This is a genomic window from Aurantiacibacter sp. KMU-128 (assembly GCF_056933515.1).
Window position 1 is genome coordinate 216,780 of the sequence record NZ_JBXORT010000001.1, and the last position, 55,522, is coordinate 272,301.

Sequence of the window (55,522 nt, forward strand, 5' to 3'; positions counted from 1 at the left end):
GTCGGCGGGCGCGGTGACTTCGTAAAAGCCCCAGTCGGTATCGATCACCACCACTTCCTCGCCGAACCCGGCATAGGGTGGCTGGTTGATCTGGAACCGCACCTGCACACGGCCCTTGCCGTCTTCCGCCTCGCTCGACACGGTGCGGGCGAAAAAGCCGATGGTCAGCTGTTCTTGCGCGCGCACCGGCGCCAACAGCGGGATGTTGAGCCCGCCATCATAGACATTGGCCGAGCGGCCGATGGAGACGCGATTGGCCGCGCCGCCGCCGGGAATGCTGTCATCCTGCACCAGTTCGCGGGTCACGCCATAGGCATCCCATGAAAGGCTGGTCGGATCATTGAGCAGACCGCCGGTCAGAATGTCGTCGATTGGCACCAGTTCGGCGGGCAGGCCGGGCGTGTTGCGCGGCTCGATGGTTTCCTGCGCCGATGCGGTTCCGGCCAGTGCGAGCGATGCTGCGGCTCCGGCAATAACGAAAAACTTCATAGCGATCCCTCTCCCGTTACTTGCGAGTCTTTGACCCGTTCCTGCCTCACGTTGTCGATAACGTTCACAAACCAGTCGATCAAGAGCTTCTGCGATGGCACGGTGACCTACCGCTTGACCCGCTCCGCCCGCGCCACTAGGTGGGCGCCTCCGGACGCAAGCCGTCCTGCCCGTGGGGGCCCTTAGCTCAGTCGGTAGAGCAACTGACTTTTAATCAGTAGGTCGCTGGTTCGAACCCAGCAGGGCTCACCACCCGTTTTCCACCATGATTTCCACGATTAACGGCGCTGCGCGAATTTACGCGTTTGTACTTCGTTAGTCATAAAGCTGTCGCGGCCGGAGCATAGTGCTCGCCGAAACCGATTCGTCCGGACCGCGGGAGCGGCACCGGCTCAGCTTCAAGGAATAGCAGCATGGTAGCCGGCACCACTTCGACCGTTTTCATCAACGAAATCCACTACGATAATGACGGCGCGGATGTCGGCGAGTTTATCGAGATCGCCAATACCGAGGAACAGGATCTTACCGGTTGGACGATTGTCCTTTACAACGGCAATAACGGCGAATCCTACGCGACCTTCCCCATCACCGGTTCGGCGATGCTCATCGCGATTGCCACGGCGGGCATCCAGAACGGCTCGCCCGACGGGATCGCGCTGGTCGATGCGATGGGCAATGTTGTGCAATTCCTTTCCTACGAAGGCAGTTTCACCGCCACCAACGGACCCGCGATCGGCCTCACCAGCACCGATATCGGTGTTTCGGAAACCGGCACCACACCGGTCGGCCAGTCGCTCCAACTGACCGGCACCGGCTCCACCTATGGCGACTTCACCTGGGCCGCACCGGCCACCGCGACCAGCGGTTCGGCGAACACCGGCCAGGTGCTGGAAGCGCCGACCCCGCCCGAACCGGTCATCTTCATCAACGAATTGCATTACGACAATGACGGCGCCGATATTGGCGAGTTTTTCGAGATCGCGGGCACGGCGGGGCTCGATCTGACCGGCTATTCGGTGGTGTTCTACAATGGCGGTAACGGCGAAAGCTATGGCACCGTCAACCTCTCCGGCACGATCGATGACGAAGGCGACGGCTTCGGCGCGTTGAGCTTTACCTTTGCCAATATGCAGAACGGTTCGCCCGACGGGCTGGCACTGATCGATCCGGACGGCAATGTTGTCGAGTTCATCTCTTACGAAGGCAGCTTTACCGCTACCAACGGGCCTGCCGTGGGCGTCACCAGCACCGATATCGGTGTGGCCGAGACCGGCACGACGCCGATTGGCCAATCGCTCCAGCGCACCGGCACCGGCGAGGATGCAGCGGACTTCAGCTGGACAGGGCCGCTAACCGCCAGCGCCGGTTCGCTCAATGCCGGGCAGACGTTCGGCCCACCGGTGGTGGTGAATCCCGGCACTTTCAGCATTGCCGATGCGAGCGTTGTCGAAGGCGATAGCGGCACCACCGATCTGACTTTCACCGTCACCCGCACCGGCGGCAGCGATGGCGCGGTCACCGTGGATTTCGAGGTGTTGCTGGATGGCACTGCGGATGCCGCCGATGTCGGCGTGCTACTGCCCTCGGGCCAGTTGAGCTTTGCCGACGGTGAGACGAGCAAGACCTTCACCGTCACCATCAACGGTGACACCGATATCGAGCCGAACGAGACCTTCTCCGCCACGCTTTCCAACCCCGGCGGCGGCGCGACCATCAGCGCGACCGGCGGCAGCGCGACGGGCACGATCACCAATGACGATTTCGCGCCGCAAGGCCCGGCGACCGTTTTCATCAACGAAATCCATTACGACAATGCCGGAGCCGATGCGGGCGAGGCGGTCGAAATTGCCGGGCCTGCGGGCACCGACCTTACCGGGTGGCGGCTGGTGTTCTACAATGGCGGGGACGGCGCCGCCTATGCGACGCTGAACCTGAGCGGGGTCATTCCCGATCTGGATGACGGCTTCGGCACGCTCGGCTTTACCCAGAGCGGCATCCAGAACGGTTCGCCCGACGGCCTCGCGCTGGTCGATCCTCTGGGCAATGTGGTGCAATTCCTCTCCTACGAGGGCACGCTGACGGCGACGTCCGGCCCTGCGGCGGGGCTGACCAGCGAGGATATCGGCGTTGTCGAAGACGGCGCGACCCCGCTCGGCTTCTCGGTGCAGCTCACCGGCAGCGGCAATATCTACAATGACTTCACCTGGACCTCTCCGCGCGACGACAATTTCGGTGCGGTGAACACCGGGCAGGATTTCACCCCGGCCAATCCGGCAGGCGCGCTGTTCGTCTCGGATGCGAGCGTTGTTGAAGGCGATAGCGGCACCACCACCATCACTTTCAACGTCTTCCGCGTGGGCGGTGCCACCGGTGCGGTAACGGCGGACTTTGCGGTCCAGTTCGGTAGCGCCTTTACCGATGCCGATGCCGCCGATCTTTCCGGAGCGACCAGCGGCACGGTGAGCTTTGCCGATGGCGAAACCTTCCAGACGATCACCCTGCAAGTGGCAGGCGATACAACGCCCGAGCCGAGCGAGTTCTTCACGCTCGCCCTTGCCAATCCCACCGGTGGTGCAACCATCGGCGACGGAGCCGCGCGTGGCCAGATTACAAATGACGATCCGCTGACCTTGCAGATCGGCGAGATCCAGGGCGCAGGGCACGCCTCGCCCTATGTCGGCAATATCGTGACCACGACCGGCATTGTCACCGCCGTCGCCAGCAACGGCTTTTATCTGCAGGACTCCGGCGATGGGGACAGCGCCACGTCGGACGCGATCTTCGTCTTTACTGGTTCTGCTGTCGCGTTCATTCCGGGCGACGGGGTGACGGTGACCGGACTGGTCGAGGAATTCCTCGGCGGCGGGGATACCTCCAACCTCACCGTTACCCAGATCACCAATCCGACGCTGGCTCTGACCAGCATCGAGAACCCGCTGCCCGCTGCGGTGGTGATCGGCCCCAACGGCCTCACCCCGCCAACCGAAACGATCGATGATGACCTCTTCGGCCTGTTCGATCCGGCGAGTGACGGCATCGACTTCTGGGAAAGCCTGGAAGGGATGCTGGTCACCATTGAAAACCCGGTGGCAGTGGACAGCACCAACGGCTTTGGCGAGCTTTGGACTGTGGCCAGCGATGGCGCAGGTAATCTGGAAGCGAGCAATGTTTCGGCCGGCGGCTTTGTCGTCATCGATGGCGGCGCGGGCGGTCTGGGCGCGTTCGATCAGGGCGCGGGTTCGGATTTCAATCCCGAACGCATCCAGATCGATGTCGCGGGCGAGCTGAACGGCGTGTTGCAGGTTGTGCCCGATGTCACCCCGGGCACGCTGCTGGGTGATGTGACCGGCATTCTCACTTATGCCTTTGGCAATTACCAGGTGCAGCCGACCGCTGCCGTAACGGTGGTCGCCGCAGGCACCGGCACAGCCGAAACCACATCGCTGGCGGGCGCGGCCAACCAGCTGACCTTGGCGACCTATAACGTCCTCAATCTCGATGTGAACGATGCCGATGGCGATGCCGACGTGGCCAATGGCCAGTTTGCGGCAATCGCCTTCGACATCGCATCGCACCTTAACAATCCCGATATCATCGTGCTCGAGGAAGTGCAGGACGATAGCGGTTCGGTGAATGACGGCACGGTTTCCGCTGCCCTCACCTTGCAAGCGCTGTCCGATGCAATCTTCGCCGAAAGCGGTGTGCGCTATTCGTGGTTCGACAATCCCTTCGTGATCGATGGCGAGACGGGCGGCCAGCCGGGTGGCAATATCCGCGTGGCGTTCCTCTATCGTGACGACCGGGTGGATTTCGATCCGACAAGCGCCTTCACCATCACCGATCCGGTGAGCGGAGAGCTTGATGCCGCGTTCCAGGGCTCGCGTGCGCCACTGGGCGGGGTGTTCACCTTCAATGGGGAGGAGATCTCCGTCATCGGTAACCACTGGACGTCGAAGATCGGTTCCGAAACCACCTTCAGCGCCAACCAGCCACCAGCAAATGCCGGCGAGCTGACCCGCGCGGCGCAGGCGGCAGCGGTCAACGCCTATATCGACGCGCTGCTGGCCGCCGATGCGGATGCCAATGTGCTGGTGGCAGGGGACTTCAACGAATTCCATTTCGAAGACCCGATGGAAGTGCTGACGGGCGAGCTTGATTTCGCCGGGGGTGCAACCAGCGCGGGCAGCGAGGTCGTGCTGACCAACCTCACCTACCTGCTCGCGCCCGAGGAACGCTATACCCTGCTGTTCGAGGGGAACGCGCAGCAGCTCGACCACATCCTTGTTACCAGCGGTCTGGCAGATGGCGCGGTCATCGATATCGTGCACACCAATTTCGTCGCCGGGCCGGGCGCGCGCGCGTCGGACCACGATCCGGTGCTCGTCCGCCTGAATGTCGGCACGCAGACCATTCTGGGTGACAAGTTCCGCAACACACTCAACGGCAATGACGGCGATGACATCATCTTCGGCGGTCTCAGCCGTGACCTGATCGATGGCCAGGGCGGCAATGATATCCTGCGCGGCGGCCCCGGGCGTGATATTATTGTGGGCGGCACAGGCGACGACATCCTCTACGGCAACAATGAGGCTGACACGCTGGGCGGCGAAGAAGGCGACGACACGCTCTATGGCGATAAGGGTGAAGACCGGCTGGTTGGCGGGATCGGCAATGATGCCCTCTATGGCGGCAATCAGGACGATGTGCTTTCGGGCGGCGAGGGTGATGACCGCCTGTTCGGCGAGAACAATGCCGACCGGCTGTTCGGCGATGCGGGCAACGACATACTTGACGGCGGCAACGCTGCCGACTGGCTCGATGGCGGCACCGGGATGGACATCCTGACTGGCGGGGTGGGGATCGATACTTTCGTCCTCCATGCCGATGGGACGGCAGCCGATGCCGACACCATCACCGATTTCGGGCAGCTGTTCCCCTTCTACGACACCATTCTGATCGAGGGCGCGGAAGGCCGCACGATCACCGTGGTGCAGGACGGCGCGGACACGCTGATCGAGGCCGACGGCGTGCTTGTGGCCAGAGTGCTTGGCGTGCAGGCCACGGTGGTCGAAGCGGCAATCACTTATCCGGCGGTTGCGACCAGCAGTTACGAAGAAAGCGCATCGCCCTATGCCGATATGGCGATCGTGCCGGTCGATCCGTTCGATCCGCTGGGTGGCCAGCACTTCGCCTGACACACCGCGCCAGCGGCAGGCATCGGGGGGAGGGCGCGCTGCGGCGGGCTCTCCCCCTTTGCTTTCGGGCCGACGCGACCATGGTGTGAATTGACCAACGGGCGCATCCTGTGCCACGGCCTCCGCCGAAGAGGAGAGCTGCACGAATGTCCGCCAATATCGCCGAAATGGAACGCCGCCGGGAGGCCGCCCGCATGGGTGGCGGGCAGAAGCGCATCGATGCGCAGCACGCCAAGGGCAAGCTGACCGCGCGCGAGCGGCTCGATGTGCTGCTCGACGAAGGCTCGTTCGAGGAACTCGACACCTATGTCGAGCATGACTGCACCGATTTCGGCATGGATGGCCAGAAGATCCCGGGCGATGGCGTTGTGACCGGCAGCGGCACGATCAACGGGCGGCTGGTCTTCGTGTTCAGCCAGGATTTCACTGTCTTCGGCGGCTCGCTTTCGAAACGCCATGCGGAGAAGATCTGCAAGGTGATGGATATGGCGATGAAAGTCGGCGCGCCGGTGATCGGCCTTAACGATTCTGGCGGTGCGCGGATTCAGGAAGGCGTCGCCAGCCTTGGCGGCTATGCCGAAGTGTTCCAGCGCAACGTGCTCGCATCGGGCGTGGTGCCGCAGCTTTCGCTGATCATGGGCCCCTGCGCAGGCGGCGCGGTGTACTCGCCTGCCATGACCGACTTCATCTTCATGGTGAAGGACAGCTCCTATATGTTCGTCACCGGCCCCGAAGTGGTGAAAACCGTCACCAATGAAGAGGTGACGCAGGAGGAACTGGGCGGCGCGGTGGTGCACACCACCAAGACCAGCGTCGCCGATCTCGCGCTCGAAAACGATATCGAGGCGCTGCTCGCCGCGCGCGAGCTGATGGGTTTCCTCCCCGCCTCCAACCAGTCCGAACTGCCCGAACTGCCCACCAGCGATCCGTGGGACAGGCTGGAAGACAGCCTCGACACGCTGATCCCCGCCAACGCCAATATGCCCTACGATATGCACGAGGTGATCGCGAAGGTGGTGGACGAGGGCACCTTTTTCGAAATCCAGCCCAAGCACGGCGCGAACATCATCACCGGTTTCGGGCGGATCGAGGGGCGTCCGGTGGGCTTTGTCGCCAACCAGCCGATGGTGCTGGCGGGCGTGCTCGACATCAATGCCAGCCGCAAGGCCGCGCGTTTCGTGCGTTTCTGCGACGCCTTCAGCATCCCGATCGTGACGCTGGTGGACGTCCCCGGCTTCCTCCCCGGCACGGCGCAGGAGCATAACGGCATCATCAAGCACGGCGCGAAACTGCTCTTCGCCTATGCCGAGGCGACCGTGCCCAAGATCACCGTCATCACCCGCAAGGCCTATGGCGGCGCCTATGACGTGATGGCGTCGAAGCACCTGCGCGGCGATTTGAACTACGCCTGGCCTACGGCCGAGATCGCGGTGATGGGCGCGAAGGGCGCGGTGGAAATCATCTTCCGCCAGGACCGCGACGACCCCGACAAGATTGCGGCGAAAACGGCGGAATATGAAGAGCGGTTTGCGAACCCCTTCGTGGCGGCTTCAAGGGGCTATGTCGACGAGGTGATTTACCCGCATTCGACGCGGAAGCGGATTGCGCTTGGGCTGCGCAAGCTGCGCGGGAAGGTGCTGGAGAACCCGTGGAAGAAGCATGATAATATTCCGTTATGAAGGCGAAAGGCAATGAACTTAGACGATGTAATGGATCAGATTGATGCCAAACTGATGGCCAACCCCGGCCCAGAAAAGGACGTCCTGTCCATCGACGAATTCAGCCTGTTGCTGGTTCAAAACTTCGGAAGTTTGGTCGGAGATACTGGCATCTATGAGTGGTGCTACGAAGAAGATCCTCAGGTCGCCGAAGACACTATCACTTGCCTCAGGTACGTCGGTGCCGATGACCTTGCTCGCCTAGTCACCGATTATCTCGCGAACGACAAATCGCATTATGAAGCGGTTTACGCGGGCGAAGAGGAGTTCGCTCCGTCGCGCGACTATGAGGCCGAAATCAAGGCAACTTCCGGGGATGCCGACGGAAACATCGAAGATTATCTCCGCATGATACTGGAGCGATTTGCCCGCTCGAAGGGCATGATGTGACATGAAACTTGGCCGTCTAAACCACATCGGGGTCGCCACGCCCTCCATCGCGGACTCGATCGCGTTCTACCGTGACGTCATGGGCGCGACGCATATCCACACGCCGTTTGACCTGCCCGAGCAGGGCGTGAAGGTCTGCTTCGTCGACACGCCGGGTGAGAACGGCACGCATGGCACGCAGATCGAGCTGATCGAGCCGCTGGGGGAAAACTCCACCCTCGCGGGCTTCCTCGCCAAGAACCCGCTGGGCGCGCAGCATCATGTCTGTTTCGAGGTGCCCGATATCGCCGAGGCGCGCACCGAGTTCGAGGCCATGGGCAAGCGTATTCTCGGCCCCACGCGGCTGGGCGCGCACGGCACGCCGATCTTCTTCCTCCACCCCAAGGACATGATGGGCCAACTGACCGAGATTATGGAGACGCCCAAGGACGGCGCGCATTGGTCGAACTGATCCCCGCCTGCTCGTCCTGTGCTTGCGGCACCTGAAGTAAGGACAACCCTTCGACAGGCTCAGGGTGAGCGGGTCGGGGGGAAACCACGGAAGTAACAATGACCGACGCAATAAACTCTGGCCCCACCAAAGCCGACTGGCACGAAAAGGCCGCCAAGGAAGTCAAAGGCCGTGACCTGACGTGGCACACGCCCGAAGGCATCGCCGTGCAGCCGCTTTACACGGCAGCGGACGCGCCGGCGGAGCCCGCCATGCCGGGGTTCGAGCCGTTTACGCGCGGCCCCTATGCCTCGATGTATACTGGCCGCCCGTGGACGATCCGGCAATATGCGGGTTTCTCCACCGCCGAGGAATCGAACGCCTTTTACCGCCGCAATCTGGCGGCGGGACAGAAGGGCCTCTCCGTCGCCTTCGACCTCGCCACCCATCGCGGCTACGATTCCGATCACCCGCGCGTGGTCGGCGATGTCGGCAAGGCGGGCGTCGCCATCGACACCGTGCGCGATATGGAAATCCTGTTCGACCAGATTCCGCTCGACGAGATGTCGGTTTCGATGACCATGAACGGCGCGGTCATTCCGGTGATGGCGTTCTACATCGTTGCGGCGGAGCGACAGGGCGTGAGCGCGGACAAGCTCAGCGGCACCATCCAGAACGACATTCTCAAAGAGTTCATGGTGCGCAACACCTATATCTATCCGCCCGAGCCATCGATGCGGATCGTCAGCGACATTATCGCCTACACCAGCGCGCATATGCCGCGCTTCAACAGCATTTCGATCAGCGGCTATCATATGCACGAGGCGGGGGCGACAGCGGTGCAGGAGCTCGCCTTCACCATCGCCGACGGCAAGGAATATGCCCGCCGAGCGATGGCCACCGGCCTCGATATCGACGCCTTCGCGCCGCGCCTCAGCTTCTTCTGGGGCATCGGCATGAATTTCTTCATGGAGATCGCCAAAATGCGCGCCGCGCGCACTTTGTGGCACGAGGTGATGACCGAACTGGGCGCGAAAGACCCGAAGTCGAAAATGCTGCGCACCCATTGCCAAACGAGCGGGGTGAGCCTGCAGGAGCAGGACCCTTACAACAACGTCATCCGCACCACTTTGGAGGCGCTTTCGGCTGTGCTGGGCGGCACGCAGTCGCTGCACACCAATGCGCTGGATGAAGCCATCGCGCTCCCCACCGATTTCTCCGCCCGCATCGCGCGCAACACGCAACTGGTGCTGCAAGAGGAAAGCGGCGTGTGCAATGTCGCCGATCCTTTAGGCGGCAGCTATTACATCGAAGCGCTGACCGCCGAGATTGCCGACAAGGCGCGCGCTTTGCTGGCCGAAGTCGATGCGGCAGGCGGGATGACCGCTTACGTCGCCAGCGGCGCGCCCAAAGCGGCGATTGAAAGCGCGGCGGCGGAAAAGCAGGCGCGGATCGACAAGGGCGAGACGGTGATCGTGGGCGTGAACAAATACCGCCTCGCCGAAGAAGCCGCGCTCGACACGCTCGATATCGACAATCATGCGGTGCGCCAGAGCCAGATTGCACGGCTGAAAAAAGTGCGCGCCGGACGCGACGAGGCGGCGTGTCAGGCGGCGTTGAAGGCCTTGACCGAGGCCGCCCAAAATCCTCCCCGGAACGGGGAGGGGGACCATGCGCAGCATGGTGGAGGGGCCGCGCCAGAAGAAGAAAAAGCGATCCTTCGACAAGCTCAGGATGAGCGGGGAATGGATTGCAACCTTCTCGCGCTCGCGGTCGAAGCCGCGCGCCATGACGCGACGCTGGGCGAAATCTCCGCCGCCATGGAGGCCGCTTTCGGGCGCTACGACACACTGCCGAGGCCGGTGAAAGGCGTTTACGCCGCGGCTTACGAGAATGACGAGCGGTACGCGCAGGTGGTCGCCGGTGTCGAAGCCGTGGCGCGCCGCCTCGACCATAAGCCGCGCATCCTTGTCGCCAAAATGGGTCAGGACGGGCACGATCGCGGCGCGAATGTGATCGCCTCCGCCTTTGCCGATATGGGCTTCGATGTGCTGTCCGGCCCGCTGTTCCAGACACCGGAAGAGACCGCGCAAATGGCGCTCGACAACGCGGTCGACGTGGTGGGCGCAAGCTCGCTCGCGGCAGGGCACAAGACGCTGATCCCCGAGCTGATCCAGCACCTGAAAGACGCAGGCCGCCCCGATATCAAGGTGGTCGCAGGCGGAGTGATCCCGCCGCAGGACTATGATTTCCTCAAGAAAGCGGGCGTGCAGGGCATTTACGGCCCCGGCACCAATGTCGTCGAAGCCGCCGCCGACGTGCTGCGCCTGCTCGGCCACAATATGCCGCCCGCGGGGGAAGAGGTGGAGTGAGCGCGCCACGCGTCCTTGGCATCGTGGTGCTCGTGCTTATCGGCTCGGCGGCGTGGCTTTTGTTCTTCAATTTCGCCGTTCTCGTGACCCATGCCAATATCGGATTCTGTCGCAAAGCGGAGGAATTGTTGGGCCCCAATCCTGATTGCCCGGCTCCAATGTGGTACTGGATTGGCAATGTCGCAGTTCCCGCAATCCTGGGATATCGCGGATCGCGGAAGTTCCGTGGCGGAGGCCGCCCTTGAACAAACCCCTCGTCATCCGCTCGGTCATCCTCACGCTCGTGCTGCTCCCGACATCGTGCGCGGCGGGGAGTATGGCGGCAGACCGTGCGGATTTGCGCCTCGACCGCCACATCGTTTACGACGGGCCGCTCTGGTACGAGAACGTGCTATGGCTCACCGCGCTGGGGCTGATGCTTGTCTGGGCGTGGGCGATCAAACGGCTGTGGGAGGGGACGGAGTGAGGCCTCTTTCACAACGTCACCCCGGACTTGATCCGGGGCAAGGCTTCTCTTGAGTCGGAGCCGCAGCAAGCTGGATCCCGGATCAAGTCCGGGATGACGAGATAAGTGTGTTAGGAAAATCGAACAGATGTTCTCCAAAATCCTCATAGCCAATCGTGGCGAAATCGCGTGCCGGGTTATCAAGACCGCGCGGCGCATGGGTATTGCCACGGTGGCGGTGTATTCGGATGCCGATGCGCGCGCGCCTTTCGTGCAGATGGCCGATGAAGCGGTGCATATCGGGCCTTCGCCTGCCGCCGAGTCCTATCTCATTGCCGAGAAGATCATCGCCGCCTGCAAGCAGACCGGCGCTGAAGCGGTGCATCCGGGTTATGGCTTTCTGTCGGAGCGCGCGAGTTTCGTCGAGGCGCTCGCGGCAGAAGGCATCGCCTTTATCGGCCCGCCCGCCAGCGCGATTGCGGCGATGGGGGACAAGATCGAAAGCAAGAAGCTTGCCAAGGAAGCGGGCGTCAATGTCGTCCCGGGCTTTGTCGGCGAAATCGCGGATACCGAACACGCGGTGAAAATCGCCAATGACATCGGCTATCCGGTGATGATGAAGGCCAGCGCGGGCGGCGGCGGCAAGGGGATGCGGCTCGCCTACTCCGAACAGGACGTGCGCGAGGGTTTCGAGGCGACCAAGCGCGAAGGACTCAACAGCTTCGGCGATGACCGCGTCTTCATCGAGAAATTCATTCTCAACCCGCGCCACATCGAGATCCAGATCCTCGGTGACCAGCACGGCAACGTGCTCTATCTCAACGAGCGCGAATGCTCGATCCAGCGCCGCCACCAGAAGGTGGTGGAAGAAGCGCCTTCGCCCTTCGTCACGCCGAAGATGCGCAAGGCCATGGGCGAACAGTGCGTCGCGCTGGCCAAGGCGGTCGGATACCATTCGGCAGGCACGGTCGAGCTGATCGTCAGCGGCGCAGACCCGACGGGGGAGAGCTTCTACTTCCTTGAAATGAACACCCGCCTGCAGGTGGAGCATCCCGTCACCGAGGCGATCACCGGAGTCGATCTGGTCGAACAGATGATCCGCGTGGCGGCGGGCGAGAAGTTGGCGATGACGCAGGACGATATCGGCATCAACGGCTGGTCGATCGAGAACCGCATCTATGCTGAAGACCCCTATCGCGGTTTCCTGCCCAGCACCGGGCGGCTGGTGCGTTTGCGGTTTCCCGAGGCGAGCCATTTCGGCCCTCCTGATCCCTCTCCCCTTGTGGGAGAGGGAGGAGCGCCATCAGGCGCGGAGGGAGAGGGGTCGGCGACGCCAGTCGCCGCTCACGCGGCGAACCCCTCCCCCAACCCCCTCCCGCAAGGGGAGGGGGCTCATGGCTACACCCGCATCGACTCCGGCGTGCAGGAAGGCGGCGAGGTCTCGATCTTCTACGATCCGATGATCGCCAAGCTGGTGACATGGGCCCCCACGCGCGACGAAGCGGCGGATTTGCAGATCGCCGCGCTCGACCGGACCGAGCTGGAAGGCCTCGGTCACAATGTCGATTTCCTCTCCGCGCTGATGCAGCACCCGCGCTTCCGCAGCGGCGAACTCACCACCGGCTTTATCGCCGAGGAATATCCCGACGGGTTCGAAGGCGCGGCGACGAGTGAGCAAACCAAGCGCGTGCTGGCGGCCGTCGCGGGCGTCATCGCCACCGCCGATGCCGACCGCGCGCGGCGGATTTCCGATCAACTGGCCGATCCGCTCTATGCGCCGGGCGACTGGACGGTGCGAATGGGCGACGCGGACCACGCGGTGACCCTCGGCGAGGAAGGCCTGCTGGTCGATGGCGAACCGGTCGTGCTCGAATTCCAATACACGCCGGGCGACCGGATGGTCGATGTGGCGGTTTTCGACAGCACCGATGAGGACGCGGAAGCGGTCGCCAGCTATGGCATCCGCATCGCCCGCACCCGCACCGGCTATCGCATGACCACACGCGGCGCGAGCCATGATCTGCGCGTGCTCGAAGCGCGGCTGGCGGAACACGCGGGTCATATGATCGAGAAGGAACCGCCGGACACATCCAAAATGCTGCTCTGCCCAATGCCCGGCCTGCTGGTAAAACTGCACGTGGGCGCGGGCGAGGAGGTGCAGCCCGGCCAACCGCTCGCCACGGTGGAAGCGATGAAGATGGAAAACATCCTGCGCGCCGAAAAGGCAGGCACGGTCGCCACCATCTACGCTGCCGAAGGCGAGACGCTGGTGGTGGATGCGGTGATCTTGGAGCTGGAGTAGGCACACCAAACTCCCCTCCCCGTGGGGAGGGGCCGGGGGTGGGGGTACCGCTGCCCGATGATCGATCGCCGCAAGCCCACCCCGCCGCGACTAAGCAGCAAGCTGCCAAGTCTCGCCGCCCCTCCCTCACGGGAGGGGTGTGAAGCCTACTTCCCCTTGAAGTCCGGCATCCGCTTCTGGATAAAGGCGACCACGCCTTCCATAAAGTCCTGCGTGCGGCCCGCGACCGTCTGGTTCGCCGCCTCCGCCGCCAGCGCGCCTTCGAAGCCGTTATCGAGCGCGGCGGTCGCCTGCTTGCGGATCATACCCAGCGCCTTGGTCGGCATTTTGGCGAGCTTGCCCGCGACCTTGGCGACTTCCGCGTCCAGAGCTTCATCATCCACCACGCGGGCGATCAGGCCGAGCTGGGCGGCCTCCTCGGCGGGCATGGCTTCGGCGAGCAGCATCATTTCCAATGCCTTGGCGCGGCCCACTGATTTGGCGAGCAGCCAGGTTGTGCCTGCATCGGGCACCAGACCGATCCGCGCGAATGCGCAGATCAGCTCTGCCGAGCGTACTGCAATGACGATGTCCCCCATCAACGCAAAGCCGAGGCCTGCGCCTGCCGCAACGCCGTTCATCGCGGTGACGATAGGCACGTCGCAATCGGCCATGGCACGCGCGACGGGCTCGTAATATTCCTGCAGCACCGCGCCCAGATCATCGCCGATAATCCCGTCCGGCCCCAGCCGCGCGCCGGTGCAGAAGGCGCGCCCCGTGCCGGTAAAGACGATGCAGCGCGCCCCGTCTTCCTGCGCGCGGGCAAAGGCCGCGGGCAGGCCGGTGAGCATCGATGGCGAGAGCGAATTCAATTTGTCCGGCGCGTTCAGCTTGATCGTCGCGATGTCGTTTTCGAAACTGTAGAGTAGGTCGTCGGCCATGCGGTATTCTCTCCCTTTGGCGCGTAGCGATAACGGCTTTATCCCGCCTTGGCGATGGTTTCCTGCGCGCATACTTGCGCCTGCCCGCGCAACATGGTTTGGCGCGTCACAACAAAAATTTGCGTGAGAGAGATTCCCTATGGCTTACGAAACCATCACCGTCGAAACGCAGGGCGCGGTTACGCTGATCACGCTGAACCGGCCCGAAGCGCTGAACGCGCTGTCGAGCAAAGTGCTCGCTGAACTGATGTGCGCCTTCACCGGCTTTGAAGCGGATGAGAGCCAGCATTGTGCGGTGGTGACGGGATCGGGCGACAAGGCCTTTGCCGCAGGCGCGGATATCAAGGAAATGGCCGACAAGCCCGCTGCCGATTTCTACCTCGAGGATTTCTTCGCCGGCTGGAACGAGATGACCGCCAAGACCCGCAAGCCGTGGATTGCTGCGGTCAACGGCTTTGCGCTGGGCGGCGGGTGCGAGCTTGCGATGATGGCGGATTTCATCATCGCTTCGGAGAACGCCAAATTCGGCCAGCCCGAAATCAAGCTGGGCGTCGCGCCGGGAATGGGCGGCAGCCAGCGCCTCACCCGCGCGGTGGGCAAGGCCAAGGCGATGGATCTGTGCCTCACGGGACGGATGATGGATGCGGCCGAAGCCGAGCGCGCGGGCCTCGTCGCCCGCGTGGTGCCGCATGAGCAGCTGATGGACGAAGCGATGAAAGCCGCCGAAACCATCGCCTCGATGCCGCCCATGGCCGCGATGGTGAACAAGGAACTGGTCAACGCCGCCGACGAAACCACGCTTTCGCAGGGCATGACGCATGAGCGCCGCCTGTTCCAGATCCTCACCGCGACCGAGGACAAGATGGAAGGCATGAAGGCCTTCGTCGAAAAGCGTGCCGCCAACTGGAAGGGCCGTTAAGCCTTCTCCCCTCCCCGTGGGGAGGGGCCGGGGGTGGGGGTTCAACGCCAATCGAGAGTCGAACCCGCATCCCAACCCTTCCCCAAGGGGAAGGGCTTTTCATCAAGGCCCGGTAGGCTGCCGACAGGCGATAGACTCGCAACGAGGCACGCCCTAGGGCACGGCAACAACACACACAAAGAACGGGTAGAGGCCATGCGACAGATCGATCATTTCATCCAGGGCTATGCAGGCAGCGGCGCGGGGGCGCGCAAGCATTCCATCTGGAACCCCTCCACCGGCGAAGTGCAGGCCGAAGTGGCGCTGGGCGGTGCGTCGGTGCTCGAAACCGCGATTGCCAATGCCAAGGCGGTGCAGCCCGAATGGGCGGCGACCAATCCGCAAAAGCGCGCCCGCGTGATGTTCGAATTCAAACGGCTGGTGGAAGCCAACAAGCAGACGCTGGCCGAACTGCTCGCCAGCGAGCATGGCAAGGTCGTCGACGATGCGCATGGCGATATCCAGCGCGGGCTCGAAGTGATCGAATTTGCGTGCGGCATCCCGCAGGCGCTCAAGGGTGAGTACACCAATGGCGCGGGGCCGGGCATCGATGTCTATTCAATGCGCCAGCCGCTCGGCATCGGCGCGGGAATCACGCCGTTCAACTTCCCCGCGATGATCCCGATGTGGATGTTCGGCATGGCGGTGGCGGCGGGCAATGCCTTTATCCTCAAGCCCTCCGAGCGCGACCCTTCGGTGCCCGTGCGCCTCGCGGAATTGTTCGTGGAAGCAGGCGCGCCCGAGGGCCTGCTGCAAGTCGTGCATGGCGACAAGGAAATGGTCGATGCGATCCTCGATCATCCGGCGATTGCGGCGATAAGCTTTGTCGGTTCGTCCGACATCGCGCAATATATCTACAGCCGCGGCACTGCAGCGGGCAAGCGGGTACAGGCCTTTGGCGGAGCGAAGAACCACGGCATTGTGATGCCCGACGCCGATCTCGACCAGGTGGTGAACGATCTGGCGGGCGCGGCTTTCGGTTCGGCGGGCGAACGCTGCATGGCGCTGCCGGTGGTGGTGCCGGTGGGCGAGGATACCGCGAATGCCCTGCGCGAAAAGCTGATCCCCGCGATCAACGCGTTGCGCGTGGGTGTCTCCAACGATCCCGAGGCGCATTACGGCCCCGTCGTCACGCCCGAGCACAAGGCCCGCGTCGAAGGCTGGATCAGCACGGCGGAAACCGAGGGCGGCGAGATCGTGATCGACGGGCGCGGCTTCACGCTGCAAGGCCATGAAAACGGCTTCTTCGTCGGCCCGACGCTGATCGACCATGTCACGCCCGACATGGAAAGCTACAAGGAAGAGATTTTCGGCCCCGTGCTGCAAATCGTGCGCGCCAAGGACTTCGAGGAGGCGTTGCGCCTGCCGAGCGAGCATCAATATGGCAATGGCGTCGCCATCTTCACCCGCAACGGCCACGCAGCGCGCGAGTTCGCGCACCGGGTCAACGTGGGGATGGTCGGCATCAACGTGCCGATCCCGGTGCCCGTCAGCTATCACAGCTTCGGCGGCTGGAAACGTTCGGGCTTTGGCGATGCCGACCAATACGGCATGGAAGGCCTGCGCTTCTGGACGAAGGCGAAAAAGGTCACCCAGCGCTGGCCCGATGGCGGCGGCGACGGCTCGAACGCGTTTCTTATTCCGACGATGGGTTAAGGTTGTGGCAAGCCAGGCGGTTCCAGCGATCCGGGAAATTGGGAGGACATGGCGATGATCTCTGCGCTTTGGAAATCGGGGGCGTGCCTGGCAACGGCGCTGGCTTCAACCTGCCTCACCAGCGCGGCCATGGCGCAAGAGGCAACCCCGCTCGGCGCAATTCCGCAGGCTTTTCACGGCGAATGGGGGCATCGGGGCGATTGTGCAGTGCCGCTGGTTATCACGGCGGAATCTGCCAGCCGCGAAGGCGCGGCACCGCTCTACCCGCGTGAGGCGCGTGGCCGCGATCTGATCGTGCTGGCGCGCGTGCCCGATCTCGATGATCCCGACGCCGACGAGGGCATCGCGCTCCACCTTGTCGCCGATGATGTGCTGCATTTCGGCGCGCTCGACCCGCTCGCGCTGATCCTTGAGCGGTGCGTGGAACCTGAGATGCCGCCGCTGTGAGGTGCGGGCAGCAATGATCCGCCTGCTTGCAACCCTTCTTGCCGCCATCGTGCTCGCCGGGTGCGCCACTTCGCCCGCGCCGCTGCCCGAACGCCGCATTGCGCTAACCTTTGACGATATCCCGCGCCACCAGGGGGCGTTCCTCACGACGGACGAGCGGCTCGAAATGCTCCGCAGAACCTTGCGCGAGGCGGGCGTCGAGCAGGCGGCGTTCTTCGTCAATCCGGGCAAATTGCACGAGCGGGAAAACGGTGTCGCGCATATCATGGCGTATCAGGCGGATGGCCATGTCATGGCCAACCACACCGCCACCCATGCCTCGCTGAGTGATCTCTCGGTCGAGGACTATCTTGCCGAGATCGACAGCGCCGAAGCGTGGCTGGTGCAGCTGGAAAACCACCGCCCGTGGTTCCGCTACCCATACTTGAATGAAGGCCGCGCCGATCTTGCCAAGCGCGACGGCATTCGCGCAGGGCTCGCCGAGCGCGGGCTCATCAACGGCTATGTCACCGTCGATGCGAGCGACTGGTTCTACGACCAGGCGGCGAGCGAGGCGGTGCGGGACGGGCACGCGGTCGATATGGAGGCATTGGGCGAATTGTTCGTCGAAAGCCATGTCGAGGCGGCGGACTTCTTCGATGATCTGGCCGTGCGCACGATTGGCCGCTCGCCCGCGCACGTCTTGCTGCTGCACGAGGCGGATGTGACCGTGCTGTTCCTCGCCGATCTGATCGACGCGCTCGAAGCCGATGGCTGGACAATCATTACGGCGGACGAGGCCTTTGCCGATCCGTTTGGCCAATTGGCCGCGACCTATCAAACGCCGAGCGCGCAAGGCACGCTGACCGAGCAGGTTGCGTGGGAGTGTGGACTACCCGCGCCGCGCTGGTATGCTCGCAATGATACAGCCGTCGCCCGCGCCGCGTTCAACGCCCGCGTGCTGGGCCAGACCGGGGAAAACGACTGACATGAAGACCTATCGCATCGCCGCCCTGCTTCCCGCCATCGCGCTTCTCGCGGCGTGTGGCGGAGAAGCGCAGGAGCCTGCGCCCACCAATGACAACCCGCCTGCTCTGGCGGAAAGCGCTGACGAGCAACCTGTCGGTATGGAAACGCCAGAGCCCGCAAACGTGCCGGAAACCGTGGCCGCCGGCGAAGGCGCGATCCCGGCGGAGTATGTTGGCGTGTGGGACTATATCGAAGGCAAATGCCTCGATTATTCCGATATGCGCCTTGAAATCTCGCAGGACGAATTCCTGTTCTACGAAGCCGTTGGCGAGGTGCAGCGCGTGGTGGCAACCGATGATTACATCGTCGTCGATCTCGCCATGGCGGGCGAGGGGGAGACATGGAACGACAGTTTCCGCCTCGATATCGACGCGGACGGCTTGCTGCACACCAGCGATCCCGCCGCCGCGACGGGGCGATCCGATTACCCGCGCAAACGCTGCGACGGCTAGGCGCCGCTCAGCGCGTTTTGCAGGTGCTGATGCCGAAAGGCAGATAGGCGGGGCAGAAGGATACAAAGCTGGTCAGCGCGAACACCGCTGCCACGACATAGCCGACAATTGCCGCAGTTCCGGTCAGTGTGCCGGTAAGGCCGAGCGCCACCAGCACCACTGCCGCGATCAGGCGGATGGTCTTGTCCATTGAACCCATATTCTTTTTCATGCGAACCTCCTGAAATGCGGCAAGCGCCCGGTGGCGACTCGCCAGTAAGTCTGTTCGTCCGCAATAGGCCTGCGGCTACACCTGCGTCTTTGACGCAGATCAACTTCCGGCTTTGGCGGCGCGCTCCTCGTAAGCGAGGATCACCAGCAGCGCGAAACTCGCCAGCCAGTGCGAAGACATATAATCCTTGTCCACCTGCTCGATGCTCGCATTGTAGAGAGCCAATTCGGGCGTCGCATGGGCCTTGCCCAGCCGCTTCGCATTGCCGATCTCGATCCAGCTCCATGCGCGCGAGAGGTTGAAACCGTCGAGATGCGCCATCTTGCCATCGCTGCGGTCGCGCGGGACGACCGGATCGAAGAGGCAAGCGGGGCGGCCTTCGCGCAAGGCCGGCAGATATTGCTCCAGCCAGTCGTCGAATGGCACACGGCCCACCTTGCGCATGACTTGCGCGACGGTGAGCGTGCCCGACAGGAAATCATCGCCCGATGGTTCGATCGGATGCACATCGGCATGGGCGGCGAACCATTCCATCGCCTTGTCCGCCATCAGCTTTGCGAGCGCGGGGTCGAACACCTCCGCCCAGTCGAGCACCAGCCGCATGGCGAATGCGGTGTTGAAATGGGTGCCCGCGCGGATGGGGTAGGCAAGGATGCCCAGATAATCGCGCCAGCCCGCGGCAAAATGGCGCGCGAGCGGCTCCATATGCTGCGCCCACGGTTTTTCCGGCGAGCGCGAGGCTTCTAGATGCAGCATCGCATACCACGCCCAGCCATAAGGCCGCTCGAAGGCGCGCGATTGCGGGCGCTGCGCATAGGCGAGTTCTGCTCCCAGCTTCTCCGCCGTGAACGTGCTATCGGCGAGCGCGGTGATCGCCGGCGCTTCGGGCAGGTCGGGATAGAGGCGGCGGATAGTGAGCAAAGTCCACCAGCTGTGGACGCAGCTGTGCCAGTCGAAACTGCCGGGGAAAGCGGGGTGCAATGTGGCGGGCGACAGCACATCCTGTGGGCCCGCCATCACATGGTCGAGCTTGTTGGGATATTCCTGCGCCACATGGGAAAGCGCAGTGCGCGCAAAACGTCCGGCCAGCCCTGCATCAATGCTCATGCCGCATCTCCATAACCGCCACCGCCCGGCGTACGGATGGTGATAACATCGCCGGGTTCGACATCGGCCGCGCCGGTTGCGCCAAGCTGCGTCACGCGCCCGTCGGAATGCTCCACAAATGTCTCCCCTGCCTGCGCGTCGCCGCCGCCCGCCAGCCCGCGCGGGGCCACGCGGCGGCGGTTGGCGAGCATTTGCACGCGCATTGCTTCTGTAAACTCTATGCGCCTCTCGACCCCGTTGCCACCCGTCTGCGCGCCTGTGCCCCCCGATCCCTCGCGCACGGAAAAGCCCAGCACGCGAACCGGCAGGCGGGTTTCGAGCACTTCGGGATCGGTGAGGCGCGAATTGGTCATATGCGTTTGCACCGCATCGGTGCCGGGATGCGTCGGCCCTGCGCCCGACCCGCCACAGATCGTCTCGTAATATTGGTGGCGCTCGTTGCCGAAAGTGAGGTTGTTCATCGTCCCCTGCGACGGCGCGAGCGCACCGCAGGCGGCGAAGACGGCATCGGTGACGACCTGGCTCGTTTCCACATTCCCCGCAACAATCGCGGCGGGCGGGTTGGGGCTGAGCATGGAGCCTTCGGGAATGCGCAGAGTTACAGGACGCAGGCAGCCATCGTTCAAGGGCACATCATCGTCGATAAGGCACCTGAGCGCATAGAGCACGGCGGCGCGGGTGATCGCTTCGGGCGCGTTGAAATTGTCGGGCAATTGCGCGCTGGTGCCGGTAAAATCGAACAGTGCGCTGCGCGCCGCACGGTCGATGGCGATGCGCACCGCCACCTGCGCGCCATTGTCCATCGCGTAGCTGAAAGCGCCTTCGGGCAAATGCTCCAGCAGCGCGCGCACGGCGGCTTCGCCATTGTCGAGCACATGGCCCATATAGGCGGCGACCACTGCGCCTGAATGCTCCTGCGCCGCCGCGCCGAGCAGGTCGCTCCCGCGCGCGCAGGCGGCGAGCTGGGCTTTCAGATCGGCGATATTGCGCAGGGGATTGCGAGCGGGATGCTCGCCGCTCGTGAGAATGTCGAAAATGTCGCGCTCTAGAAAGCGCCCTTCATCCACCAGCAGCACATCGTCGAGCCTGATGCCTTCATCATCGATGCTGCGGCTGTCGGGCGGCATCGAGCCGGGCGCTATCCCGCCAATATCGGCGTGGTGCCCCCTTGCAGCGACGAAGGCGTGCGGCTCCCCAGCCTCATCGTCCCAGAACACCGGCGCGATCACCGTCACATCGGGCAGATGCGTGCCGCCGTGATAGGGATCGTTGACGATATAGGCATCGCCGCGCCTGATTCCGCGCTCGCTGCCCGAACGGTTGGCAATCACCCGCTGGATGCTCGCTCCCATACTGCCCAGATGCACGGGAATATGCGGCGCATTGGCGATCAGATTGCCCGTCGCATCGAACAGCGCGCAGGAGAAATCGAGCCGCTCCTTGATATTGACCGAGCTGGCGGTGGCTTCGAGCACCACGCCCATTTCCTCCGCAATCGCCATGAACAGATTGTTGAATATGGCGAGGCGGACCGGGTCGACCTGCGTGCCTGCCGCCGGTGCGCGCTGGCGCGGCACAGAGCGGGTGAGGACGAGCGAGCCGTCTGCCTCGCAAGCAGCCTGCCAGCCTTCCTCCAGCACGGTGGTGGAACCTGCAGCGGGCAGGATGGCGGGGCCGTTGCGCGCTTCGCCTGCGGGAAGCGGCGCGACCTGACCGATATCGGCATCGCCCAGCCCGCCACTGGTGCCCTGCGCCTCCACGCTGATCGCTTCGAGCATGAGCGGCGCGCTATCGTCCGACCAGCCGAAGCGTTTGCGGTGCGCGGCGCGGAAATCCGCCTCAACTCTATCTGTGAGCGGCAGATCGAGCGTCGTATCGCTCCCCTCGAAGCGCAGCCGCAGCCTGTTGGTGAGGGTGATCGTTTCCGCCGCAATGCCCTGCGCCAGCAGCTCGTCCTCCGCCTCCGCGCGCAGCTTCATCAGACCTTCGGTAAAGTCTTCGCTGAGCGGTCGCACTACGCCCGCCTCGCGCATCGCGGTGACGGGGGCGAGGCCGATGCCATAGGCGCTGAGCATTCCGGCGAAGGGGTGGATCAGCACCGTCTCCATCCCCAGCTCGTCCGCCACGCGGCAGGCGAATTGTCCGCCCGCCCCGCCAAAGCAGGCGAGCGCATAAGTCGTCACATCATGCCCGCGCGCGGTGCTGATCTTGCGGATGGCATTGGCCATTTCATCGACCGCGATGGTTAGGAAACCCTCGGCCAGTTCATCCGCGCTCATCGGATCGGGCAAGGCAGCGCGCACCTCTTCCAGCCGCTTGTGAGCGGCTTCAGGGTCGAGCGGCGCGTCGCCATGCGGGCCGAACACGGCGGGGAACTGCGCGGGGTCGATCCGCCCCAGCACCAGATTGCAATCGGTCACCGTCAGCGGCCCGCCCTTGCGGTAGCAGGCGGGGCCGGGATCCGCGCCCGCGCTTTGCGGTCCGACGCGCAGCCGCTGCCCGTCAAACCGGCAGATCGAGCCGCCCCCCGCCGCCACCGTATGCACCTGCATCATCGGCGCGGCGATACGCACGCCCGCGACCACGCTATCGCCGGTGCGCGCATAGTCTCCGGCAAACAGGCAGACATCGGTGCTCGTCCCGCCCATGTCGAAACCGATGAGCCGCTGATAGCCGAGCCGCTGCGCGGTCGTCGCTATGCCGACCACGCCGCCGGCGGGGCCAGAGAGCACGGCATCCTTGCCGCGAAAGGCGCGGGCATCGGTCAGCCCGCCATTCGATTGCATGAACCGCAGATCGCCATGATCAGGCAGGCGCGCGGCCAATTGCTCGACATAGGCGCGGATCACCGGTGAGAGATAGGCGTCCGCCACACTCGTATCGCCGCGCGGCACCAGCCGGATGAGTGGCGAGACTTCGTGGCCGACGCTGACCTGCGCAAAGCCCAGCTCGCGGGCGATTTCCGCCACCCGCGCCTCGTGCGCTGTATACGTCCAGCCATGCAGCAGCACGATGGCGAGCGCATCGACACCCGCCTCGCGAAAGGCCTGCAAATCGCGCCGCGCCGCCTCCTCGTCGAGCGGCAGCAGCACTTCGCCATCCGCGTCCATCCGCTCGGCGATTTCGACCACGTGGCGCTCCAGCCGTTCGGGCTTAACGATATGCCTCGCGAAAATATCGGGCCGCGCCTGGTTGCCGATCCGCAGCGCGTCACGGTGCCCCTTGGTGATCGCCAGCGCGACTTCCGCGCCTTCACGCTCCAGCAAAGCGTTGGTGGCAATCGTGGTGCCGATGCGCAGCTCGGCAATCGGCGCTGCGCCATGTTCGGCCTGTATCCGCCGCACCGCCTCGCTCGCGGCATCGGGATAGTGCTCGGGATTGCTGGAGAGCAGCTTCGCCGTCACCACGCGGCCATCGGGCAATTGCGCCACGACATCGGTAAAGGTGCCGCCGCGATCGATGGCGAAGCGATAGGAGCCGGTCATGCTCCGCCTGTTAAGCTCTCGCCAGCGACAGGTCGAGACGCAGCCTTGCCTTTCCCGCTGTGGCGGGGGTAAATCGCGCATGGCTGACACCTACTCGACCGACCGCAAGAAGCTCGACTGGAAGCTGGTCGTGCTCATTGGCCTGTTCCATATTGTCGCGCTCGCGGGCCTCGCGCGGCTGCTCGCGCCCGAATTTACCGCCAGCGTGGTGGAACGCGCCACCTCGGTCATCTCGGTCACCATCACCGCGCCCCCGCCTCCTGATGCCGAGCCGAGCGATGCGCCGCCGCAGCCCGATGAAGGCGCAGCTGGCGCGGAAGGGCGCGAGGCGACGCCGCGCGAAGTGATGGCGCCGCCGCAGCCCTTGCCGCGCCAGACCCCCGCACCGCGCGCGACCTCTACCGGCACGGCGAACAATTCGGGCGCGCGCGATCAGGGCGATGGCACCGGCGCGGGCGGCGAAGGCGAGGGTACGGGCAGCGGGCGGCGCGGGTCAGGCACTGGCGGCGCGGTGGCGGTCGGGCCGTCGGTGCGTTCGGGCGAGCTCAACGAAGCGCGCGATTTTCCGATTCCCGAGGGCGGACGTGCGGCGCGTTTCGGCCAATCGGTCACCGTGCATTTTACCGTCACCACCGATGGCCGTGCGCGTAGTTGCACCGTCGCCAATACGCAGGTGGATGCCGAGACAACCGCGCGCGTTTGCCCGCTGGTGATCGAGCGCATCCGCTTCAATCCCGCCACCACGGCAGATGGCACGCCGGTCGAAGCACGCTACGGCTACCGCGTCGATTTCCGCGCGCGTTCGTAACCCACGCGCAACAATCGCCTTGCAGTGCGGCGGGGAATTGCACAGGGACTTCGCATGAGCAAAATCCACCCCGTAATCATGTGCGGCGGCAGCGGCACGCGGCTTTGGCCCAAGAGCCGCAAGAGCCTGCCCAAGCCGTTCCTGCCGCTGGTGGGCGACACCACTTTGTTCGAACAGACACTGGCGCGCTGCGCTGATGCGGCGCAATTCGCCGATCCGATCATCGTCACCGGCACCGCGCATCTGCCCCATGTGGAGGCGCAACTGGGCGGGGCGAATTCCCGCATCATCGTCGAACCGCAGGCCAAGAACACCGCGCCCGCGATTGCGCTGGCGGCCACTTCTCTGCCCGACGATGCGATCATGCTGGTGTGCCCGAGCGACCACCATATCGCCGATGTCGCGGCGTTTCGCGCGGCGGCGCAGGCGGCGGCGGAGCTGGCGCGGGACGATCACATGGTCGCTTTCGGCATCACCCCGACGCATCCCGAAACCGGCTATGGCTATATCCTGCGCGGGGACGAACTTCCCGGCGGCTATGCCATCGAGCGGTTTGTCGAGAAGCCCGATCTGGCGCGTGCGAGCGAATTTCTCGCCCATGGCGGCTATAGCTGGAATGGCGGCATCTTCGCCTTCCGCGCCGGGGCTTTCATGGACGAACTCGCCACCCATCGCCCGGCGATGGCGCAGGCGGTGCGCGATGCGATGGCGGGAGCGAGCGAGGAGGGTGCCCGGCTGCATCCGCTGCCCGAACCCTTCGCCGCAATCGAGGGCGATTCGGTCGACTATGCGGTGATGGAGAACACCAAGCGCGCCGCGATGGTGCCGGTGTCGATGGGCTGGTCGGATATTGGCGGCTGGCCTGCCTTGCGCGATGCGCGCGAGCAGGACGAAAGCGGCAATACGACACGCGGCGCAGTCGAGCTGGTCGATTGCGCGGGTGTGCTCGCCGAAACCGACGGGCCGCGGATTTCCGCCATCGGCCTCACCGATGTGGCGATTGTGGTGGACGGCAACGAAGTGCTCGTTACCACGATGGACGGCGCGCAGAAGGTCGGCAAGCTGACCGGCGCGAGCAAGCAGTAGGGCCGCGCGCGATGCTGGTTTTGCTCCCCGTTGCCGACGGCATGATCGCGCAGACGATCCAATTGGCGCTCGCGCCGGTGTTTGTGCTGGTGGCGCTGGGCAATATCCTCTCGACGCTCGCCAACCGGCTGGGCCGCGTGGTCGATCGCAGCCGCGAATTGCAGCAGCGCCACGGCGCGACGCAGGGGATGGAGCATGATCTGGTGGTCCGCGAAATCCGCACGCTCGATCTGCGCATCACGCTGATCGGATCGGCGATGCGGCTGCTGGTGCTGGCTGGGCTTGCCATCGGCGTTACCGTGATGCTGTTGTTCGTGCAGGAGTTTCTCGGCCTGCACCTCAATCTGGCGGTCGCGGGCACCTTCATCATCGCCATCGGCCTGTTGATGTGGGCGCTAGTGCTGTTCCTGCGTGAAACGCAGGAAGCCACCAAGGCGCTGCGCATTCCGGAAGAATATCTGGAGAAAGAGCGGGAGCTTTAGGCTTCTTGCGGCTAAGCCCAAAAGCCCTTCCCCTTGGGGAAGGGTTGGGATGGGGGTTCGGCATCAGTGGCGTGGAACCCCCACCCCCGGCCCCTCCCCACGGGGAGGGGGGATTTCAGCCGAAAAAGGCGCCTCTAATCCCTCGGAGGCTCCAGCAATTTCTCGCCATGCTGCTGGATCGCGGCATCGACAATCGGTTTGAGGAACCCCAGGGCAGGCGGCAATTGCATCGCGATGCGCACGGCATTGTCTTCGATATCGATATGGCCGGTGAGCGATTGGCCCATCGCGCTGATGGCCATTGTCATGCGGTCTTCGCTCGGCCAGTCGGTCACGACCTCGGCCATGCCGCCGGGAATACCATCGCCGATCGTGTGGCCCTTTTCGCGCAGCCGCCGCCGCACTTCTTCGCGGCCCAGATTATGGGGAACCGAAACGTCCATCAGCTGCCCGGTCCGCTGGGCGTTTTGGCGCGGTCGAAATCGGGGAGCGGCACGCCCGAACCTTGCTCGGCGGGTTCGGGCAGCGCCATGCCGTCGGCATCGCCGTAGCGGTAATCGAGATAGCGGTTTTTGATCGCCAGATCATCCAGCGAGCCTTGCGCAAGCTGGCGGGTGACGCTGTCGATCTCCTTGCTGATCTTGCCGAGACTGCTGACAAGCTGCTGGTCAGGCGTCGAACCCGCGCGCTCCTCCTGCCGCAGATGCGCGGGGATGCGGGTGTAGCTTTCGATGGTCTCGGGCAGGATTTCGCCCACCAGCTTGCGCACTTCGCCCGCCGCCTCATGCGCGGGATCGACATGGGCGAGCTGCTGGCCCAGCGCATCCAGTTGCGTACCGAGCTGCGCGACGATGGTCTGCGCAGGCGCGGGCAGGCCGGCACTCTGGCTTTCGAGCCACAATTCGGTGCGCGCGACCAATTGCCGCGCGTCCTGGGTGCGGCGTAAGTCGGCGCGTTGGGGTACCTTCACTTTGGGGTAATTCGAGAAGATGGCGGTGGCGACGATCACGCTCACCAGCACCATCATCACGCCCCAGAAGCCGATACCGTTGAACATCGCTCCCGCGATTCCCGCCGCCAGAAAAATCGTAAAAGCAGCGATGATGATGTTGCGAATACGCGTCTTGAAGTTACTGCGCCTGATGCGCGCTGACCCTTCTCCGATTGACCCCAGCGCCCGCCGGTGCCGACCGCCATTCTGGTTGTCGCGCAGCACGGCGCGGCTCTCGGCAAGAATACGGTCGGACTCGTTGATGCTGCTCATCGGCTGGCCCTTACGGCTCCAGCGTCAGCAGGCCGCTATCCTGCACCTGCCGCGCGGCCTGTGCCTGGCCCTCGGCGCGGGCGATATAGCCCTTCGATTTTTCGACTTCTGCCGACAGCGTGGTGACCGTCTGCTTCATCGAATCGAGCGCGCGCAGCTTGAAGCTGTCCACCTCGTCCATCGTGTCGTAAATATTCTGGAAGGCGCGTTGCAGCGTCTCCATCGGGATGGTGCTGCTGGCGGCCTGTTCGTGGATTTGCGCGGTGTTGGACCGCAGCAATTCGCCGGTCGAATCGATGATGCCCGCGGTGGTCTGGTTGAGCGCGGTGATCTGCCCGAGCACCAGCTTCTGGTTGGTCATCGCCTGCGCCACCGTCACCGCCGTGCGCAGCGCGCCGACCGTGGTGGTGCTGGCGCGGTCAACGCCCTTCACCAGCTCGACATTGTTCTTCTTGACCAGATCGAGCGCGAGATAGCCCTGCACGCTCACAGCCATTTGCGTGAGCAGATCCTGCACCCGCTGGCGGACATAGAACAAAGCGGTTTCGCGGATAGCCTTGGCCTTTTCCGGATCGGTCGCGTCGAGTTCGGCGGCCTTTTCCTCCAGCTCGGCATCCAGCGATTTGCCGATATGGATCATCTGTTCCAGATTGCCCATCGCTTCCCACAGCTTCTGCCGTTCGACGTCGATCGCGGCATTGTCCATGATCAGCTCGTCCTTGCCGCTGGCTAAGCGGGCGAGGATCGACTGGATGTGGCTTTGGGCCGAGGTGTAGCTGTCGAAATAGTTCTTCAGCCGGTTGCCCAGCGGGATGATGCCGAGGAGCTTGCGCCCGGTCAGCTTGCCCTTGCGGCCGGGATCGAGGTCTTCGACCGTGCGGCGCAGTTCGGCAAGATCGGCGCCCACGCCCGATTCCTGGTCCATCGCGCGCACCGGGCGATCGAGGAAGCGGTTGGACATCTGGCTCGCCGCCATGATTTCCTTGCGCCCCATATTGGTGATCTGGTCCACCTTCTTGCCGAAATCGGGCGAATTGGCATCCAGCGCAATCAGCTCTTCGACAAAACCATCGACCTTTTGCTGCAACGCGGTGCGCTTCTCCTCGCTCACGGGAACAAGGCCCACCGCCTTTTCGGGAGCGACGACGGGCACCGGATCAGGCGGCGTCAGTTGCAGATCAAGCGCGGTTGCGGTTGTGGTCTCATTGCTCGTGGCCATCGCGGCGTTCTTCCCTTCCTGCCCTGATGCGGCGTGCTTTCCACTGTATTAGGAATGCAAGACACGCGTTTCAACCTTTGTGTAGCGCGAGTTTCCGCGATATTGGACCGCAATGCAAACACCAAACGCGCCAGCAAAAACCGGGGCAGAAACCGGGGCCCAAACCGGAGCCGCCACGGCCAATGCAGCCGCCGCCCCGACCGAGGCCAAGAGCCTGCGGCAGGGCCTCAGCGATTTCCTCCATACGTTCGACCATTGGTGGCAGAAGGACGTTTCGGGCACGGTCGACCAGATCGCGGTGATCGAAAAGCGCCGCGCCGAATGCGCCCTGTCCGCGCGCTATCTGCTGATGACCTGTATGTCGGCAGGGATCGCCATTCTTGGTCTGCTGCAAGGCAGCGCAGCGGTGGTGATCGGGGCGATGTTGCTCAGCCCGCTGATGGACCCGATTATGGGCGTCGGCTTTGCGCTGGCCATCGGCGATTACAAGTGGCTGCGACAGTCGGCCAAATCGCTCGCTATTGGCACGGCCTTTGCCATCCTGTTCACCGCGCTGATCGTCTTCATGTCGCCCTTGCAAGCGATAACGGCAGAGATCGCCGCGCGTACACGACCCAGCCTGCTCGATCTGGGCGTGGCGATCTTCTCGTCGATTGCGGGCGCCTATGCGATGATCCGCGGGCGCGAGGGAACGATCGTCGGCGTGGCGATTGCGACCGCATTGATGCCGCCGCTCGCGGTGGTGGGTTTCGGCCTTGCGACCATGAACGCGACGGTGTTCTGGGGCGCGCTGTTCCTCTTTATCACCAACTTGACCGCGATTGCGCTGACCGCAACCGCGATGGCGCGTGCTTACGGCTTCTCCTCCAGCCTGACCGAAAAGCAGACGCAGATGCAGGCCTTCCTGATCTTCAGCGCCTTTGTTGTGCTGGCGGTGCCGCTGCTGCTTTCGCTGTTGCAGATCGTCGACGAAACCCGCGCCCAGCGCGGCGCGACAACGATTGTCGAGGAAGTGTTCGGTGACCGCCCCATCAATGCGCAGGTGGACAGCACGTTCGACGGCAATAGGATGAACGTCACCGCTACCGTCTTCACGCCCGAATTTGTCGCAAATGCCGAAGGCGAGGCGGAGCGCCGTCTGACCGAACGCTTCGACCGCGAGGTTGATGTTACGCTCAGCCAGGTCATCATCGGCACCGGCACACAGGCGCAGGAAGAGGCGCAGCTGGCGCAGGCGCGCGAGCAGGAAGCGCAAATGCGCGCCACGGCAGAGGACATTGCCGAACGGCTCGCACTGCTGGCAGGGGTTCCGGTGGAGGATGTGACGGTGGACCGCGAACGCCGCCGCGCGCTGGTGGTGGCACGCCCGCTCGATGGCGCGAGCCTTGCGGCCTATTACGAGCTTGAGAACAGGATCGATGCGACCGAGCCCGAATGGGATATCCGCATCACCCCGCCGCTGCGGCCGCTGCCCGATGTCACTTTTTCGGGCGAGGACATGACGGCTGAAGGCCGCCGCGCGCTGATGCTGGCGGACTGGGCGCAGGCGCGCACCGGTGTGCGGGTGCAGATGCGCGGGCCTGATGAGGCGATCGCCTCATTGCGCGCGGCGCTCGCTTCGCAGCGAAGCGCTATGGATGCCGAGGAAACCGGCGCGGGTTATGGCACGGTAACGCTCGATTGGGCGATGATGGGCGAAGAGGAGAGCGAATAATGCCTGCCGAACTGACTGTATTGGCGCTGGCGGGCATTTTGCTGCTCGTCCACGTCTTTGCCGCCGCGCATTTCAAGACCAAGCAATATGGCGTCGACTGGAACACCGGCGCGAGGGACGAGGACTTGCCGCCGCTGAACTTCCTTGCCGCACGGCTGGAACGGGCGCGGGGCAATTTCCTCGAAACGCTGCCGCTGGCGATCATCGCGCTGTTTGGCGTGGTGCTGGCGGACAAGGCCAATGCGCAGACGGCAATCGCCGCCTGGGTTTGGCTGGGCGCGCGCGTGCTCTATCTGCCGCTCTACTGGACAGGCATCCCGATCATCCGCACGCTGGTATGGGGCGTGGGACTGGTCGCGTTGCTCTATGTCCTCGGCGTTATGCTGGTAGGTTAGGCCGCCAGATCGAGCGGAATAATCTCGCCCGACAGATACAGCTTCTTCGCCTTGGCGCGGCTCAGCTTGCCCGAGCTGGTGCGCGGAAGCGTGCGCGGGGGCACCAGTTCGACGACGCAGCTCATGCCGGTTACGGCGCGCACCTTGTCCGCGATCTGGTCGCGCAGCTTCACCCGTTCTTCGGGATCGGAGACGCGGCAATGCACCAGCACGGCAGCGGTTTCCTCGCCGGTTTCGGTCTCTAGTGCAAAGGCAGCGATGTCGCCGTGGTTGAAGCCGGGCAACTGTTCCACCGCCCATTCGATATCCTGCGGCCAGTGGTTCTTGCCGTTGATGATAATCATGTCCTTGGCGCGGCCGACAATGAACAGATAGCCATCGGCCATATAGCCCATGTCGCCGGTATCGAGCCAGCCATCGACCAGACAGTCTTCGGTCGCCTGCGGATCGCGGAAATAGGAGTGCATGACGCTGGGGCCGCGGCACCAGACTTTGCCGATCTGGTGATCGCCCTTGGCATCGCCATTCTCGCCGCGAATTTCGACGTCCATATCGGGCATCGGCTTGCCGCAATTGACGATGGCGCGGTAGCGCGCGGGGCGGGAAAGATCGCGGGCACCGCCTGACAGCCGCTCTTCCTCGACCAGCTCGACGCGGATCCCTTCGCCCGGCGGCATTACCGTGACCGCTAGGGTCGCTTCAGCCAAGCCATAGGACGGGGTGAAGGCGCTCGCCTTGAAACCCGCATCGGCAAAGGCGTTGACGAAATTCTGCATCACGTCGGGCCGGATCATGTCCGCGCCATTGCCCGCGAGCCGCCAGCGCGACAGGTCGAACCGGTCGGCGACATGGCTCTGGCTCGAAATCCGGCGCGCACAAATGTCATAGCCGAAAGTCGGCGAATAGCTCATCGAATTGCCCTCGTTGCGGCTGATGAGATCGAGCCATGCCAGCGGGCGGCGGGCGAAATGCTCGGTGCGCAGATAATCCGCGCTCACCTGATTGCCGACCATCGAGAGGAAGCAGCCGACAAGGCCCATATCGTGGTAGAAAGGCAGCCAGCTGACGCCGCGATCGCCTTCGCCGATATGCATCGAGGTCGCGTGGCCATAGAGATTGTGCAGCAGCGCGCGGTGGGTGACGGCAACGCCGGTGGGGAAACGCGTCGAACCGGAAGAATATTGCAGATAGCAGATATCGTCGGGATCCGCGTCGGGCAGGTCGGTCTCGCTTGCATCGAGCGCGGCAAACTCGTCCCAGGTCATGCCCTTGCAGCCTTGGTTGGCCGCCGCCGCCGCGCCCATTTCGGCGATTTCGGCAGGGTAGAGCAGCAGCGCGGGGTCGCTGCTCGACAATTGCACGCCCAATTGCTCGATATAGCTTTCCTTGCCGCCAAAGGTGGTGGGCAAAGGCAGCGGCACCGGCCATGCGCCGGAATAGACGCAGCCGCAGAACGCGGCGACAAATTCGGGCGCGGTTTCGGCGATCAGGGCAACGCGGTCGCCTTTGACCAGACCCAGATTGGCGAGACGGTAGGCATTCGCCAACCCGTCTTCACGCATCTGCGTGTAGGTGTAGACCCGCTCCAGCGTCCCCCGCGCGTCGTGGAAATTCATGCCCTTGAGGCTTCGCGCCGCATAATCGATCGCTTCGTTGAACGTAGCGAAATCGGACCGCCGGCGCGGCAGCGGGCAGTCGTTTGGCGTAGGTGTCAGCTCAGTCATAAGAATGTGCGAATACCCTCTTTATGTCCATTCCGCGCTTCTGCGGCGCGTCCCCGTATTCAAAAATGCGGCGCCGGAAAAGGTCGGCACCGCAGTAAACTTTCCCATTTGAAGGGAAGTGTGGCACGAATAAGGCCAATGGACGGCAATCGACATAAGCGCAAGACAGAGCGACGGCCCAAAAAGCCGCTTTCGCCGGCGCAATTGCACGATCTGGCACTGTCTTACGCGGCCCGATACGCCACCAGCGCGGCCAAGCTGGAGCGGTATTTGCAGCGCAAACTCTACGAGCGCGGCTGGGACGAGGCAGCGGGTGACCCGCCGCCCGATGTGGCTGGCCTTGTCGCGGATTTCGTCGCCAAGGGGTATGTCGATGATGCAGCCTATGCGCGGATGCGGGCAGGCGATCTGCTGCGGCGCGGCTATGGCGGAGCGCGGGTCAGCCAGGCGCTGGGGCAAGCGGGTATAGCCGAGCCGGTGCGCGAGGAAGTGGCGCCCGATGAAGCGGAGAAACGCCGCGCCGCACTGCATCTGGCGCAAAAGCGCCGCTTCGGGCCCTTTGCCAGTCAGGCTATGGACAGGGAAAAGCGGGAAAAAGCCATTGCAGCAATGCTGCGCGCAGGCCACACATTCGACCATGCCCGCGCGGTAATCGACGCGGAAACCGAAGAGCAGGCGCGCCGGTGGCTCGCCGAAGCAGAGGAACAGACTGATGACCGCCCTTTTTAAACCCTTTGGACTGGTGGCCGCGCTGGCCTTGGTCGCGTGCAATGGTGAAACCGCCGACGCCACGCCCGAGCCGACCACTGCCGCAGGGCAGGCCGCTGCCAATGACAATGTGGATCCCGAATCGGGTCTTGAAGTCATCGATGTCACTGTCACCACCGATGAAGGGACGCACACTTTCCGCACCGAAGTGGCCGCCACTGACGAACAGAAGGCGCGCGGCATGATGTTCCGCAGCGAAATGGCGCCCGACACCGCGATGCTGTTTCCCTATGAAGAGCCGCGCGATCTCGGCTTCTGGATGCGCAACACCTTCCTGCCGCTCGACATCATTTTCATCGCCGAGGACGGGACGATCATCAATATCGGCGAGGGCATTCCTTACAACGAAGAAACGGTCGACTCCGAAGCGCCCGCCATCGCGGTGCTCGAACTGCTCGGCGGAACCTCCGAAGAACTGGGGATCGAACCGGGCGATACCGTTTCGTGGGAACAATAATCCATTGGCATAAGCCCGCTTGGCGCAGGGCAATGATCAGGCTAAGGGCGGGCGCATGAGCCTTCTGATGAAAATTTTCACCTGGTGGGACGGTGCCACCATTGGCACGCTGTGGTGGTCGTTCAAGAACGGCGAACACGTCGGCACCGATGCGCAGGGCAACAAATATTACCGCACCAAGCGGGTGAAAGACGGCCAGCGGGAGCGTCGCTGGGTGATCTATAACGGCCCCAATGATGCGAGCCGCGTGCCGTCCGAATGGCATGGCTGGCTGCACGGTTCGTATGACGAATTGCCCGAAAGCCATTTGCCACCGCCCAAGATCTGGGAAGTCGACTACACGCCCAACGCCACCGGCACCGATTCGCGATACCTGCCCGCAGGCGCGCTGGAACGCGGCGGCAAGCGCGCTGGCGCAACCGGCGATTACGAAGCGTGGTCGCCGGAAGGCTGATCGGATGCGCGCCGGCATCGCTCTTCTGGCAATAGCCGCTCTCTCCGCGTGCGGCGGCGAAGCGCCCGAACCGGCGGCGGAAGAGACCGATATCCCCGAAGAGCTGGCGCGCAATGTCTCGCCGGAAGTTGCCGAAGGGATCGAGGCCGCGCAGGCGCTCGGCACACCGATGGCCGAACGGATGGCGACCATCGGCCTCGTCAACAAGCGCAATAACGAAACCCGCGAGCTGGAAATGCGCCCCGGCGAGCAGCAGCGGATCGACGATGTCATCATCCGCCTCGCCGCTTGCGAGCGGACCGCGCCTTGGGAAGACCCTCAGCAAACGGGCGCTTTCGTGCAGGTACTGGTCAATGAACGCCCTGCTGCGGGCGAAGAACCGCAATGGATGAGGGTCTTCTCCGGCTGGCTGTTCAAGGAACTGCCCAGCATCAATGTGGTGGAGCACCCGGTCTATGATGTCTGGGTAAAGGACTGCGCTATGAGCTTCCCCGGCGAGGAAGACGCGCCAGACGCGCCGGCTTCGGAACCCGCCGAACCCGCTGCGGAAGAGGCCTGATACACCTGCGCAAGCGCTTGCGGCAGAGTCATGGCTGGTTGTGCGGCGCAGGCCGCGTGCAGCATTTCCTGATAGCGATCACGGCTGACTTCGACCGCACCCAGCGAGGCGAGGTGGCCGGTGATGAACTGGCAATCGAGCAGAACGTAGCCCGCCCTTCGCATCAGCGCCACGAGCCATGCGAGCGCGACCTTGCTGGCATTATCGGCGCGGCTGAACATACTCTCGCCGCAGAATACGCGGTCAAACGCCACGCCATACAACCCGCCTAACAGCGCGCCATCGCGCCAGCATTCGACCGAATGGGCAAAGCCTTGGCGGTACAGATTGCGGTAGCTCGCATCGATCACATGGCTGATCCAGGTTTCGGGATGATCGGGGCGCGGCTGCGCGCAGGCAGCAATCACCGCCGCAAAATCGCCATCGACGCGCACGGTAAAGCGATCCTGCTTGATGATCTTGGTGAGCGATTTCGAACAGCGGAAGCCGTCGAGCGGCAGAATAGCCCGCTGGCGCGGTTCGACCCAGAACACGTCTTCGTCCTGCCGCGAATCGGCCATCGGAAACAGCCCGCTGCGATAGGCGAGCAGCAGCGTTTCGGGCGGAATGATCGGAGGCGCGGGCGCGTGCATTACTGCGACTCTAGCAGCTTCGCCGGTGTCCGTCGCCACTTCCCTGCTTGCCATCGCCCGCGCCGCGTTATAGAGGCGCACCTCCCTGCAGGGGTGTAGCTCAGTTGGTAGAGCATCGGTCTCCAAAACCGAGGGTCATGGGTTCGAGTCCCTTCGCCCCTGCCATTATTTTCGAAACCGCATCCGCGCTTTCGTCCTCGGTGCTGTTCGCTCCGCCGGGACTGCGTTCCGGCTGCGCGGCACCTGCGGGTCGGCCGCGTGGCCTCGGTCGGTCTTGGAACGACCGATTCGAAGGTCCAACGCAGCCTAGCTCCTCTCATTCGTCATCCCCGCGAAGGCGGGGATCCAGCTTCCTTCTATCCCAAATTAACCATATCGCGCTAAGGCCTCGCCTATGACCGCGCGCATCATCGACCACATCCGCACAGCCGACTGGCTGACGGGCGAGCGTGTGCGCGGATATGCGGCGATTCTTGCACTCGCCAGCCTTGCTTTGCTGGTGAACAGCTACGCGAAGGCGATGGGGCCGGACGGCTCCGATTTCCTCGCCTTTTGGGGTGCGGGCCATGTCACGCTCGCGGGCGATCCGGCTGCGGCTTACGACCTTGCGGTGCAGGAGCGGGTGCAGACCGGCACGGGCAGCACCGGCTGGTTCGCCTTCGTCAATCCGCCGCCTTTCCTGTTCCTCGCGGCGCCCTTCGGTGCCTTACCCTTTCCGGTTGCGTGGATCGTGTGGGTCGCCGTGACCTATGCCTTGTGGGCCTGGGCGGGCATCCGCGCCTTTCCCCGCTTGTGGCCTCTGGTGCTGGTCTTTCCCGGAGCCCTGCTCGCCGCAGGCCATGCGCAAACCGGTTTGCTGACCGGCGCGCTGCTGCTGGGCGGGGTGGCGCTGGTGGACAAGCGCCCGCTGCTTGCTGCGGCCTTGCTCGGGGCGCTCGTTATCAAGCCGCATCTGGCGTTGCTCATCCCCTTCTGGCTGGCAGGCGCGGGGCGGTGGAAAGCTTTTATCGCGACCGGCGTTGCGGCGGTGGGCTGGCTCGGTTTGTCTTGGCTCGCCTTCGGCACGGAGATCATGCTCGCCTACACCACCAGTTGGGATGCGAGCGCGGCGCTGATGCGCAGCGCCGATGCGGCCTTCTACCTGCGCATGGCGACGCCTTACAGCCAGCTCAGCCTCTTCGCGCCGGAAATGCTGGCGCTGGCGGTGCACGGCGTGATTGCGCTGGCGATGATCGTGCTGGCGACGCTGGCCGCGCGGCGCTTCAATGGCGATATGCTGGCGAGTGGCGCGCTGGTGCTCGCCGCGACCGCGCTCACGTCGCCTTACCTCTTCAGCTATGATCTGCCTTTCCTGATCCTGCCCGTGCTGTGGCTGGTGCGCGAGGGGCTGGCGCGGGGCTTCCGCGATTACGAGAAGCTGGCGCTCGTCGCGCTCTGGGCCGCACCTTATGCGACGCGGGCTCTGGCGTTGCCGCTGGGGGTGAACCTTATGCCGCTCGCCAGCCTGCTGCTCGTCTGGCTGGTGTGGAGCCGGGGTGGCACCGAGCGTTAACTTGAAGCGCGTCCAGCATTAACAAAACTGAACCTCCGCGAAATATCCGCGCCACCGGCAATTCAGATTGGCTGCGGTAGACCGTTCTTCACTGACGACGAGTCGAGGCAAGTCGCAGCATCGGAAAACAGGTCAATGAAGGAGGCCGGATATGTCGAGTAGGATTTACACGTCGAGCCGCGGCGATACATGGACCAACCCGCGTCCTTGGAGCGATGCGAGCCTGCGCTACGCCACCTATGGCAAGGTGCAGCCGATGCACGAGCCGAGCTGGCTCGACCGGCTTTTCGGCCGCGTCTGACAAGGCGATGGTCTTAGCCCCAAGCAAAAGGGCCGGAAGCTGAACCCAGCTCCCGGCCCTTTTTGTTGGTTACCGCCGTCCGAGTATTATCAATACTCGTTCGGCTCTTCCGGCGTATCCGCAGTGTGCGTCCGGCCAGCGTCTTTCTGACCCTTGGCCAGCTTGAACACGACGCCCGACAGCAGCGCCAGCGCCAGCAGGTTGGGCAGCGCCATCGCGGCGTTGGAGATGTCGCCCAGACGCCACACCAGCTCCAGATCCTGGGTCGAGCCGATATAGATCACCACGCACCACAGCACGCGCCAGATCATGTGGAGGATCTTCTCGCCACCACGGGTAGAGCCCGGAATGCGGTCATACATGAAGGTGATCGCCCGCTCGCCGTAATAGCTCCAGGTGAGCAGAGTGGTGAAGACGAACAGGATCAGCGCCACCGAGGCAATCAGCGTGCCCAGCGGAATGCCAACGATTTCCAGCGGGAAAGCCGCCGCAAACGCGCCGCTCGTCATGGCAAAGCCGTTCAGGTCGGAATTCCACGCATGGGGCACAGGCTGCCCGCCCCCGGTGAAATCGCCCTGCACGGTCAGGATCACCAGCGCGGTCATGGTGCAGATCACGATGGTATCGATGAAGGTGCCCAGCATCGCCATCCGGCCCTGCTGTTCGGGATCGTCGGTCTGCGCCACGGCGTGCGCGATGGCGGTGGAGCCCTGCCCGGCCTCGTTCGAGAACAGGCCGCGCGCCACACCTGCGCGCATCGCGATAATGATCGCTGCACCAAGGAAGCCGCCGGTTGCCGATTGCGGGTTGAACGCGCCGTAGAAGATCAGGCCGAAGGTCTCGCCCAAATCGCCGAAATTGAGGATCAGCGCGATCAGCGCCATCACGATATATGCGCCGGCCATGAAGGGCACGACCTTCTCTGCCACATTGCCGATCGACTTGATGCCGCCGATGATGACGATGAAGACGAGGATCGCGGTGATGAGGCCGCCCATCCATTCCTCGATGCCGAACAGTTCGTTCATCCCGTCGGCAATCGCGTTGGCCTGGATCGAATTGCCCGTCACCACGGCGGAGAACAGCGTGCCGAGACAGAAGACGATGGCGAGCCACGTCCATTTCTTACCCAGCCCCATCATGATGTAGGTCATCGGGCCGCCGCGATAGACGCCGTCGGAGGTCTTCTCGCGGAAGCGGATGGAGAGTGAGCCTTCGGCAAAAGCCAGCGCCATGCCGAACAGGGCGGTAACCCACATCCAGAAGATCGCGCCGGGGCCGCCCAGGGTGATGGCGGTGGCAACGCCCGCCAGATTGCCCGTGCCGACTTGCCCGGACAGCGCGGTGGAGAGCGCCGCAAACGGCGAAATCTCGCCGCTGCCCGAACCCTTGCGTCCGGCGAACAGGCCCTTGAAGGCGCTGCCCAGCTTGACAATGGGATAGAAACGCAGCCCGATCATCATCCACAGGCCCATGCCGAGCAGGGCCACGATCATTGGCGGCAGCGGGATGACTTCGACGCCGTTCCAGGTGCCTGCCCATATGAAGTCGGAAATATTCGTAACGCGGTCGATCAGGCTGACCGGTGCCTCTTGTGCTGCCACTTGGAACCCCTTGGTAAATTTTCCCCGAAGGCTGGGGTGCTAAAGCCCAAATCCCGCTCTGCAAACCCCCTTGGTCACATTTGCAATCACTTTTGCGGCCAATTGCGGCGCAGAGTGTCGCAATCCGCACCCTTGCCAAGCCGCAAACACGCCACTAGATAGCGCGGTGTCTTCCGACATTGGAAATTCACGCAGCCCCTCCCGAGAACTGGCTCGGGGCGGCGAGAAGTCCTACCCGGAAGGCGGCGCATTTGTGTGAAAGATGAGAGCGAGAGCCGCTATGGCCGAGGAAAAGAGCACCGCCGTCAAAACCCGCACCAGCCCGGGCGAATTCGTCCGTCAGGTGCGTTCGGAAATCCGCAAGGTCGTCTGGCCGAGCTGGCCCGAGACATCGCGCACGGCGATTTTCGTCGGTATCATGGTGGTGGTGCTGTCGCTGTTCTTCCTCGCGGTCGATTCGACTTTCGGTTGGGTTGTCCGCCAGCTGCTTGAGCTGCTGTAAATCCGCGCCGCACATTCGGGAAATTTGAGGGAAATTAGAGACACACCATGGCTGCCCGCTGGTATATTATTCACGCCTATTCCGGTTTCGAAAACAAGGTGCGCGATGCGATCATCGCGGAAGCCGAACGCCTCGGCCTCTCCGAAGGGGTAGAGGAAGTGCAGGTGCCCACCGAAACCGTGACCGAGATCAAGCGCGGCAAGAAGGTGCAGGTCGAACGCAAATTCATGCCCGGCTATGTGCTGGCCAAGCTGAACATGACGGATGATGTCTATCACCTCGTCAAGAACACCCCCAAGGTGACCGGATTCCTCGGCAGCGGCAACAAGCCACAGGCGATTTCCGAACGCGAAGCCGCGCGCTATTTCGGCGGCGTGGAAGAAGCCAAGGCTGCACCCAAGAAGGACATCAGCGTCGATTACGAAATCGGCGATGCGGTCAAGGTGCTGGAAGGCCCGTTCGCGAGCTTCAACGGCGAAGTCGAGGAGCTCGATTTCGACAAGGCGAAGGTCAAGGTCAGCGTGTCGATCTTCGGCCGCGCCACGCCGGTGGAACTGGACTTCGACCAGGTCGAACTGGTGAAGTAGGGGTTGCAGGCTTCATTTCCGGTAAAAGCAAGAAGGGCCGCACGAACAGTGCGGCCCTTCGTGTTAGGGAAAATGTCGCAAGCCGTTACTGTCCCGCAATAAAGGCGGCCAATTCCGTTTCCAACTGGTCGGCCCGTGCGCCAGAAACGCGGGTCTCGGTAAAGGTCTGGCTTCCCCAAATAAGCGTGAAAGTGTTGTTCTGGACCGCGCTCACATCGAAGCACTCACCAGTTTCAAGGGCGTAAGCCAAGCCGGCTTCATTGGGTGTCCTGTCCGCGCAGCTTGTCACGACAGTGTAGGAATACTTATTCCACACGGTTTCACCAATAAGTCGAGCATAATAGGTATTGTTGCGAAATGTTTCGTACCGGTCCCCGTCATTCCACCAGAAACCCTCTATGTCGCTGACGGTGGGGTTCTCGACTGTCAGCACAAGATCTTCCGAGTTCATTTCTGCCTGCGTCATCTCGACGGGCGCCGTCTCTTCGGACGCGGCCTCTCCCTCTTCAGCGACAGCATCGTCCGTAGTCTGCTCGGCCGGCGCTTCATCCTCGGCTACCGCAGTGCCGGGTGCAGACTGGCCGCAGCCGGCAGCCAGCAGAGTCAAGGCTGCGATATACGCATATTTCTTCATAAAACCCCCATTCCTGTTGGAGCCCGAATCGCACGCGCGATTGCGCCAACTCCGCTCCCGTCGCGGAGACTTATCGGGATGAAGCCCTATTGCAAGTATCGGCCGGCGATCACCTAATTCGCAAACCACCCCATCGTCTCGCCATAATACGCGCCCATCGCGATCGTATCGACCGCCGCGTGGGCGAGGATGCAGGCCCAGAGGTTGCCGTTCATCCGCCAGCGCAGCCAGCCGAGGAACAGGCCGACCGTGCCTGTCACCAGCACGCCGCCCCAGCCTTGATAGGCGTGGGGGAGGCCGAACAGCGCGGCCTGGATGACGATCACCAGCCAAGGTCTGCCGCGCAGGCCCGACACGCGCGCCAGCCGGTCCATCAGGAAGCCGCGATAGAGCAGTTCCTCCCCCGTGCCCGCCGCCAGCCAGGCGACCCCGACGATCCACAGCGCGAACATGGTCGGGCTTTCGGTCACCAGATCGAGCACGAGGCTGGCATCGGGCACGCCCAGCCCCAATTCTCCGGCAAGCCCGCCGACGCCGATGAATATGGCGAAAATCACCGCTGTCCCTGCCGCCGCCCACGCCAATGTAAGTGGCCAGCCGATGGCAGGCGTGCGCAAAGTCCACGCCGCGCCGACCCGCCCCTCGCGCCGCAGCCACAGCCACGCGGCGAACAGTCCGGTGGCCATGCCCACGGTGACGGTCAGCCAGGTGGTGAAGGAATTGAGCTGCAACTCGCCCGTCGCGCCGCTCTGGAAATGTGCCAGCGCCGCCGGGATGGCGGGCGCGGTGCTGGCGACGAAATACACCACTGCGACCGTGATGATCTGCGCGATCAGCAGGCCCCAGCCGATTGTCTCCACCGCAGGCGGCGGAAAGGTAACGCCGCGTTTGCGCGGCGCCGGGGCCGGTGAATCGGCGAACACATCAGCCGGATTGTCCATGGTCGATCCCTGTTGTCGTTTGCCCCCTCCTTTGCGCGGGGCGGGGCAGAGGCGCAAGAGCGTCATCGGGCTTTCCTACATCGGTTGGGCTGCGGCACAGCTGCCGCCTATGCTTGAAGCCGCCCACAGCATGGCATTCTCCTGCCCCGAACGAAGCGGAACGATTTTGCGCCTGAACGGTGTAACAGGTGTAACAGGTTCGCCTCTGTCGCTACGCCTCCGGAGGCGCAAAAGGCTTGCAAAACCGCAACCAGCCGCTATCTGCGCCGCTCCCTTACAAACAGTTCGGGATTCCGTGCGGGAGCCGGTGAGCGATCACCGGCGCTGGACCGCTTAACATGAGCATCCGTCCAAGGCTCCTTACCGGGGCCGGATGCGACAGTGAGAAAAGGAGGCCATCATGGCCAAGAAGATCGAAGGTTACATCAACCTTCAGGTGCCCGCCGGCACCGCCAACCCGTCGCCCCCCATCGGCCCGGCTCTGGGCCAGCGCGGCGTCAACATCATGGAATTCTGCAAGGCTTTCAACGCCGCGACCGACAGCCTTGAAAAGGGCGCGCCGATCCCGACGAAGATCACCGTCTATGCTGACCGTTCGTTCACCTTCGTCACCAAGTCGCCTCCGGCGAGCTTCCTCATCAAGAAGGCGATGAAGATCAAGTCGGGTTCGAAAGAGCCGGGCAAGACCACCATCGGTTCGATCACCAAGAGCCAGCTGGCCGAGATCGCCGAAGTCAAGATGAAGGATCTCAACGCCAACGATATCGATCAGGCGGTCAAGATCATCGCCGGTTCCGCCCGTTCGATGGGCATCGATGTGGTGGAGGGCTAAGCACATGGCAAAGCAGACCAAGAAGCAGCAGGTTGTCGCCAAGCTCGATGCCGAGAAGCTGTACACCGTTGATGAAGCGCTCGCCGTGCTGCGCGAACACAAGGCGAAGTTTGACGAGACCGTTGAAGTCGCGATGAACCTCGGCGTCGATCCGCGTCACGCCGACCAGATGGTGCGCGGCATGGTGTCGCTGCCGTCGGGCACGGGCAAGGACGTAAAGGTTGCCGTGTTCGCACGCGGCGACAATGCCGAAAAGGCGCTCGCCGCCGGTGCCGACAAGGTTGGCGCAGAAGACCTGATGGAAGATATGCAGGCAGGCAATCTCGATTATGACCGCGTGATCGCCACGCCGGACATGATGGGCGTTGTCGGCCGTCTCGGTAAGGTGCTGGGCCCCAAGGGCCTGATGCCGAACCCGAAGCTGGGCACCGTGACGCCCGACGTGGCGAAGGCCGTGAAGGACGCCAAGGGCGGCCAGGTCGAATTCCGCGTGGAAAAGCAGGGCATCATCCACTCCGGCATCGGCAAGCTGAGCTTCGACGACGCGGCGCTGAAGGCTAACTTCAAGGCGCTGACCGAAGCGGTTGTGAAGAGCAAGCCGTCGGGCGCAAAGGGCAAATATGTCCGCAAGGTCGCCATCAGCAGCACGATGGGTCCGGGCCTGAAGGTTGATCTTTCGGAAGTCGAAGGCGCGTAAGCCCTTTCCTACAGATCACCGCACCGAAAAGGGCCGGAGGAGCAATCCTCCGGCCCTTTCTGTTTGGCGGTCCCAGCGCGCGATTGCACCGTCCCGCCGCTTCGTTCAGTGGGCAGAAAGCCGCGCGGCCCGATCGGGCGGGCGGGGCGCATAGTCAAAGGACTCAACCATGAAGACGATCTCAACTCTCGCCATTCTCGCCAGCGGCCTGGTTGCCGCACCGGCACTGGCGCAGTCCAATCCGGTGACGCCCAGCGGTTTCCACATCGGCGCAATCGCCGGTTACGAGGGGCTGGAAGTCGAAGCCTCCGACACCACCGGCACCGCGACTGCCGACAGCGTGGTCTACGGCGTTGCCGCCGGTTACGATCTCAGCCTCGGTAGCGCCTTTGTCGGGATCGAGGGCGAATATTCGGCCAGCGGCAGCGACACCAGCTTCCCGACCAATCTTGGCGCAGTGCGCGACGGGCTGGAAGCCGACGGCCAGTTCTATCTCGGCGCGCGCGCAGGTTTCGCCATCACGCCCGGCATCGCCGCCTACGGCAAGGCCGGGTACACCGCGCTCGACACCCGCGCCTTTTCGACCGCCGGTTCGCTCGACGATATTGACGAGAATGCCAGCGGCTTCCGCTTCGGCGGCGGGGTGCTGGTGCAATTGCCCGGCGCGCTCGAAGGGCGCATCGAATACCGCCGCTCGCAATATCGCGATCTGGGCGAAGGCACGTTCGGCGACGCGACAACCGATCAGGTCGTGGCCGGCATCGGCCTGCGCTTCTGAGCATATGCGGGGCCGGGAGGCGCGTCCTTCCGGCCTTGCGCTTCACGCCGAGTAACCCTCGGGCGACCAGCGGCGAATTCCCGATTGGTGGGGGCACCACATCAGGAGTTCACCGTAATGTCTGCCAAGCTCAACCAGTTCCTGAAAGTCGCCGGCGGTCTGGCGCTCGCCGCCCCCGCCATGGGCCTTGCCGCGCCCGCAATGGCGCAATGCTATGGCGCGAGTTCGCCTTCGCGTTCCGCCTATGATAGCAGCCGCACAGCGAGTCCTTCCGACGCGCGCGAAGCCCGCGAGCAGCGCCGCGCCGAACGTGCTGCCCGCCGTGAAGAACGCCGCCGGGCGGAGCAGGCTGACCCATGCACCGCCGATCCTTGTGCCGCCGAGAACTGTGCCGCCGCAAGCTGCTCGGCTGATCCTTGCGCTGCCGCTTGTCATGCGCATGGCTGCTGCGCCGCGCATGATTGCGGAGCCGATCCCTGCGCCGCCGCGCCGTGCCATGCCCATGATTGCAGCGCGGACCCTTGCGCGGCTGCTCCCTGCGGAGCCGATTAGACAAGCGTATGTGCGAAGGCCGGGGGAGCGATCCACCGGCCCTTGCTACCTCACACGTCCAGACTGTCGTAAACGACAACGCGGCTCCACAGGTGCTGGTGATCCGCAACGAATTGCTGGTGCAACGGGTGCTGCTGGTATTCGAGCTGCGCGTCGCGGTCATCGAACAGCATCAGCTCGGACACGGCAAAGCTGGAATCGACCACATCGCGCGCCTCGGTATCTGCGGGAACGCCGATATGCAGTTCGCGAATGACTTCGATCGCCGCAAGGCCGCGCAGGCCTTCGATCAGCTGGTCACGGTCTTCCACCGAGTCCGGATTGGCGAGCCAGAAGAACACCTGATGGCGCAGATACCGCCCGTGGCTCGCGGCAGCGGCGCTGCTCCCCACCATCACGGCAGGCGTCGCAACAAGCCCGCCAACAACGGCGCGGCGGCTGATTTTGGATGTGTCATGCGGCATACCGTCTCCTCATCGCGAGTGATTCAGACAACGTTGTCTGATTACTCCAAGGCCTAGGCTAATTCGTTGCTCCTGTGAAGGGCACTCGCGGTGCTAGGCAGCGGACAGGGCGCAGCTGGCGGGCGTAGAACCAGCCGATGCCGATGAGGCTGAGGCCCAGGGCGACGAAGCTGATGATACGCAGCACCTCGCCAAGCCCAGCCACATCGAACAGGAACACTTTGCACACTGCGAGCAGCATCAGCACCAGCGAACCGATGCGCCAATTGCGCTGGCCGCTGCGCGATCCCCAGACGAGGAAGCCAATAGCAAGCACGATGCCGAGCAGCGAGCGGAGCAGGTCTTCGGTCTGGCTCATATCGGTGGCGGTGAGGACGCTGCCCGCGAAAGCATGGCGCAGCTCGCTCAAGCCCCAGAAGGCGATCAGCACCATGACGACCGCGTCGCCTATCTGCCGCAGGCCTTCGTCCATCTTCCCGCGCGATTGCCGGGTGAGCCACCAGACGGCAACTATGGCGATGGCGTAAGCGGGCAGCAGCCAGTTGGCGAGCGGTAGCGTACCGGTCGCCTGCGTGCTCCACAGCGGATTATGCAGCGCAAAGGTGAACCACGCGAAATGCGCAAAGCCCGCTCCCGTCAGGCACAGAGCAAGGAGGCGGTATTGCGGGCGGATGTGTAGTAGCGCGACTCCCGCGCCGACGAGCAGCGCCTGCCACAATGTCCGCTCGGCCATGCCCGACCGCGCGAACGCCTCTGCGCTATCGATGCCGAACAGCTGCTTGTAAGCAGTGTGCAGCACGATGAGCCCGGCGAACCCGGCCGCCAGCGCGAGGCCTCTGCCCAGATGGTCGCGCTCCATCGCCAGACAGCGCCAGCTGGCAAAGCCCGCCGCGATGACAAAGGGCAGGGCAAAGCGCGCGGCGTCCTTGAGCGCAGGAACATCGGAAACATACATTGGGAGGGCAACGAAAGCCTCCGCGCCGCCGGCCATCCAGAGGAAGACGTGCGGTGATGCCCAGAGCCCGCCTAGCGCCAGCAGTGTCAGCCATGCTCCGCTGCGGTGGGTGAGGAACCAGATCGCGGCCATCGCGCCCAAGGCCAGCGTCCAGGCGAGCGCCTCGCCGGGGATCACTTGGGCAGCGAGCACGTAGAGGATGATCGCGCCAATGCTTTCGGCCAGCCGCTTCGCCCTGCGCCGCCATTCGACCAGCGCGAGCGCGAGGAATGGCAGGCCCGCCACGCTCCAGCGCACAAGCGCGCGCAGCGTATCGGGCGTGCCATATTCTCCGCCCACGGCAAGCGTGAGCTCGGTCAGCGCCTTGCCGGTCGAAAGCAGGGTGACGAGGACGATTGCCGCGCCGCCCCAAGCGACGCCTGCAAGCGTTTTGCGGCGGTTGCGGCGGATAAGCTCGGCCAGCACCAGCGCCACGGCTGCGGCACCGGTCACTTCCGCCCAATCGGGCAGGACGGTGTGCAATGCGGCAAAGGCCAGCAGTCCGCTCACCGCGACGGGGAGCGCGAGCAGCCTGTCGAGCGCGCTCTCCACGCGCCAGCTCTTCCAAGCGCCCAATGCGGCCAGCGCCGCCAGCAGTGCCAGACCTGCGGCAAGGCCGGGAATGGCAATGCTGTTGTCGCCCGATCCGAACTGCCAATGGCCCACCGCGCCCAGCGCCAGCGCGCCAAGGCTCAATTGCGCCGAATGCAGCACCTCGCCGCGCCGCAGCCACATCAAGGCGAGCGGCAAGCCGAGCCCGATGGCGGTGAGCGCGGCTGCGACTGTGACGAACTCACCCACCGGCGGCGAACCCCATATGGCGAGCAGGATCACGCCCAGCGCGAGCGCCAGAGCGTTCGCCGGTTGTAGCGCCTTCTCCCGCCACGAAAGCACCGCCAGCGCGGCAGCGAGCAGCAGATAGAGGCCCCATGTGAGCAGATCGAACCCCGCCAGTGCCACCAGCGCGGCCAGTTGCGCTGCACCGACCGCTCCTGCCGCCACGCGGGCCAGCGCGTGATAGGCGTCGCGCTCGATCAGCAGCGGCACCGCTGCGCCGAGCGTGACCAGATAGAGGCCCACCGCCAGCCGGTCTCCCGTCGCCACCAGATCGCCCAGCAGCATCAGAATACCCCACAGGAAGCCGCCACCCAGCGCGGTGAGCGCGAGCCAGGCATAGCCGAGCCGTTTTGCCGTGAGCGCCAGCGCCGCCGTCAGCAGCGCGAGATAGACCGCCAGCACCGGCACATTGGCCTTCTCGCTCTCCACCATCAGCGGGGTGACAAAGCCGCCGACAAGGCCGAGGATCGCGGTGGGCAGGCCGAAGCGGAAGGCGAGGCCGAGCGCCAAGGCGGTGACCAGCGCCAGTCCGCCAAAGGCGACGCCGGGGCCGATCAGCCCGTACATCGCGCCTGCGAGGTAGAAGGCGGCATAGAGCGTGGCGATGCCCGCTCCGGCCAATGCCTGCCGCACCCTTTCGTCGCCCACCCGCTCGGCAAAGCGGTAGGCGCCCTCGGCGAGTGCTAGCAGCACAAGGCCGAAGACAAAGCTCAGCGCGACACGCACTTCGGGGCCGAGCAGGCCGGCCTCGATCGAATAGCGGACAAGGAAAATCCCGCCGATGGCGAGCGCAAAGCCGCCCGCCCAGATCGGCAGGCGTCGCCCGAAAATGTCTTCGAAGTCGAAACTGCGCGCGAATTCGGTTTCGGTTTCGGGTTCGGGTTCTTGCTCCGGCTCCGGTTGCGATGGTGCGGGCGGTTGGCTTGGCAGAAGCGGTGCGGAAACAATCGCCTCTTGGGTGGCCGGACGGGTCTTGGCCACCGGCTCGGGGATCACCTCTGGTTCTGGAACAGGCTCTGCTTCCGGCTCGGCCTCTTTCGCAGGAGCCGTTCTTGGCACCGTCCGCGTCGTCGGGATAACACGGACCGGTACCACCGGAGGCGGAGGCCGCGCGGAGAGCGAGGAGATAAACTCCTCCAGCGAATCCACCCGCCGCTCCATCACGCCCAGCCTTTGCCACAGCATGACGCAAACAATCACCAGGCCGAAGATGAAGATCCAGTCCATTCAGCGGCGATGCTATATCCCGCCCGGCGTAAAGTCATGGCCTTCTTCGCCCAACGCCTCGCACAAGGTGTCGACCGCGCTGGCAAGGATTTCCGCGCTGGTGGAGCGGATGACGAAATTCGCGCCCACACGGCCTTCACGGAAGAAGGGGTAGCTGCCGATCTGGCAATCCTCATGCGCCGCCTCGACCGCGCGCAGGATTTCGGCGACTTCGCTTTCATTGACCCAGCAGCCCACGGTTTCGGTGAGGAGCGGCGCGCCGCCTTCGAGCGCGCCGGTCAGCCCGTCGAGCATTTGCGCGGTGATATGCGGGACGCCCGCCATCAGGAAAATGTTGCCGTGGCGGATGCCGGGTGCGCCCGAAATGCGGTTGGGGATCAGCGAAGCGCCCTCGGGCACGCGCGCCATGCGCAGACGCGCCTCGGTCAGTGCCAGCCCGCGTCCTTCGTAATAGGCGGCGAGCATTTCGCGCGCTTCGGGATGGATGGTGACCGCCACGCCGAGCGCCTGCGCCACCGCATCAACAGTGATGTCATCATGTGTGGGGCCGATGCCGCCAGTGGTGAAGAGGTAATCATGGCCCGCCCGCAAAGCATTCACCGCGCCGATAATCGCGTCCATATCGTCCGACACGACGCGCACTTCGGCAAGGCGGATGCCCTGCACCTGCAGCCATTTGGCGATCTGGGCGATATTCGCATCCTGCGTGCGGCCGGAGAGAATCTCGTCCCCGATCACCACCAGTGCCGCGGTCCAGATCTTGCCCGATAAGGTCATGCTCTACTCGGCAGCGATGGCCTGATGGTCTTCGGCCTCTTCCGCCGCGGCGGCGCTCTCATCGACCGTGTAGAAGCGCAGCACACCGTCGCGCACAGGGCGCTGGCGGAAGTCCTTCACGTCCTCCAGATAATCGTGCTTCAGCGTCCACGGACGCTCCGGCCCCACCTTGGGCATCAGATGCCGCGCGCGCTGGAGATAGCCGGAGGAATAGTCCCACGGCTCGACCGTTTCGGGCTCGTCCTCCGGCGCCAATTCGGCCACCGCGACATTCGCGCCCGCCTTGGCCATGTCATTCAGCACGTCGCAGGCATATTGCGCGTTGCAGTCGGCGCGCAGAGTCCAGCTGGCGTTGAGATAGCCGAACACGAATGACAGGTTCGGCACATTGGAGAACATCGTCCCGCGGTAGAAATAGTGGTCGGTGAAATCGACCGGCGCGCCGTCCTTGGTCACTTTCACCTTGCCCGCGAAAACGAGGCGCAAGCCGGTGGCGGTCACCACGATATCGGCGGGCAGATGCTCGCCCGATTTGAGTTTGATACCCTTGGCATCGAAACCGGCGATGTGATCGGTGACGATATGCGCCTTGCCCGCGCGCATCGCCTTGTAGAGGTCGCCGTCGGGGATCAGGCACAGGCGCTGCTCCCACGGGTTATAGGGCGGCTCGAAATGCTTGGGATCGTAGAGCGGGCCGAGGCTTTCGCGCTGCATCCCGCGCAATTTGTCGGCCAGCTTCTGCGGATTGCGGCGCGAGAGCGCAAAAATGTAGTCGCGGAACAGGATGTTCTTGCGGCGGGTTAGCCAGTAGGCGACCTTCTCCGGAAACCAGCGGCGGAAGCGGTGGTCCCACTTGTCGCGGCGCGGGCCCTTGCCCATCCAGGTGGGCGTGCGCTGGAGCATGGTGACGCTTTCCGCATCCTCCGCCATCGCGGGCACCAGCGTGACCGCCGTCGCGCCCGAACCGATGATGACGACCTTCTTGCCCTTGTAATCGAGATTGTCGGGCCAGAATTGTGGGTGGATCACCTGCCCGCCGAACTTGTCCAGCTCCGGAATATCGGCATCGTGCGGGTTGTCGTAATCGTAATAGCCGCTGCCGAAATAGAGCCAGCGCGCTGTAAGCCTGTGTTCCTTGCCATCCGCCCCGCGCGAGGTGATCGTCCAGCGCGCGGTGCCGCTGTCCCAATCGGCGCTGAGCACTTCCTCGTTAAAGCGCATATGTTCGCGGATGCCGCGTTCATCGACCACGCGGTCGAGATATTCGAGGATCGCGGGGCCATCGGCAATCGCATCGTCATGCTTCCACGGCTCGAACGAAAAGCCCAGCGTGTGCATATCCGAATCCGAACGCACGCCGGGATAGCGGAACAGGTCCCACGTCCCGCCGAGTTGCGCCCGCCGGTCGAGAATGATGAAGCTATGATCGGGACAATGCATCTTCATATGCCCCGCCATCGAAATGCCGGAGAGGCCCGCGCCAATAATCAGAACGTCGGTATCAGGCTGGCTCATCACATCCACTCGCAGTTTGGTTTCGTTGGGCAACCTAATTGGGCAAACTGCCCGCGCCTGTAAACAGGGAATGCCCGTTGGCGTCCGGATTGTCACTACCGCCATCAGTGACGAGGCCATAGGCGGCGCGGGCGGCTTTCACGGTGTTGGAGAGCAGGCAGGCGATGGTCATCGGCCCGACACCGCCGGGAACGGGCGTGACCGCGCGGGCGTGCTGCACTTCGTCGAATGCCACATCGCCCACCAGCTTCGTCTTGCCGTCCTCGCCTTCGACACGGGTGATGCCAACATCGATGATGACCGCGCCTTCTTTCACCCAGAACCCGCGCACCAGCCGCGGTGCACCCGCCGCAGCGACGATGACATCGGCCTTGCGCACGATATCGGGCAGGCCGTGTGTGTGGATATGGGTGACGGTGACGGTCGCCTCGGCCTCCAGCAGCAGGTTCGCCACCGGCTTGCCGACGATGTTCGACTTGCCGATCACCACCACATCCTTGCCCGTCAGATCATCGATCACGGTGTTGATGAGCATCATGATGCCGAGCGGGGTGCAGGGCACAATGCCGCCCGTGCCGGTGGACAGCCGCCCGACATTGACCGGATGGAAGCCGTCGACATCCTTCTCCGGCACAATCGCGCCCAGCACTTTGCCCGTCTCGATATGCGCGGGCAGCGGCACCTGGCACAGAATGCCGTGGACTTCGGGATCGATATTGAGCCGTGCGATCAGCGTCAGCAGCGCATCTTGCGAAATCGTATCGGGCAGGCGGTGCTCGGTCGAGCGGATGCCGACTTTCTCGCACGCGGCGATCTTGCGGCGGACATAGACTTCGCTCGCCGGATCATTGCCGACAAGGATGACGGTCAGGCCCGGCGCGGGATGGCCCGCTGCGACCAGTTCCTCGACCTGGCGCTTGGTGACTTCGTCCAACTGCGCGGCAATGGCGCGTCCGTCGATAATGTCTGCCATGGGCGGTGTTGTCCTGCTGGTGGGCGGGTAGTGCTGGCGCGCTCTTAGCACTTCGCAGGCGGTTTCCCAGCCCCTGTCCAACGGTCTGCCGCCTTTTGCTTGCCAGCATCGCCCCGCCTGCTGCACAAGCGCGGGCATGATCAAACGTTTCTTGCTCCTCGCCTTCGCTATGCTCGCTTTGCCTGTTGCCGCTTCGGCGCAGGATCAGGGGGGTGACCATGAGGGGACTTGGGCGCTCCGTATCAACGATGCGCATATCTGGGTTTTCACGCTGGAGCGTGACGGCGAGGGCGGCTGGGATGGCAGCTGGCTGCGGCCCGCGCGGTTCGAAGGCAATGGCATCGTCTTTGTCCGCTTTGCCGGGGAAGAGCTGGTCGAAGCTGCTGACGGGTCGCAGCGCGAAGGCGTAGTGCAATTGCGCTTCCCGCCCACCCAACGAGGCGGCACGGGCGATGTGCTGCATTTCGCCATGACCGGCGAATATACGATGACGATGGAATATCTCGGTACCGAGCTGGAGCCCTATCCGCTTGTGCGCGTGGTGCGCGGCAGTGGGCTGGGGCCGTTCGACGAAGATATGATCTACGACCGCGACAATGCGGCGACGGTGGCGGAATATGATCCGGCGGATGAGCCGAGCGAGGCGGAGCTTGCTGCTGCCGAGGCTATCGAACCTGCCGCAGAGGAATTGGCTGAAGAGGCTGTAGAGGTGGACGAAGCTGTCGAAGCGGAGGAAGCTGTCGAAGCCGTCGAAGTCGTCGAAGCAGAAGAACCCCGCCCCTCTCGCATGACCTATGATTTCCTCGATGGGCTAGGCGAGCCAGTTGTCGCAGCGCCGGCAGAAGTAACATCAGGGCAAGCGGCAGAAGAGCCTGCCGAAGCGCCGAGCGCTTCCGACCTCACCACCAGCCTTGAGGAAAACACCCGCGCCTGCACAGACCTTGACCGGCGCAATCTGCCCGATCCCGAGGGCCTCGACGCGCTATGGGGTGCAGATTACGAGCAGCTTGGCGACGGTCTGGATATCCGCGAATATCTTATGGGCGACGGCCAGATCGCGCGCGTCACCGTGCTCGACGACCGGATCTACCTCAACCGCTGCGGCCCCGCCTGAACGGGCGGGAGCCGCAACCGGTGACCAGGCTCACTCGGCCGAAGCGCGCCATTCGCTAAGGCAGCCGATGACCTTTTCTTCGATCTGCCGTTCGACTTCGCGGCGCAGGGCACTGCGCGTCAACGTGAAGGTGAAACCGTCCTGACAGAATGTCAGCGCGGCAAAGCGGCGGGTGCCGGTCACCGGCTCGTCCACAAAGGAATAGCTGTGCAGCGAAAGGGTGACCCCGCCATAGCATGACCCGGAATCCTCGCCGTCATCATAGACGATGGGGGAAATGTTGAGATTGATATACAGCGCCAGCGCGCGCTGCGTCACCGCCATATCCTCGGTGCCCATCGGTACCCGGTTGGCGCGCAGCGTATTGTTGGCCTGGTTGATTGCATCGGCATAGCGGATGCCGCAGCGGAGCAGATCGGCATCGTCAGTCTCGCCCAGCGTGTAGACCGGCGGGTAAGCCTGCGCGGCGGCGGGTTGCGCCAACGCAGCGCCAGCCATGGCGAGCCCTGCGAAAGTTGCTGTCTTCAATTTCATTATAAGCCCCCTGTTTTCATCAATCTGTTTGGATCACACTATTTGGATCATTGTGGCGTGACGGGCGTAGTCTAACGGCACGCCGCGCCAAATCCAGCGCAGATTGCTGGCGTTACAGCAAATGCCGCCTACATGACGGCGATTGTCATAAAGAGGTCCTTCTGAACGCATGAAATATCTCGCCCCCGCCTTTGTCGCGCTCCCGTTTCTGGCAAGCCCCGCGCTAGCGCAGCAGGCCGGGGACGCGGTGGAGGAGCCGGAAACGGTGATCGTCGTCACCGGCCAAGGCCTGCCCGAAACGCCTGCCGCCCCCGCCTATGCCTCGGTCACGCTGGAGCGCGAGGCGATTGTCACCAGCGCCAGCGGGCGGCTGGAAGATGTGCTGTCGGGTGTCGCCGGGTTCCAGCAATTCCGCCGTTCGGACAGCCGCTCGGCAAACCCTTCTGCGCAGGGCGCGACCTTGCGCGCGCTGGGCGGCAATGCGTCGAGCCGCGCGCTGGTGCTGCTTGACGGGGTGCCGGTGGGCGATCCGTTTTTCGGCTACATCCCCTATAGCGCCATCGCGCCCGAACACTTGGGCAGCATCCGCGTCACGCGCGGTGGCGGCGCCGGCCCGTTCGGCGCGGGGGCTCTGGCAGGCGTGATCGACATCACCAGCGCCGATGCCCGCACGCTCGGCCTCGTCAATGCCAGCGCCTTGGTGAATGCGCGCGGCGATAGCGAACTGTCGGCCAGCCTCGCGCCAGAGCTTGGCGAGGGGTTCGCCGTGCTGCACGGCCGCTGGGACCGCGGGGAGGGCTTTTACACCACGCCCGAAGACCAGCGCGTGCCCGCCACGACCCGCGCCGCCTTCGACGCTTGGTCAACCGGCGCACGGGTAGTGCAGCCGGTCGGCGCGGACTGGGAAGTGCAGGCCCGCCTGCTCGCCTTTGCCGATAGCCGCACCTTGCGCTTTGACGGGGCGGACAGCACCTCCGAAGGGCAGGACATCTCGCTGCGGCTGGTGGGGCGGGGCGCGTGGGGCGTTGATCTGACCGGCTATGCCCAGTGGCGCAATTTCACCAATGTCGTGATCTCCGCCACCCGCTTCGTTCCCGTGCTCGACCAGCGCGATACGCCCGCCAGCGGCCTCGGCGGCAAGATCGAGCTGCGTCCGCCGGTCGGCGGCGGGCACACGCTGCGGCTGGGCGCCGACTATCGCCGCAGCGAAGGCGACCTGGCGGAGGATGCCTACTCCGCCTTCACCGGCAATCTGACGCAGAGTCGCTTTGCGGGAGGCGCGACCTCGACGCTTGGCGGCTTTGTCGAAAATGACTGGCAATCGGGCGCGTTGACGCTGACCGGCGGCCTGCGCGCGGATCGCTACACAATCACCGGCGGTTTTTTCCGCGCGCTGGCTCCCGATGGTAGCGTGGTTAGCGATAACCGTTTTGCTGAGCGCGAGAATTGGGAAGTCACCTGGCGCGCCGGAGCCTTGTTCGCGGCAAGCGATGCGGTGATCTTTCGCGCGGCAGCCTATTCGGGCTTCCGTTTGCCGACGTTGAATGAATTGTACCGTCCTTTCGTGGTCTTTCCGGTGACGACACAGGCCAACGAAACGCTGGAACCGGAGCGGCTGGAAGGCTGGGAAATCGGTTTCGATCTTGTTCCTGCCGAGGGTGTGCGCCTGTCCGCCACCTTCTTCGACAATGACGTCGAAGGCGCGATTGCCAATGTGACTCTGGCCGAAAACCTGCGCCAGCGGCGCAATCTCGATGCGATTTCCGCGCAAGGGGTGGAGCTCGCCGCATCGCTGGAGCGCGGAGCATTCTCTCTCTATGGAACAATGGCTTACACCGATGCGCGCATTGTGGGGGAAGGCTTTGCGGCGCCGCTCGACGGCAACCGTCCGCCGCAAACCCCGGAAATTGCCGGAAGTCTAACCGCACGTTACAGTTTTGCAGAAGGCGCTTTCGGCAGCGTGACACTGCGCCATGTGGGCGCGCAGTTCGAAGGCGATCAGGAGGACGATGTGCTCCCCGCCGCGACAACCATCGATCTCTACGCACAAGTTCCGCTGATAGCCCAGCTGGCGCTAGTAGGGCGGGTGGAGAACCTGCTCGACGAAGACATTGTCACCCGCAACCAGGGAGGTTCGATTGACCTTGGTGCACCGCAGACCTTCTGGCTCGGCCTGCGCTGGGGGTTCTAGCTATTCGGCACTCGCACAGGTGATGCACAAGGCCGCTTCGGGCCGCGCGGCCAAGCGGCCTTCGGAGATGGCTGCGCCGCATTGCACGCATTCGCCATATTCGCCGCGTTCGATGCGTAGCAGGGCGCGTTCGATCGAGGCGATGCTGCTCTGCATCAGCCGCCCCTTCGCTTCGAGCGCCTCGTCGTCCTCCATCTGCACTGCGCGTTCCGAGGAATCGGGATCATGCGGCTCGTCAAGATCGCGCTCGATCCGCAGCAACCGCTCGCGCAATTCAGCGAGTTGCGCCTCCAAACCGGCTCTCACTGTGTCGAAGTCGCCCATGCTCATGTCCTCTCCAATCACTTTGGATATTGGCAGAGCCTAGCACTGCGCAGCCACGCACACTTTGATCCAGAGCAAATTCGCAAGCTAAGCGCTGCGCCTATTCGGCGGCGATTTCGACCCGATACTCCAAGCCCAGCCATGCGGCGAGATTGGCGAGTTCGGTCTCGACGCTCTCCTCCATCAGAAACGCGCTGTCGGGCGCGAAGGTGAGCACCAGTTCCTTGTCCGTGCGGCGCAGGCTGCTGCCGGTGAGAGAGATGCGCGTGCCCGCGCCGATCTTGCGCCCCAGCCGGTTCGCCAGCCCCCAGGCCGAAGCGCGGTGCAGCTGCTTTTCGCTCGCCATCCGCAGATAGGCATCGACGATTTTGGGCGAGCCGCAACTCGCGCGCAAAGCCTGTGCGATCATCGCGCGGCCTGTGTGATCGAGGCCGAGCCAGCGCTT

The 55,522-nt window shown here is 63.9% G+C and carries 52 protein-coding genes and 2 tRNA genes (2 of these 54 only partly in view); 33 read left to right on the top strand and 21 right to left on the bottom strand.

Going from position 1 to position 55,522, the window contains the following annotated elements:
* Window positions 1–489, bottom strand: partial view of a hypothetical protein gene (locus ACS0VV_RS01170; protein WP_483530914.1) — the 5' portion only. Its footprint begins 111 nt before the window's first position; the window shows 489 of its 600 coding nt (coding positions 1–489); it begins with the start codon at window positions 487–489; its stop codon lies off the left edge, out of view.
* Window positions 490–665: 176 nt separating this feature from the next.
* Here ACS0VV_RS01170 and ACS0VV_RS01175 point away from each other — a divergent pair.
* From ACS0VV_RS01175 to ACS0VV_RS01210, 8 genes are all read left to right on the top strand, one after another.
* Window positions 666–741 (top strand) — tRNA-Lys (locus ACS0VV_RS01175).
* Window positions 742–902: 161 nt separating this feature from the next.
* Entirely contained in the window at window positions 903–5,684 is a 4,782-nt protein-coding gene (locus tag ACS0VV_RS01180; protein ID WP_483530915.1) for a lamin tail domain-containing protein, read from the top strand.
* Window positions 5,685–5,830: 146 nt separating this feature from the next.
* Complete coding sequence (locus tag ACS0VV_RS01185) at window positions 5,831–7,363, top strand: acyl-CoA carboxylase subunit beta (RefSeq protein ID WP_483530916.1); 1,533 nt, start codon at window positions 5,831–5,833, stop codon at window positions 7,361–7,363.
* Between the two features lie 12 nt (window positions 7,364–7,375).
* On the top strand, window positions 7,376–7,792 hold the full coding sequence (locus tag ACS0VV_RS01190) for a hypothetical protein (RefSeq protein ID WP_483530917.1): 417 nt from the start codon (window positions 7,376–7,378) through the stop codon (window positions 7,790–7,792).
* A 1-nt stretch (window position 7,793) separates the two neighbouring features.
* Window positions 7,794–8,243 (top strand): methylmalonyl-CoA epimerase, encoded by a 450-nt coding sequence (gene mce / locus ACS0VV_RS01195; protein ID WP_483530918.1) that lies wholly within the window; start codon window positions 7,794–7,796, stop codon window positions 8,241–8,243.
* A gap of 98 nt (window positions 8,244–8,341) precedes the next feature.
* A complete protein-coding gene (gene scpA, locus ACS0VV_RS01200; protein ID WP_483530919.1) occupies window positions 8,342–10,594 on the top strand; it encodes a methylmalonyl-CoA mutase in 2,253 nt (750 codons plus the stop codon).
* A 241-nt stretch (window positions 10,595–10,835) separates the two neighbouring features.
* Window positions 10,836–11,060 (top strand): hypothetical protein, encoded by a 225-nt coding sequence (locus ACS0VV_RS01205; RefSeq protein ID WP_483530920.1) that lies wholly within the window; start codon window positions 10,836–10,838, stop codon window positions 11,058–11,060.
* A gap of 127 nt (window positions 11,061–11,187) precedes the next feature.
* The gene (locus ACS0VV_RS01210; RefSeq protein ID WP_483530921.1) at window positions 11,188–13,341 is read left to right on the top strand and encodes an ATP-binding protein; all 2,154 of its coding nucleotides are present in this window, start codon (window positions 11,188–11,190) and stop codon (window positions 13,339–13,341) included.
* A gap of 146 nt (window positions 13,342–13,487) precedes the next feature.
* On the opposite strand, the gene ACS0VV_RS01215 is transcribed toward ACS0VV_RS01210, so the two are convergent.
* Entirely contained in the window at window positions 13,488–14,261 is a 774-nt protein-coding gene (locus ACS0VV_RS01215) for an enoyl-CoA hydratase-related protein (RefSeq protein WP_483530922.1), read from the bottom strand.
* 139 nt (window positions 14,262–14,400) lie between these two features.
* Between ACS0VV_RS01215 and ACS0VV_RS01220 the strand changes: the two genes are divergently transcribed.
* The 5 genes from ACS0VV_RS01220 (at window position 14,401) to ACS0VV_RS01240 (ending at window position 18,782) form a co-directional block, all read left to right on the top strand.
* Window positions 14,401–15,180, top strand: coding sequence for an enoyl-CoA hydratase-related protein (locus ACS0VV_RS01220; RefSeq protein ID WP_483530923.1), 780 nt, complete (start codon window positions 14,401–14,403; stop codon window positions 15,178–15,180).
* Between the two features lie 195 nt (window positions 15,181–15,375).
* Window positions 15,376–16,875: a CoA-acylating methylmalonate-semialdehyde dehydrogenase gene (locus ACS0VV_RS01225; RefSeq protein ID WP_483530924.1), complete on the top strand. Its 1,500-nt coding sequence runs from the start codon at window positions 15,376–15,378 to the stop codon at window positions 16,873–16,875.
* A gap of 54 nt (window positions 16,876–16,929) precedes the next feature.
* Complete coding sequence (locus ACS0VV_RS01230; RefSeq protein WP_483530925.1) at window positions 16,930–17,322, top strand: hypothetical protein; 393 nt, start codon at window positions 16,930–16,932, stop codon at window positions 17,320–17,322.
* Between the two features lie 13 nt (window positions 17,323–17,335).
* Complete coding sequence (locus tag ACS0VV_RS01235) at window positions 17,336–18,289, top strand: polysaccharide deacetylase family protein (protein WP_483530926.1); 954 nt, start codon at window positions 17,336–17,338, stop codon at window positions 18,287–18,289.
* Between the two features lies 1 nt (window position 18,290).
* The gene (locus tag ACS0VV_RS01240; protein ID WP_483530927.1) at window positions 18,291–18,782 is read left to right on the top strand and encodes a hypothetical protein; all 492 of its coding nucleotides are present in this window, start codon (window positions 18,291–18,293) and stop codon (window positions 18,780–18,782) included.
* A gap of 7 nt (window positions 18,783–18,789) precedes the next feature.
* Here ACS0VV_RS01240 and ACS0VV_RS01245 read toward each other — a convergent pair whose 3' ends face one another.
* The 3 genes from ACS0VV_RS01245 to ACS0VV_RS01255 form a co-directional block, all read right to left on the bottom strand.
* On the bottom strand, window positions 18,790–18,993 hold the full coding sequence (locus ACS0VV_RS01245) for a YgaP family membrane protein (RefSeq protein WP_483530928.1): 204 nt from the start codon (window positions 18,991–18,993) through the stop codon (window positions 18,790–18,792).
* A gap of 99 nt (window positions 18,994–19,092) precedes the next feature.
* A complete protein-coding gene (locus ACS0VV_RS01250; protein WP_483530929.1) occupies window positions 19,093–20,100 on the bottom strand; it encodes a DUF2891 domain-containing protein in 1,008 nt (335 codons plus the stop codon).
* The gene (locus ACS0VV_RS01255; protein ID WP_483530930.1) at window positions 20,097–23,585 is read right to left on the bottom strand and encodes a hydantoinase B/oxoprolinase family protein; all 3,489 of its coding nucleotides are present in this window, start codon (window positions 23,583–23,585) and stop codon (window positions 20,097–20,099) included. Before ACS0VV_RS01255 ends, ACS0VV_RS01250 begins: the two co-directional genes overlap by 4 nt.
* 79 nt (window positions 23,586–23,664) lie before the next feature.
* On the opposite strand from ACS0VV_RS01255, the gene ACS0VV_RS01260 reads away from it, so the two are divergent.
* Genes ACS0VV_RS01260 through ACS0VV_RS01270 form a run of 3 tightly spaced genes read left to right on the top strand, consistent with a single transcriptional unit; the run spans window position 23,665 to window position 25,961 of the window.
* Window positions 23,665–24,393, top strand: a complete 729-nt coding sequence (locus ACS0VV_RS01260; RefSeq protein WP_483530931.1) for an energy transducer TonB — start codon at window positions 23,665–23,667, stop codon at window positions 24,391–24,393.
* Between the two features lie 54 nt (window positions 24,394–24,447).
* Window positions 24,448–25,479, top strand: coding sequence for a mannose-1-phosphate guanylyltransferase (locus tag ACS0VV_RS01265; protein WP_483530932.1), 1,032 nt, complete (start codon window positions 24,448–24,450; stop codon window positions 25,477–25,479).
* An 11-nt stretch (window positions 25,480–25,490) separates the two neighbouring features.
* Window positions 25,491–25,961, top strand: coding sequence for a DUF2721 domain-containing protein (locus ACS0VV_RS01270; protein WP_483530933.1), 471 nt, complete (start codon window positions 25,491–25,493; stop codon window positions 25,959–25,961).
* A gap of 134 nt (window positions 25,962–26,095) precedes the next feature.
* Here the strand turns inward: ACS0VV_RS01270 and ACS0VV_RS01275 are convergent, their stop codons facing one another.
* The 3 genes from ACS0VV_RS01275 to ACS0VV_RS01285 are packed head-to-tail and all read right to left on the bottom strand — an operon-like array spanning window position 26,096 to window position 28,444.
* Window positions 26,096–26,404, bottom strand: coding sequence for a polyhydroxyalkanoic acid system family protein (locus tag ACS0VV_RS01275; protein ID WP_483530934.1), 309 nt, complete (start codon window positions 26,402–26,404; stop codon window positions 26,096–26,098).
* Window positions 26,404–27,225 (bottom strand): hypothetical protein, encoded by an 822-nt coding sequence (locus ACS0VV_RS01280; RefSeq protein ID WP_483530935.1) that lies wholly within the window; start codon window positions 27,223–27,225, stop codon window positions 26,404–26,406. The genes ACS0VV_RS01275 and ACS0VV_RS01280 overlap by 1 nt, the downstream gene beginning before the upstream one ends.
* 10 nt (window positions 27,226–27,235) lie before the next feature.
* Window positions 27,236–28,444 (bottom strand): toxic anion resistance protein, encoded by a 1,209-nt coding sequence (locus tag ACS0VV_RS01285; protein WP_483530936.1) that lies wholly within the window; start codon window positions 28,442–28,444, stop codon window positions 27,236–27,238.
* Between the two features lie 112 nt (window positions 28,445–28,556).
* Here ACS0VV_RS01285 and ACS0VV_RS01290 point away from each other — a divergent pair, with 112 nt between their 5' ends.
* Window positions 28,557–30,158 (top strand): TIGR00341 family protein, encoded by a 1,602-nt coding sequence (locus ACS0VV_RS01290; RefSeq protein WP_483530937.1) that lies wholly within the window; start codon window positions 28,557–28,559, stop codon window positions 30,156–30,158.
* A complete protein-coding gene (locus ACS0VV_RS01295; protein WP_483530938.1) occupies window positions 30,158–30,553 on the top strand; it encodes an MAPEG family protein in 396 nt (131 codons plus the stop codon). The genes ACS0VV_RS01290 and ACS0VV_RS01295 overlap by 1 nt, the downstream gene beginning before the upstream one ends.
* Here ACS0VV_RS01295 and ACS0VV_RS01300 read toward each other — a convergent pair.
* Window positions 30,550–32,277: a fatty acyl-AMP ligase gene (locus tag ACS0VV_RS01300; protein WP_483530939.1), complete on the bottom strand. Its 1,728-nt coding sequence runs from the start codon at window positions 32,275–32,277 to the stop codon at window positions 30,550–30,552. The two genes, ACS0VV_RS01295 and ACS0VV_RS01300, sit on opposite strands and share 4 nt — an antisense overlap.
* Before the next feature lie 138 nt (window positions 32,278–32,415).
* Here ACS0VV_RS01300 and ACS0VV_RS01305 point away from each other — a divergent pair, with 138 nt between their 5' ends.
* From ACS0VV_RS01305 to ACS0VV_RS01320, 4 genes are read left to right on the top strand one after another with little or no spacing between them, the layout of a single operon-like run.
* Window positions 32,416–33,006, top strand: a complete 591-nt coding sequence (locus ACS0VV_RS01305) for a regulatory protein RecX (protein ID WP_483530940.1) — start codon at window positions 32,416–32,418, stop codon at window positions 33,004–33,006.
* Window positions 32,990–33,502: a DUF192 domain-containing protein gene (locus ACS0VV_RS01310; RefSeq protein WP_483530941.1), complete on the top strand. Its 513-nt coding sequence runs from the start codon at window positions 32,990–32,992 to the stop codon at window positions 33,500–33,502. The genes ACS0VV_RS01305 and ACS0VV_RS01310 overlap by 17 nt, the downstream gene beginning before the upstream one ends.
* Before the next feature lie 55 nt (window positions 33,503–33,557).
* Complete coding sequence (locus tag ACS0VV_RS01315) at window positions 33,558–33,956, top strand: NADH:ubiquinone oxidoreductase subunit NDUFA12 (RefSeq protein WP_483530942.1); 399 nt, start codon at window positions 33,558–33,560, stop codon at window positions 33,954–33,956.
* Window positions 33,957–33,960: 4 nt separating this feature from the next.
* A complete protein-coding gene (locus ACS0VV_RS01320) occupies window positions 33,961–34,515 on the top strand; it encodes a DUF2155 domain-containing protein (protein ID WP_483530943.1) in 555 nt (184 codons plus the stop codon).
* Here ACS0VV_RS01320 and aat read toward each other — a convergent pair.
* The gene (gene aat / locus ACS0VV_RS01325) at window positions 34,410–35,147 is read right to left on the bottom strand and encodes a leucyl/phenylalanyl-tRNA--protein transferase (RefSeq protein ID WP_483533477.1); all 738 of its coding nucleotides are present in this window, start codon (window positions 35,145–35,147) and stop codon (window positions 34,410–34,412) included. The genes ACS0VV_RS01320 and aat overlap by 106 nt on opposite strands.
* Window positions 35,148–35,236: 89 nt before the next feature.
* Here aat and ACS0VV_RS01330 point away from each other — a divergent pair.
* The 3 genes from ACS0VV_RS01330 to ACS0VV_RS01340 all read left to right on the top strand — a co-directional run bounded on the left by ACS0VV_RS01330 (window position 35,237) and on the right by ACS0VV_RS01340 (window position 37,000).
* Window positions 35,237–35,312: transfer RNA gene (locus ACS0VV_RS01330), tRNA-Trp, on the top strand.
* A gap of 229 nt (window positions 35,313–35,541) precedes the next feature.
* Window positions 35,542–36,699 (top strand): glycosyltransferase family 87 protein, encoded by a 1,158-nt coding sequence (locus ACS0VV_RS01335; protein WP_483530944.1) that lies wholly within the window; start codon window positions 35,542–35,544, stop codon window positions 36,697–36,699.
* Window positions 36,700–36,850: 151 nt separating this feature from the next.
* Window positions 36,851–37,000, top strand: coding sequence for a hypothetical protein (locus ACS0VV_RS01340; RefSeq protein ID WP_483530945.1), 150 nt, complete (start codon window positions 36,851–36,853; stop codon window positions 36,998–37,000).
* A gap of 89 nt (window positions 37,001–37,089) precedes the next feature.
* On the opposite strand, the gene ACS0VV_RS01345 is transcribed toward ACS0VV_RS01340, so the two are convergent.
* On the bottom strand, window positions 37,090–38,604 hold the full coding sequence (locus ACS0VV_RS01345; RefSeq protein ID WP_483530946.1) for an alanine/glycine:cation symporter family protein: 1,515 nt from the start codon (window positions 38,602–38,604) through the stop codon (window positions 37,090–37,092).
* Window positions 38,605–38,884: 280 nt separating this feature from the next.
* On the opposite strand from ACS0VV_RS01345, the gene secE reads away from it, so the two are divergent.
* Window positions 38,885–39,106, top strand: a complete 222-nt coding sequence (gene secE, locus ACS0VV_RS01350) for a preprotein translocase subunit SecE (protein ID WP_483530947.1) — start codon at window positions 38,885–38,887, stop codon at window positions 39,104–39,106.
* Between the two features lie 47 nt (window positions 39,107–39,153).
* Window positions 39,154–39,693 carry a transcription termination/antitermination protein NusG gene (gene nusG / locus ACS0VV_RS01355; protein WP_483530948.1) on the top strand — a complete coding sequence of 180 codons (540 nt, stop codon included), beginning with the start codon at window positions 39,154–39,156 and terminating at the stop codon, window positions 39,691–39,693.
* An 85-nt stretch (window positions 39,694–39,778) separates the two neighbouring features.
* Here nusG and ACS0VV_RS01360 read toward each other — a convergent pair whose 3' ends face one another.
* A complete protein-coding gene (locus tag ACS0VV_RS01360; RefSeq protein WP_483530949.1) occupies window positions 39,779–40,327 on the bottom strand; it encodes a hypothetical protein in 549 nt (182 codons plus the stop codon).
* Window positions 40,328–40,440: 113 nt separating this feature from the next.
* Window positions 40,441–41,268, bottom strand: a complete 828-nt coding sequence (locus ACS0VV_RS01365; protein WP_483530950.1) for a CPBP family intramembrane glutamic endopeptidase — start codon at window positions 41,266–41,268, stop codon at window positions 40,441–40,443.
* A gap of 400 nt (window positions 41,269–41,668) precedes the next feature.
* On the opposite strand from ACS0VV_RS01365, the gene rplK reads away from it, so the two are divergent.
* From rplK to ACS0VV_RS01385, 4 genes are all read left to right on the top strand, one after another.
* Window positions 41,669–42,100: a 50S ribosomal protein L11 gene (rplK, locus tag ACS0VV_RS01370; RefSeq protein WP_483530951.1), complete on the top strand. Its 432-nt coding sequence runs from the start codon at window positions 41,669–41,671 to the stop codon at window positions 42,098–42,100.
* A 4-nt stretch (window positions 42,101–42,104) separates the two neighbouring features.
* Window positions 42,105–42,797, top strand: a complete 693-nt coding sequence (gene rplA / locus ACS0VV_RS01375) for a 50S ribosomal protein L1 (RefSeq protein WP_483530952.1) — start codon at window positions 42,105–42,107, stop codon at window positions 42,795–42,797.
* Window positions 42,798–42,966: 169 nt separating this feature from the next.
* On the top strand, window positions 42,967–43,575 hold the full coding sequence (locus ACS0VV_RS01380; RefSeq protein WP_483530953.1) for an outer membrane protein: 609 nt from the start codon (window positions 42,967–42,969) through the stop codon (window positions 43,573–43,575).
* A gap of 117 nt (window positions 43,576–43,692) precedes the next feature.
* Window positions 43,693–44,127: a hypothetical protein gene (locus ACS0VV_RS01385; protein WP_483530954.1), complete on the top strand. Its 435-nt coding sequence runs from the start codon at window positions 43,693–43,695 to the stop codon at window positions 44,125–44,127.
* Between the two features lie 50 nt (window positions 44,128–44,177).
* Here ACS0VV_RS01385 and ACS0VV_RS01390 read toward each other — a convergent pair whose 3' ends face one another.
* The 5 genes from ACS0VV_RS01390 to ACS0VV_RS01410 are packed head-to-tail and all read right to left on the bottom strand — an operon-like array spanning window position 44,178 to window position 50,914.
* Complete coding sequence (locus ACS0VV_RS01390; RefSeq protein ID WP_483530955.1) at window positions 44,178–44,591, bottom strand: Dabb family protein; 414 nt, start codon at window positions 44,589–44,591, stop codon at window positions 44,178–44,180.
* A 58-nt stretch (window positions 44,592–44,649) separates the two neighbouring features.
* Complete coding sequence (locus ACS0VV_RS01395; protein ID WP_483530956.1) at window positions 44,650–47,649, bottom strand: DUF2339 domain-containing protein; 3,000 nt, start codon at window positions 47,647–47,649, stop codon at window positions 44,650–44,652.
* A 12-nt stretch (window positions 47,650–47,661) separates the two neighbouring features.
* Window positions 47,662–48,426, bottom strand: coding sequence for a competence/damage-inducible protein A (locus tag ACS0VV_RS01400; protein WP_483530957.1), 765 nt, complete (start codon window positions 48,424–48,426; stop codon window positions 47,662–47,664).
* Window positions 48,427–48,429: 3 nt separating this feature from the next.
* On the bottom strand, window positions 48,430–49,941 hold the full coding sequence (locus tag ACS0VV_RS01405; RefSeq protein ID WP_483533478.1) for a flavin-containing monooxygenase: 1,512 nt from the start codon (window positions 49,939–49,941) through the stop codon (window positions 48,430–48,432).
* A gap of 34 nt (window positions 49,942–49,975) precedes the next feature.
* Window positions 49,976–50,914, bottom strand: coding sequence for a bifunctional 5,10-methylenetetrahydrofolate dehydrogenase/5,10-methenyltetrahydrofolate cyclohydrolase (locus ACS0VV_RS01410; RefSeq protein ID WP_483530958.1), 939 nt, complete (start codon window positions 50,912–50,914; stop codon window positions 49,976–49,978).
* Window positions 50,915–51,050: 136 nt separating this feature from the next.
* On the opposite strand from ACS0VV_RS01410, the gene ACS0VV_RS01415 reads away from it, so the two are divergent.
* Complete coding sequence (locus ACS0VV_RS01415; RefSeq protein WP_483530959.1) at window positions 51,051–52,028, top strand: hypothetical protein; 978 nt, start codon at window positions 51,051–51,053, stop codon at window positions 52,026–52,028.
* Between the two features lie 30 nt (window positions 52,029–52,058).
* Here ACS0VV_RS01415 and ACS0VV_RS01420 read toward each other — a convergent pair whose 3' ends face one another.
* The gene (locus ACS0VV_RS01420; RefSeq protein ID WP_483530960.1) at window positions 52,059–52,562 is read right to left on the bottom strand and encodes a hypothetical protein; all 504 of its coding nucleotides are present in this window, start codon (window positions 52,560–52,562) and stop codon (window positions 52,059–52,061) included.
* 169 nt (window positions 52,563–52,731) lie between these two features.
* On the opposite strand from ACS0VV_RS01420, the gene ACS0VV_RS01425 reads away from it, so the two are divergent.
* Complete coding sequence (locus ACS0VV_RS01425) at window positions 52,732–54,753, top strand: TonB-dependent receptor plug domain-containing protein (RefSeq protein ID WP_483530961.1); 2,022 nt, start codon at window positions 52,732–52,734, stop codon at window positions 54,751–54,753.
* On the opposite strand, the gene ACS0VV_RS01430 is transcribed toward ACS0VV_RS01425, so the two are convergent.
* The gene (locus ACS0VV_RS01430; RefSeq protein ID WP_483530962.1) at window positions 54,754–55,083 is read right to left on the bottom strand and encodes a TraR/DksA family transcriptional regulator; all 330 of its coding nucleotides are present in this window, start codon (window positions 55,081–55,083) and stop codon (window positions 54,754–54,756) included.
* A 94-nt stretch (window positions 55,084–55,177) separates the two neighbouring features.
* Window positions 55,178–55,522: the 3' end of a Ppx/GppA phosphatase family protein gene (locus ACS0VV_RS01435; RefSeq protein WP_483530963.1), read on the bottom strand. It continues 1,152 nt past the right edge of the window; only the last 345 of its 1,497 coding nucleotides appear in the window; its start codon lies beyond the right edge, outside the window — the gene reads right to left on this strand; its stop codon occupies window positions 55,178–55,180.

What these genes read in the sequence shown, in the direction of transcription:
- ACS0VV_RS01180 (WP_483530915.1), top strand. Translation starts at nt 903, where the DNA reads ATGGTAGCCGGCACCACTTCGACCGTTTTCATCAACGAAATCCACTAC.
- ACS0VV_RS01185 (WP_483530916.1), top strand. Translation starts at nt 5,831, where the DNA reads ATGTCCGCCAATATCGCCGAAATGGAACGCCGCCGGGAGGCCGCCCGC.
- ACS0VV_RS01190 (WP_483530917.1), top strand. Translation starts at nt 7,376, where the DNA reads ATGAACTTAGACGATGTAATGGATCAGATTGATGCCAAACTGATGGCC.
- mce (WP_483530918.1), top strand. Translation starts at nt 7,794, where the DNA reads ATGAAACTTGGCCGTCTAAACCACATCGGGGTCGCCACGCCCTCCATC.
- scpA (WP_483530919.1), top strand. Translation starts at nt 8,342, where the DNA reads ATGACCGACGCAATAAACTCTGGCCCCACCAAAGCCGACTGGCACGAA.
- ACS0VV_RS01210 (WP_483530921.1), top strand. Translation starts at nt 11,188, where the DNA reads ATGTTCTCCAAAATCCTCATAGCCAATCGTGGCGAAATCGCGTGCCGG.
- ACS0VV_RS01215 (WP_483530922.1), bottom strand. Translation starts at nt 14,261, where the DNA reads ATGGCCGACGACCTACTCTACAGTTTCGAAAACGACATCGCGACGATC.
- ACS0VV_RS01220 (WP_483530923.1), top strand. Translation starts at nt 14,401, where the DNA reads ATGGCTTACGAAACCATCACCGTCGAAACGCAGGGCGCGGTTACGCTG.
- ACS0VV_RS01225 (WP_483530924.1), top strand. Translation starts at nt 15,376, where the DNA reads ATGCGACAGATCGATCATTTCATCCAGGGCTATGCAGGCAGCGGCGCG.
- ACS0VV_RS01230 (WP_483530925.1), top strand. Translation starts at nt 16,930, where the DNA reads ATGATCTCTGCGCTTTGGAAATCGGGGGCGTGCCTGGCAACGGCGCTG.
- ACS0VV_RS01235 (WP_483530926.1), top strand. Translation starts at nt 17,336, where the DNA reads ATGATCCGCCTGCTTGCAACCCTTCTTGCCGCCATCGTGCTCGCCGGG.
- ACS0VV_RS01240 (WP_483530927.1), top strand. Translation starts at nt 18,291, where the DNA reads ATGAAGACCTATCGCATCGCCGCCCTGCTTCCCGCCATCGCGCTTCTC.
- ACS0VV_RS01245 (WP_483530928.1), bottom strand. Translation starts at nt 18,993, where the DNA reads ATGAAAAAGAATATGGGTTCAATGGACAAGACCATCCGCCTGATCGCG.
- ACS0VV_RS01250 (WP_483530929.1), bottom strand. Translation starts at nt 20,100, where the DNA reads ATGAGCATTGATGCAGGGCTGGCCGGACGTTTTGCGCGCACTGCGCTT.
- ACS0VV_RS01255 (WP_483530930.1), bottom strand. Translation starts at nt 23,585, where the DNA reads ATGACCGGCTCCTATCGCTTCGCCATCGATCGCGGCGGCACCTTTACC.
- ACS0VV_RS01260 (WP_483530931.1), top strand. Translation starts at nt 23,665, where the DNA reads ATGGCTGACACCTACTCGACCGACCGCAAGAAGCTCGACTGGAAGCTG.
- ACS0VV_RS01265 (WP_483530932.1), top strand. Translation starts at nt 24,448, where the DNA reads ATGAGCAAAATCCACCCCGTAATCATGTGCGGCGGCAGCGGCACGCGG.
- ACS0VV_RS01270 (WP_483530933.1), top strand. Translation starts at nt 25,491, where the DNA reads ATGCTGGTTTTGCTCCCCGTTGCCGACGGCATGATCGCGCAGACGATC.
- ACS0VV_RS01275 (WP_483530934.1), bottom strand. Translation starts at nt 26,404, where the DNA reads ATGGACGTTTCGGTTCCCCATAATCTGGGCCGCGAAGAAGTGCGGCGG.
- ACS0VV_RS01280 (WP_483530935.1), bottom strand. Translation starts at nt 27,225, where the DNA reads ATGAGCAGCATCAACGAGTCCGACCGTATTCTTGCCGAGAGCCGCGCC.
- ACS0VV_RS01285 (WP_483530936.1), bottom strand. Translation starts at nt 28,444, where the DNA reads ATGGCCACGAGCAATGAGACCACAACCGCAACCGCGCTTGATCTGCAA.
- ACS0VV_RS01290 (WP_483530937.1), top strand. Translation starts at nt 28,557, where the DNA reads ATGCAAACACCAAACGCGCCAGCAAAAACCGGGGCAGAAACCGGGGCC.
- ACS0VV_RS01295 (WP_483530938.1), top strand. Translation starts at nt 30,158, where the DNA reads ATGCCTGCCGAACTGACTGTATTGGCGCTGGCGGGCATTTTGCTGCTC.
- ACS0VV_RS01300 (WP_483530939.1), bottom strand. Translation starts at nt 32,277, where the DNA reads ATGACTGAGCTGACACCTACGCCAAACGACTGCCCGCTGCCGCGCCGG.
- ACS0VV_RS01305 (WP_483530940.1), top strand. Translation starts at nt 32,416, where the DNA reads ATGGACGGCAATCGACATAAGCGCAAGACAGAGCGACGGCCCAAAAAG.
- ACS0VV_RS01310 (WP_483530941.1), top strand. Translation starts at nt 32,990, where the DNA reads ATGACCGCCCTTTTTAAACCCTTTGGACTGGTGGCCGCGCTGGCCTTG.
- ACS0VV_RS01315 (WP_483530942.1), top strand. Translation starts at nt 33,558, where the DNA reads ATGAGCCTTCTGATGAAAATTTTCACCTGGTGGGACGGTGCCACCATT.
- ACS0VV_RS01320 (WP_483530943.1), top strand. Translation starts at nt 33,961, where the DNA reads ATGCGCGCCGGCATCGCTCTTCTGGCAATAGCCGCTCTCTCCGCGTGC.
- aat (WP_483533477.1), bottom strand. Translation starts at nt 35,147, where the DNA reads ATGCACGCGCCCGCGCCTCCGATCATTCCGCCCGAAACGCTGCTGCTC.
- ACS0VV_RS01335 (WP_483530944.1), top strand. Translation starts at nt 35,542, where the DNA reads ATGACCGCGCGCATCATCGACCACATCCGCACAGCCGACTGGCTGACG.
- ACS0VV_RS01340 (WP_483530945.1), top strand. Translation starts at nt 36,851, where the DNA reads ATGTCGAGTAGGATTTACACGTCGAGCCGCGGCGATACATGGACCAAC.
- secE (WP_483530947.1), top strand. Translation starts at nt 38,885, where the DNA reads ATGGCCGAGGAAAAGAGCACCGCCGTCAAAACCCGCACCAGCCCGGGC.
- nusG (WP_483530948.1), top strand. Translation starts at nt 39,154, where the DNA reads ATGGCTGCCCGCTGGTATATTATTCACGCCTATTCCGGTTTCGAAAAC.
- ACS0VV_RS01360 (WP_483530949.1), bottom strand. Translation starts at nt 40,327, where the DNA reads ATGAAGAAATATGCGTATATCGCAGCCTTGACTCTGCTGGCTGCCGGC.
- ACS0VV_RS01365 (WP_483530950.1), bottom strand. Translation starts at nt 41,268, where the DNA reads ATGGACAATCCGGCTGATGTGTTCGCCGATTCACCGGCCCCGGCGCCG.
- rplK (WP_483530951.1), top strand. Translation starts at nt 41,669, where the DNA reads ATGGCCAAGAAGATCGAAGGTTACATCAACCTTCAGGTGCCCGCCGGC.
- rplA (WP_483530952.1), top strand. Translation starts at nt 42,105, where the DNA reads ATGGCAAAGCAGACCAAGAAGCAGCAGGTTGTCGCCAAGCTCGATGCC.
- ACS0VV_RS01380 (WP_483530953.1), top strand. Translation starts at nt 42,967, where the DNA reads ATGAAGACGATCTCAACTCTCGCCATTCTCGCCAGCGGCCTGGTTGCC.
- ACS0VV_RS01385 (WP_483530954.1), top strand. Translation starts at nt 43,693, where the DNA reads ATGTCTGCCAAGCTCAACCAGTTCCTGAAAGTCGCCGGCGGTCTGGCG.
- ACS0VV_RS01390 (WP_483530955.1), bottom strand. Translation starts at nt 44,591, where the DNA reads ATGCCGCATGACACATCCAAAATCAGCCGCCGCGCCGTTGTTGGCGGG.
- ACS0VV_RS01395 (WP_483530956.1), bottom strand. Translation starts at nt 47,649, where the DNA reads ATGGACTGGATCTTCATCTTCGGCCTGGTGATTGTTTGCGTCATGCTG.
- ACS0VV_RS01400 (WP_483530957.1), bottom strand. Translation starts at nt 48,426, where the DNA reads ATGACCTTATCGGGCAAGATCTGGACCGCGGCACTGGTGGTGATCGGG.
- ACS0VV_RS01405 (WP_483533478.1), bottom strand. Translation starts at nt 49,941, where the DNA reads ATGAGCCAGCCTGATACCGACGTTCTGATTATTGGCGCGGGCCTCTCC.
- ACS0VV_RS01410 (WP_483530958.1), bottom strand. Translation starts at nt 50,914, where the DNA reads ATGGCAGACATTATCGACGGACGCGCCATTGCCGCGCAGTTGGACGAA.
- ACS0VV_RS01415 (WP_483530959.1), top strand. Translation starts at nt 51,051, where the DNA reads ATGATCAAACGTTTCTTGCTCCTCGCCTTCGCTATGCTCGCTTTGCCT.
- ACS0VV_RS01420 (WP_483530960.1), bottom strand. Translation starts at nt 52,562, where the DNA reads ATGAAATTGAAGACAGCAACTTTCGCAGGGCTCGCCATGGCTGGCGCT.
- ACS0VV_RS01425 (WP_483530961.1), top strand. Translation starts at nt 52,732, where the DNA reads ATGAAATATCTCGCCCCCGCCTTTGTCGCGCTCCCGTTTCTGGCAAGC.
- ACS0VV_RS01430 (WP_483530962.1), bottom strand. Translation starts at nt 55,083, where the DNA reads ATGAGCATGGGCGACTTCGACACAGTGAGAGCCGGTTTGGAGGCGCAA.